This is a genomic window from Microbacterium sp. H1-D42 (genome assembly GCF_022637555.1).
GTDB lineage: Bacteria > Actinomycetota > Actinomycetes > Actinomycetales > Microbacteriaceae > Microbacterium.
On record NZ_CP093342.1, the window covers coordinates 2,096,091 to 2,151,151 of the forward strand.

The 55,061-nt window shown below is 67.6% G+C and carries 56 protein-coding genes (2 of these 56 cut by a window edge); 19 read left to right on the top strand and 37 right to left on the bottom strand.

The annotated features are described in order from the left end of the window. From MNR00_RS10040 to MNR00_RS10065, 6 genes are all read right to left on the bottom strand, one after another. On the bottom strand, positions 1–473 hold the 5' end (the start) of the coding sequence (locus MNR00_RS10040; RefSeq protein WP_241925790.1) for a DNA translocase FtsK. 2,272 nt of this gene lie to the left of the window's left edge; 473 of the gene's 2,745 nt are visible here — the first part of the coding sequence; it begins with the start codon at positions 471–473; its stop codon lies beyond the left edge, outside the window. Positions 474–547: 74 nt separating this feature from the next. Beyond that, on the bottom strand, positions 548–2,224 hold the full coding sequence (locus tag MNR00_RS10045) for a ribonuclease J (RefSeq protein ID WP_241925791.1): 1,677 nt from the start codon (positions 2,222–2,224) through the stop codon (positions 548–550). A gap of 60 nt (positions 2,225–2,284) precedes the next feature. Further along, complete coding sequence (gene dapA / locus MNR00_RS10050) at positions 2,285–3,262, bottom strand: 4-hydroxy-tetrahydrodipicolinate synthase (protein ID WP_241925792.1); 978 nt, start codon at positions 3,260–3,262, stop codon at positions 2,285–2,287. A 61-nt stretch (positions 3,263–3,323) separates the two neighbouring features. Then, positions 3,324–4,085 carry an SDR family NAD(P)-dependent oxidoreductase gene (locus tag MNR00_RS10055; RefSeq protein ID WP_241925793.1) on the bottom strand — a complete coding sequence of 254 codons (762 nt, stop codon included), beginning with the start codon at positions 4,083–4,085 and terminating at the stop codon, positions 3,324–3,326. Then, positions 4,085–4,582 (bottom strand): dihydrofolate reductase, encoded by a 498-nt coding sequence (locus MNR00_RS10060; RefSeq protein ID WP_277884355.1) that lies wholly within the window; start codon positions 4,580–4,582, stop codon positions 4,085–4,087. Before MNR00_RS10060 ends, MNR00_RS10055 begins: the two co-directional genes overlap by 1 nt. Next, on the bottom strand, positions 4,579–5,388 hold the full coding sequence (locus tag MNR00_RS10065) for a thymidylate synthase (RefSeq protein WP_241925794.1): 810 nt from the start codon (positions 5,386–5,388) through the stop codon (positions 4,579–4,581). The genes MNR00_RS10060 and MNR00_RS10065 overlap by 4 nt, the downstream gene beginning before the upstream one ends. Positions 5,389–5,494: 106 nt before the next feature. On the opposite strand from MNR00_RS10065, the gene MNR00_RS10070 reads away from it, so the two are divergent. The 3 genes from MNR00_RS10070 (at position 5,495) to MNR00_RS10080 (ending at position 6,922) form a co-directional block, all read left to right on the top strand. Further along, entirely contained in the window at positions 5,495–5,917 is a 423-nt protein-coding gene (locus MNR00_RS10070) for a thioredoxin family protein (RefSeq protein ID WP_241925795.1), read from the top strand. Then, a complete protein-coding gene (locus tag MNR00_RS10075; RefSeq protein WP_241925796.1) occupies positions 5,917–6,408 on the top strand; it encodes a DUF4395 domain-containing protein in 492 nt (163 codons plus the stop codon). Before MNR00_RS10070 ends, MNR00_RS10075 begins: the two co-directional genes overlap by 1 nt. A gap of 88 nt (positions 6,409–6,496) precedes the next feature. Beyond that, positions 6,497–6,922: an OsmC family protein gene (locus MNR00_RS10080; protein ID WP_241925797.1), complete on the top strand. Its 426-nt coding sequence runs from the start codon at positions 6,497–6,499 to the stop codon at positions 6,920–6,922. 38 nt (positions 6,923–6,960) lie between these two features. Here the strand turns inward: MNR00_RS10080 and MNR00_RS10085 are convergent, their stop codons facing one another. The 5 genes from MNR00_RS10085 to MNR00_RS10105 all read right to left on the bottom strand — a co-directional run bounded on the left by MNR00_RS10085 (position 6,961) and on the right by MNR00_RS10105 (position 12,365). Continuing rightward, positions 6,961–7,404 carry a hypothetical protein gene (locus MNR00_RS10085; RefSeq protein WP_241925798.1) on the bottom strand — a complete coding sequence of 148 codons (444 nt, stop codon included), beginning with the start codon at positions 7,402–7,404 and terminating at the stop codon, positions 6,961–6,963. Then, a complete protein-coding gene (gene dapB / locus MNR00_RS10090) occupies positions 7,401–8,147 on the bottom strand; it encodes a 4-hydroxy-tetrahydrodipicolinate reductase (protein ID WP_241925799.1) in 747 nt (248 codons plus the stop codon). The genes MNR00_RS10085 and dapB overlap by 4 nt, the downstream gene beginning before the upstream one ends. Before the next feature lie 43 nt (positions 8,148–8,190). Further along, a complete protein-coding gene (locus MNR00_RS10095; protein ID WP_241925800.1) occupies positions 8,191–8,793 on the bottom strand; it encodes a histidine phosphatase family protein in 603 nt (200 codons plus the stop codon). 49 nt (positions 8,794–8,842) lie between these two features. After that, positions 8,843–9,814, bottom strand: a complete 972-nt coding sequence (locus tag MNR00_RS10100; RefSeq protein ID WP_241925801.1) for an aldo/keto reductase — start codon at positions 9,812–9,814, stop codon at positions 8,843–8,845. Between the two features lie 277 nt (positions 9,815–10,091). Continuing rightward, the gene (locus MNR00_RS10105) at positions 10,092–12,365 is read right to left on the bottom strand and encodes a polyribonucleotide nucleotidyltransferase (RefSeq protein WP_241925802.1); all 2,274 of its coding nucleotides are present in this window, start codon (positions 12,363–12,365) and stop codon (positions 10,092–10,094) included. A 155-nt stretch (positions 12,366–12,520) separates the two neighbouring features. Between MNR00_RS10105 and MNR00_RS10110 the strand changes: the two genes are divergently transcribed. Continuing rightward, positions 12,521–12,694 (top strand): DUF5302 domain-containing protein, encoded by a 174-nt coding sequence (locus MNR00_RS10110; protein ID WP_241925803.1) that lies wholly within the window; start codon positions 12,521–12,523, stop codon positions 12,692–12,694. Positions 12,695–12,712: 18 nt separating this feature from the next. After that, positions 12,713–12,862: a hypothetical protein gene (locus MNR00_RS10115; protein ID WP_241925804.1), complete on the top strand. Its 150-nt coding sequence runs from the start codon at positions 12,713–12,715 to the stop codon at positions 12,860–12,862. Between the two features lie 88 nt (positions 12,863–12,950). Here MNR00_RS10115 and MNR00_RS10120 read toward each other — a convergent pair whose 3' ends face one another. Next, on the bottom strand, positions 12,951–13,595 hold the full coding sequence (locus tag MNR00_RS10120) for an FMN reductase (RefSeq protein WP_241925805.1): 645 nt from the start codon (positions 13,593–13,595) through the stop codon (positions 12,951–12,953). Then, positions 13,592–14,821 carry an LLM class flavin-dependent oxidoreductase gene (locus MNR00_RS10125; protein WP_241925806.1) on the bottom strand — a complete coding sequence of 410 codons (1,230 nt, stop codon included), beginning with the start codon at positions 14,819–14,821 and terminating at the stop codon, positions 13,592–13,594. The genes MNR00_RS10120 and MNR00_RS10125 overlap by 4 nt, the downstream gene beginning before the upstream one ends. Before the next feature lie 100 nt (positions 14,822–14,921). Here MNR00_RS10125 and MNR00_RS10130 point away from each other — a divergent pair, with 100 nt between their 5' ends. Further along, the gene (locus tag MNR00_RS10130; protein ID WP_241925807.1) at positions 14,922–16,058 is read left to right on the top strand and encodes an acyltransferase family protein; all 1,137 of its coding nucleotides are present in this window, start codon (positions 14,922–14,924) and stop codon (positions 16,056–16,058) included. Positions 16,059–16,089: 31 nt separating this feature from the next. On the opposite strand, the gene efeB is transcribed toward MNR00_RS10130, so the two are convergent. The 3 genes from efeB to efeU are packed head-to-tail and all read right to left on the bottom strand — an operon-like array spanning position 16,090 to position 19,560. Beyond that, a complete protein-coding gene (gene efeB / locus MNR00_RS10135) occupies positions 16,090–17,355 on the bottom strand; it encodes an iron uptake transporter deferrochelatase/peroxidase subunit (protein ID WP_241925808.1) in 1,266 nt (421 codons plus the stop codon). Between the two features lie 13 nt (positions 17,356–17,368). Continuing rightward, positions 17,369–18,601 (bottom strand): iron uptake system protein EfeO, encoded by a 1,233-nt coding sequence (gene efeO / locus MNR00_RS10140; RefSeq protein WP_241925809.1) that lies wholly within the window; start codon positions 18,599–18,601, stop codon positions 17,369–17,371. After that, positions 18,598–19,560 carry an iron uptake transporter permease EfeU gene (gene efeU / locus MNR00_RS10145; protein WP_241925810.1) on the bottom strand — a complete coding sequence of 321 codons (963 nt, stop codon included), beginning with the start codon at positions 19,558–19,560 and terminating at the stop codon, positions 18,598–18,600. Before efeU ends, efeO begins: the two co-directional genes overlap by 4 nt. A gap of 146 nt (positions 19,561–19,706) precedes the next feature. Between efeU and MNR00_RS10150 the strand changes: the two genes are divergently transcribed. Continuing rightward, on the top strand, positions 19,707–20,705 hold the full coding sequence (locus MNR00_RS10150; RefSeq protein ID WP_241925811.1) for a 2-oxoglutarate and iron-dependent oxygenase domain-containing protein: 999 nt from the start codon (positions 19,707–19,709) through the stop codon (positions 20,703–20,705). A gap of 96 nt (positions 20,706–20,801) precedes the next feature. Beyond that, positions 20,802–22,220: an NAD(P)/FAD-dependent oxidoreductase gene (locus tag MNR00_RS10155; protein WP_277884356.1), complete on the top strand. Its 1,419-nt coding sequence runs from the start codon at positions 20,802–20,804 to the stop codon at positions 22,218–22,220. Between the two features lie 93 nt (positions 22,221–22,313). Here MNR00_RS10155 and rpsO read toward each other — a convergent pair whose 3' ends face one another. Continuing rightward, complete coding sequence (gene rpsO / locus MNR00_RS10160) at positions 22,314–22,583, bottom strand: 30S ribosomal protein S15 (protein ID WP_241925812.1); 270 nt, start codon at positions 22,581–22,583, stop codon at positions 22,314–22,316. Positions 22,584–22,818: 235 nt separating this feature from the next. Here rpsO and MNR00_RS10165 point away from each other — a divergent pair, with 235 nt between their 5' ends. Continuing rightward, entirely contained in the window at positions 22,819–24,045 is a 1,227-nt protein-coding gene (locus tag MNR00_RS10165) for an MFS transporter (protein ID WP_241928818.1), read from the top strand. 29 nt (positions 24,046–24,074) lie between these two features. On the opposite strand, the gene MNR00_RS10170 is transcribed toward MNR00_RS10165, so the two are convergent. From MNR00_RS10170 to MNR00_RS10195, 6 genes are all read right to left on the bottom strand, one after another. Continuing rightward, entirely contained in the window at positions 24,075–24,623 is a 549-nt protein-coding gene (locus MNR00_RS10170; protein ID WP_241925813.1) for a YceI family protein, read from the bottom strand. 149 nt (positions 24,624–24,772) lie between these two features. Beyond that, positions 24,773–25,141 (bottom strand): FKBP-type peptidyl-prolyl cis-trans isomerase, encoded by a 369-nt coding sequence (locus MNR00_RS10175; protein WP_241925814.1) that lies wholly within the window; start codon positions 25,139–25,141, stop codon positions 24,773–24,775. Positions 25,142–25,190: 49 nt separating this feature from the next. Further along, on the bottom strand, positions 25,191–26,003 hold the full coding sequence (locus tag MNR00_RS10180) for an ABC transporter permease (protein ID WP_241925815.1): 813 nt from the start codon (positions 26,001–26,003) through the stop codon (positions 25,191–25,193). A gap of 7 nt (positions 26,004–26,010) precedes the next feature. Beyond that, positions 26,011–26,838: an ABC transporter permease gene (locus tag MNR00_RS10185; RefSeq protein WP_241925816.1), complete on the bottom strand. Its 828-nt coding sequence runs from the start codon at positions 26,836–26,838 to the stop codon at positions 26,011–26,013. A gap of 77 nt (positions 26,839–26,915) precedes the next feature. Next, positions 26,916–28,094: an extracellular solute-binding protein gene (locus MNR00_RS10190; RefSeq protein WP_241925817.1), complete on the bottom strand. Its 1,179-nt coding sequence runs from the start codon at positions 28,092–28,094 to the stop codon at positions 26,916–26,918. Positions 28,095–28,138: 44 nt separating this feature from the next. Then, positions 28,139–29,206 carry an ABC transporter ATP-binding protein gene (locus MNR00_RS10195; RefSeq protein WP_241925818.1) on the bottom strand — a complete coding sequence of 356 codons (1,068 nt, stop codon included), beginning with the start codon at positions 29,204–29,206 and terminating at the stop codon, positions 28,139–28,141. Between the two features lie 110 nt (positions 29,207–29,316). Between MNR00_RS10195 and MNR00_RS10200 the strand changes: the two genes are divergently transcribed. Together MNR00_RS10200 and MNR00_RS10205 are read left to right on the top strand one after the other, a co-directional pair. Next, on the top strand, positions 29,317–30,123 hold the full coding sequence (locus MNR00_RS10200; RefSeq protein ID WP_241925819.1) for a GntR family transcriptional regulator: 807 nt from the start codon (positions 29,317–29,319) through the stop codon (positions 30,121–30,123). Between the two features lie 34 nt (positions 30,124–30,157). Continuing rightward, positions 30,158–30,862 (top strand): cache domain-containing protein, encoded by a 705-nt coding sequence (locus MNR00_RS10205; RefSeq protein WP_241925820.1) that lies wholly within the window; start codon positions 30,158–30,160, stop codon positions 30,860–30,862. A 168-nt stretch (positions 30,863–31,030) separates the two neighbouring features. Here the strand turns inward: MNR00_RS10205 and MNR00_RS10210 are convergent, their stop codons facing one another. Continuing rightward, entirely contained in the window at positions 31,031–32,218 is a 1,188-nt protein-coding gene (locus tag MNR00_RS10210; protein ID WP_241925821.1) for a PrsW family intramembrane metalloprotease, read from the bottom strand. Between the two features lie 59 nt (positions 32,219–32,277). Between MNR00_RS10210 and MNR00_RS10215 the strand changes: the two genes are divergently transcribed. Further along, entirely contained in the window at positions 32,278–33,147 is an 870-nt protein-coding gene (locus MNR00_RS10215) for a fumarylacetoacetate hydrolase family protein (RefSeq protein WP_241925822.1), read from the top strand. A gap of 58 nt (positions 33,148–33,205) precedes the next feature. Here the strand turns inward: MNR00_RS10215 and MNR00_RS10220 are convergent, their stop codons facing one another. From MNR00_RS10220 to MNR00_RS10235, 4 genes are all read right to left on the bottom strand, one after another. Beyond that, positions 33,206–34,666 (bottom strand): aspartate ammonia-lyase, encoded by a 1,461-nt coding sequence (locus MNR00_RS10220; protein ID WP_241925823.1) that lies wholly within the window; start codon positions 34,664–34,666, stop codon positions 33,206–33,208. A 52-nt stretch (positions 34,667–34,718) separates the two neighbouring features. Beyond that, positions 34,719–35,636, bottom strand: a complete 918-nt coding sequence (locus MNR00_RS10225; RefSeq protein ID WP_241925824.1) for a metallophosphoesterase — start codon at positions 35,634–35,636, stop codon at positions 34,719–34,721. An 85-nt stretch (positions 35,637–35,721) separates the two neighbouring features. Beyond that, on the bottom strand, positions 35,722–35,994 hold the full coding sequence (locus MNR00_RS10230) for a peptidase (RefSeq protein WP_241928819.1): 273 nt from the start codon (positions 35,992–35,994) through the stop codon (positions 35,722–35,724). A gap of 53 nt (positions 35,995–36,047) precedes the next feature. Further along, complete coding sequence (locus MNR00_RS10235; protein WP_241925825.1) at positions 36,048–37,508, bottom strand: inorganic phosphate transporter; 1,461 nt, start codon at positions 37,506–37,508, stop codon at positions 36,048–36,050. 163 nt (positions 37,509–37,671) lie between these two features. Between MNR00_RS10235 and MNR00_RS10240 the strand changes: the two genes are divergently transcribed. Further along, positions 37,672–39,777, top strand: a complete 2,106-nt coding sequence (locus MNR00_RS10240) for a S9 family peptidase (protein WP_241925826.1) — start codon at positions 37,672–37,674, stop codon at positions 39,775–39,777. A 219-nt stretch (positions 39,778–39,996) separates the two neighbouring features. Then, positions 39,997–40,599 carry a DUF559 domain-containing protein gene (locus MNR00_RS10245; protein WP_241925827.1) on the top strand — a complete coding sequence of 201 codons (603 nt, stop codon included), beginning with the start codon at positions 39,997–39,999 and terminating at the stop codon, positions 40,597–40,599. Here MNR00_RS10245 and MNR00_RS10250 read toward each other — a convergent pair. Both MNR00_RS10250 and MNR00_RS10255 read right to left on the bottom strand, forming a co-directional pair. Then, positions 40,574–41,776, bottom strand: coding sequence for a HAMP domain-containing sensor histidine kinase (locus MNR00_RS10250; RefSeq protein WP_241925828.1), 1,203 nt, complete (start codon positions 41,774–41,776; stop codon positions 40,574–40,576). The genes MNR00_RS10245 and MNR00_RS10250 overlap by 26 nt on opposite strands. Beyond that, entirely contained in the window at positions 41,754–42,419 is a 666-nt protein-coding gene (locus tag MNR00_RS10255) for a response regulator transcription factor (protein WP_241925829.1), read from the bottom strand. The genes MNR00_RS10250 and MNR00_RS10255 overlap by 23 nt, the downstream gene beginning before the upstream one ends. A 118-nt stretch (positions 42,420–42,537) precedes the next feature. Between MNR00_RS10255 and MNR00_RS10260 the strand changes: the two genes are divergently transcribed. From MNR00_RS10260 to MNR00_RS10275, 4 genes are read left to right on the top strand one after another with little or no spacing between them, the layout of a single operon-like run. Continuing rightward, positions 42,538–43,047 carry a hypothetical protein gene (locus tag MNR00_RS10260; RefSeq protein ID WP_241925830.1) on the top strand — a complete coding sequence of 170 codons (510 nt, stop codon included), beginning with the start codon at positions 42,538–42,540 and terminating at the stop codon, positions 43,045–43,047. Then, positions 43,047–44,141, top strand: a complete 1,095-nt coding sequence (locus tag MNR00_RS10265; RefSeq protein WP_241925831.1) for a peptidoglycan-binding protein — start codon at positions 43,047–43,049, stop codon at positions 44,139–44,141. Before MNR00_RS10260 ends, MNR00_RS10265 begins: the two co-directional genes overlap by 1 nt. 8 nt (positions 44,142–44,149) lie before the next feature. Then, positions 44,150–44,824 (top strand): ABC transporter ATP-binding protein, encoded by a 675-nt coding sequence (locus tag MNR00_RS10270; protein ID WP_241925832.1) that lies wholly within the window; start codon positions 44,150–44,152, stop codon positions 44,822–44,824. Then, entirely contained in the window at positions 44,821–46,023 is a 1,203-nt protein-coding gene (locus MNR00_RS10275; protein WP_241925833.1) for an ABC transporter permease, read from the top strand. The genes MNR00_RS10270 and MNR00_RS10275 overlap by 4 nt, the downstream gene beginning before the upstream one ends. A 139-nt stretch (positions 46,024–46,162) precedes the next feature. Here MNR00_RS10275 and MNR00_RS10280 read toward each other — a convergent pair whose 3' ends face one another. From MNR00_RS10280 to truB, 7 genes are all read right to left on the bottom strand, one after another. Further along, positions 46,163–48,571, bottom strand: coding sequence for a cellulase family glycosylhydrolase (locus MNR00_RS10280; RefSeq protein ID WP_241925834.1), 2,409 nt, complete (start codon positions 48,569–48,571; stop codon positions 46,163–46,165). 91 nt (positions 48,572–48,662) lie between these two features. Continuing rightward, positions 48,663–49,691 (bottom strand): 6-phosphofructokinase, encoded by a 1,029-nt coding sequence (locus MNR00_RS10285; RefSeq protein WP_241925835.1) that lies wholly within the window; start codon positions 49,689–49,691, stop codon positions 48,663–48,665. Between the two features lie 220 nt (positions 49,692–49,911). Beyond that, positions 49,912–52,062 (bottom strand): DEAD/DEAH box helicase, encoded by a 2,151-nt coding sequence (locus MNR00_RS10290; RefSeq protein ID WP_241925836.1) that lies wholly within the window; start codon positions 52,060–52,062, stop codon positions 49,912–49,914. Between the two features lie 222 nt (positions 52,063–52,284). Continuing rightward, on the bottom strand, positions 52,285–53,229 hold the full coding sequence (locus MNR00_RS10295) for a bifunctional riboflavin kinase/FAD synthetase (protein WP_241925837.1): 945 nt from the start codon (positions 53,227–53,229) through the stop codon (positions 52,285–52,287). Beyond that, on the bottom strand, positions 53,226–53,633 hold the full coding sequence (locus MNR00_RS10300; protein ID WP_241928820.1) for a hypothetical protein: 408 nt from the start codon (positions 53,631–53,633) through the stop codon (positions 53,226–53,228). Before MNR00_RS10300 ends, MNR00_RS10295 begins: the two co-directional genes overlap by 4 nt. A gap of 40 nt (positions 53,634–53,673) precedes the next feature. Continuing rightward, entirely contained in the window at positions 53,674–54,042 is a 369-nt protein-coding gene (locus MNR00_RS10305; RefSeq protein WP_241925838.1) for a hypothetical protein, read from the bottom strand. After that, entirely contained in the window at positions 54,039–54,932 is an 894-nt protein-coding gene (gene truB / locus MNR00_RS10310; protein WP_241925839.1) for a tRNA pseudouridine(55) synthase TruB, read from the bottom strand. The genes MNR00_RS10305 and truB overlap by 4 nt, the downstream gene beginning before the upstream one ends. A 46-nt stretch (positions 54,933–54,978) precedes the next feature. Between truB and MNR00_RS10315 the strand changes: the two genes are divergently transcribed. Beyond that, a protein-coding gene (locus MNR00_RS10315) for an A/G-specific adenine glycosylase (RefSeq protein WP_241925840.1) crosses the window boundary here: on the top strand, positions 54,979–55,061 show its start. 817 nt of this gene lie beyond the right edge of the window; 83 of the gene's 900 nt are visible here — the first part of the coding sequence; it begins with the start codon at positions 54,979–54,981; its stop codon lies beyond the right edge, outside the window.

The following is a 55,061-nucleotide window of genomic DNA, read 5'->3' on the forward strand; positions in this document are numbered from 1 at the left end:
GTCAGCACGAACAGTCCGAAACCGATGCCGATGCGTCCGTTGTCGTGCACCGACGACGGATGCCGGAAGAGCCAGCCCGCCAGGAGCAGGAGCAGCACCGGCAGCACGAACGCCGCGCGTCCGACCAGACCGCCCCAGGTGTACGCGCTGATCGTCTGGGCGACTTCGTTGCCGATCAGGAACCACTCCACGACAGCGCCGGCACAGGCGAGCAGCACGAGCAGGAACGGGAACCCGTCGCGTCGCTGGTCCTTCTCGAGGTTCTCGGGCCCGAACGCTCGGAACAGCCCGCCGACGCCGTGCGCCACGCCCAGCCACATCCGCACGCCGAGCGGTGCCTTCTCAGCCTCGTCGACGTACTTCTTCGGGGCGGGGGCCGCTTTCGCATTCGAGCGTGGAGCGGTCTGCCGCTTGGGACGCGACGACGAGGCGCTCGCGGACGCGCGCTCAGACTTCGTGGTGCTCCTGGCCATAGCATCCAGGCTACGGCCAGGCACCGACATACCCGCGCAATGACGCGGCTTTCCGCGGGATCAGGCGGGAGCGCTCACGCCTCGATGACGAGCGGGACGATCATCGGACGGCGACGCAGCTTCTGGTTCACCCAGCGGCCGATCGTGCGACGGATGATCTGCGACAGTGCATGGTTGTCGCGCACGCCGTTGCCCGCCGCCTCTTTCAGCGCGGCGACGATCTTCGGGGTGATGTCGTCGAAGACGGAGTCGTCCTCCGCCACGCCTCTGGCGTGGATCTCGGGGCCCGAGATGATCTCACCCGTCGACGAGTCGACCACGACGATGATCGAGACGAAGCCCTCTTCGCCGAGGATGCGGCGGTCCTTGAGGTCGGCATCGGTGATGCCGCCCACCGTGGAGCCGTCGACGTACACGAAGCCGATGTCGAGCTGGCCGGCGACGCGAGCCTCGCCGTCGCGCAGGTCGATGATCATGCCGTTCCCGCCGACGAAGGTGCGCTCCTCTGGAACACCGGTCTCCTGCGCGAGCTTGGCGTTCGCGATCAGGTGCCGGTACTCGCCGTGCACAGGCAGGACGTTCTTGGGCTGCAGGATGTTGTAGCAGTAGATCAGCTCGCCGGCAGCGGCGTGCCCCGAGACGTGCACCTTGGCGTTGGCCTTGTGCACGACGTTCGCGCCGAGCCTGGTGAGGCCGTCGATCACGCGGTAGACGGCGTTCTCGTTGCCCGGGATGAGGCTCGAGGCGAGGATGACCGTGTCGCCCTCGCCGGGCTCGATCGCGTGGTCGAGGTTGGCCATCCGGCTGAGCACGGCCATCGGCTCGCCCTGCGAACCCGTCGACATGTAGACGATCTTGTCGTCGGGCAGGTCGCGGGCCTTCTTGTAGTCGATGAGCACGCCGGCGGGGACGTTCAGGTAGCCGAGCTGCTCTGCGATGGTCATGTTGCGCACCATGCTGCGGCCGAGGAACGCGACGCGGCGACCGTGCGCGTGGGCGGCGTCGATGACCTGCTGCACACGGTGCACGTGGCTCGAGAAGCTGGCCACGATGACGCGACGCGGTGCCTTGCCGATCACCTGGTCCAGCACCGGTCCGATGGATCGCTCGGTCGGCGTGAAGCCGGGCACGTCAGCGTTGGTGGAGTCGACCAGGAACAGGTCGACGCCCTCCTCACCCAGACGGGCGAAGGCGCGAAGGTCGGTGATGCGGCCGTCCAGCGGCAGCTGGTCCATCTTGAAGTCGCCGGTGGCGAGCACCATGCCGGCCGGCGTGCGGATCGCCACGGCGAGGGCATCCGGGATCGAGTGGTTCACCGCGACGAACTCGAGGTCGAACGGACCGACCTTCTCCTGCTGTCCTTCCTTCACGGTGAGGGTGAAGGGCTTGATGCGGTGTTCCTTGAGCTTCGCCTCGACCAGCGCGAGGGTCAGGCCGGAGCCGATCAGCGGGATGTCGGACTTGAGCCGAAGCAGATAGGGCACCGCGCCGATGTGGTCCTCGTGACCGTGCGTGAGCACGACGCCGACGATGTCGTCGAGGCGGTCCTTGATCGGTTCGAAGTCGGGCAGGATCAGGTCGACGCCAGGCTGGTGCTCCTCAGGGAAGAGCACGCCGCAGTCGACGATGAGGATCTTGCCCTCGAATTCGAACGTGGTCATGTTGCGGCCGACCTCGCCGAGACCGCCGAGCGGGGTGACGCGGAGCGTGCCCTTGGCGAGCGGTTCGGGGGTGGCGAGGGGGATGGACATGGATGTCTCCTCTGTCGGACACCTGGTGTCCGGTGTTGACGTGTCAGCGCATGGTGGCGCTCATCGTGTGGTGCCGTGCACCTTGGGCAGGGCGCCACCGGCCGCGGCGTTGCGGTCGGGGCGGAAGTTCGAGAAGTCGGCACCGGGCACATCGGTGACAAGCGCGAGCTCGTCCTCGATGATCGCGGCCTCCCACTCCTCCGGGCCCACCAGCGGCAGGCGGACGCGCGGGCTGCCGATGCGGCCGAGGCCATGCAGGATGTACTTCGCCGACACGGTTCCAGGCACATGCGTCATGACAGCGCGCACCAGCGGCTCGAGCCGCTTGTGCTCGGCGGTCGCCGCAGCCAGATCGCCGCGATTCACCGCATCGATCATCGCGCGGTACGGCGCCGAGGTGATGTTCGCGGTCACGCCGATCATGCCGGTCGCACCGATCGACATGTGCGGCAGCACGTTGGTGTCATCGCCGGAGAAGTACATCAGATCGGTCTGGTTCAGCACGCGACTGACCTCGCTGAAGTCCCCCTTGGCGTCCTTCACCGCGAGGATGTTCGGGTGCTTGGCCAAGCGCAGAATCGTCTCGTACTTGATCGGCACACCGGTGCGGCCGGGGATGTCGTAGAGGATCACCGGCAGGTCCGTCGCATCGGCAACCAGACGGAAGTGCGTGAGGATGCCCGCCTGAGTCGGCTTGTTGTAATACGGCGTGACGATCATGATGCCATCCGCACCGGCCTTCTCACTGGCCTTGTACAGCTCGATCGCGTGCGCGGTCTCATTCGACCCGCCCCCCGTGATGATCTTCGCCCGGCCAGCAGAGACATCCTTGCCGACCTCGACCAGACGGATCTTCTCAGCGTCGGTCAGCGTGGAGGTCTCCCCCGTCGTCCCCGTCACCACCAGACCGTCAGCACCATCCGAGATCACCCGATCCATGTGCTTCTCCACGGCGGGCCAATCGACCTCACCGTCGGCGGTCATCGGAGTGACCAGCGCGACAAGAACCTGTCCGAAGGGATTGTCCATGTGCGTCATCCTCTCAGCGTAGCGTTTCGCGCAACGCGCTCGACACTCCAGCCGTCACATGGATGCTGGTTCAGACGCGCCCTCGACGCGCGACGCCCGACGTCAGAGATGCGGGCAGCACCCGCGTGAGCGCGACGATCACCTTGTAGCGCAGCGACGGAATCGAGACGGCCTTGCCGCGTGCGGCATCGCGCAGTCCCTCGCGCACGACGTTCGGCGCGTCGAGCCACATGATGGCGGGGATTCCCTCTTCACCCGGCGCGAGCCCCATGCGCTCATGGAAGCTCGTGTGTGTGAATCCGGGGCACACCGCGGTCACCGTGACGCCATCGCGGGAGTACTCGGCGTTCGCCCAGCGGCTGAACCCGATCAGCCAGCTCTTGCAGGCCGAGTACGTCGAGCGCGAGATGAAACCGGCGACGGAGGCCACGTTGATGATCCGCCCGCCCCGGCCGCGCATGGCGCGGATCGCGGCGTGCATGAGTCGCATCGACGCCTCGACGTGCACACGCAGGTGGCGCACCTCGTCCTCGATGTCGTTGTCGGCGAAGTGCAGTGGCAGCCCGAAGCCCGCGTTGTTGATGAGGAGGTCGATCGGATGCCCGTCATCGGCGATCCGCTCAGCGACGCGCTTCACGTCGTCTTCCGCCGACAGGTCGGCGACGATCGTCTGCACGTCCACGCCGTGTCTGGTGCGCAGCTCCTCCGCCAGTCCGTCGAGCGTCGCGGTCGTGCGCGCCACGAGAACGAGGTCGGCACCCTTGACAGCGAGCTGGCGGGCGAACTCGGCGCCGAGCCCGGCGCTGGCGCCGGTGATCAGTGCGGTGGGCATCAGCGCTCGTACCCGAGGAAGCGGTAGCGGATGCCGGTGCGCGAGGTCTGCCACTCGCCCTCGTCGACCAGGCGCCAGCCATCCCGCGCCGGGGCGTAAGCGTCGCCGTCCACGTCCAGGTCCAGTTCGGTCACCGCGAGGCGATCAGCCTGCCCGATCACCTGCTGGAAGATGTCGGACCCGCCGATGATCCAGACGCTGTCCAGTCCGCGGACCGCGTCCTGCACGTTCGCGGCTCGGCGTGCGCCCTCCGCAGTCCAGTCCTGCTGCCGGGTGATGACGATGTTCTCGCGCCCTGGCAGTGGCCGGAAGCGCTCCGGCAGCGAATCCCAGGTCTTGCGGCCCATGATCACCGGGGCGCCGAGCGTGGTCTCCTTGAAATGCGCCAGATCCTCTGGCACATGCCACGGCATGCCGCCGGAGGCCCCGATGACACCGCTATGCGCCTCGGCCCAGATCAGGCCGACCATCTGAGGCGTCACGGTGACGTCGCTCATACCGCCACCGCCGCGCGGATCGCCGGGTGGTGCTGGTAGTCCTGCACCGCGAAGTCGTCGTACTCGTAGTCGAGAATCGAGGCGGGCGTGCGCGTGATCTGCAGCGTCGGATACGGGTAGGGGTCGCGGCTGAGCTGCTCGCGGACCTGCTCGACGTGGTTGTCGTAGATGTGGCAGTCTCCGCCGGTCCAGACGAAGTCGCCAGGCTCCAGGCCGGTCTGCTGCGCGACCATGAGCGTCAGCAGCGCGTAGGAGGCGATGTTGAACGGCACGCCGAGGAACAGGTCGGCGCTGCGCTGGTACAGCTGGCAGGAGAGCTTGCCGTCGGCGACGTAGAACTGGAACATCGCGTGGCACGGCGCGAGCGCCATGTCGGGGATGTCGGCAGGGTTCCAGGCCGACACGATCAGACGTCGCGAGTCAGGCGAGGCCTTGATCTGCTCGATGACCTGCGAGAGCTGGTCGATGCTGCCGCCGTCCGGCGTCGGCCACGATCGCCACTGCACCCCGTACACCGGGCCGAGCTCGCCGTCGGCGTCTGCCCACTCGTCCCAGATCGTGACGCCGTTCTCCTGCAGCCAGCGCACGTTCGAGTCGCCGCGCAGGAACCACAGCAGCTCGTATGCGATCGATTTGAAGTGCACGCGCTTGGTGGTGATCAGGGGGAAGCCCTGCGACAGGTCGAAGCGGATCTGCCGTCCGAACACGCTGGTCGTGCCGGTTCCGGTGCGGTCATCCTTGTGCGTGCCGTTCTCGAGCACGTCACGGAGCAGGTCTTCATAGGGCGTGGGGACGGCGGCGCTCATGACAGCAACGATACCGGGGTGCACATGGAACGGGCCTCTCATCGCACCGGCTGTCATCCTGCGTCATATCCGCCGCAGGCCCCGTCCCCGGACGTAGCCTCGGTCTGTGCCCCTCGCCTCCGCCCTGCTCGTCATCGCCGCTCTGGTGGTCATCGCAGCCATCCTCGGCGTGGTGTGGCGCGTGCGCGACGGTCGCCGCCGCCGTGGCGCCGGCACGATCGACCTGTCCGAACTCGGTGGCCGTCCCGGTCGCCTCGCACTCGTGCAGTTCAGCACCGAGACCTGCTCACGATGCCCGCAGGTGCGTCGGATGCTGCGCAGCGCGGCATCCGATCGCCCCAGCGTCGACGTGCTCGACGTCGATCTCACCCACCGTCCCGATCTCGCGGCGCGGCACCACGTGCTGAGCACCCCGACGACTCTCGTGGTCGACGCCGATTCGCGGGTGACGTCGCGCTTCGTCGGCGTGCCCCGACCGGCCGACCTCGCCGCCGCTCTCGACGCGCTGCCCGCTCTTCAGGAGGCCTGATGTCAGCATCCGCCCCGCACGACCGACCTGCCGGCATCGATCCGCGCGCTCCGCGCTTCGCCGCCTGGATCACATCCGTCCTGCTGCTGATCGCGACACTGCTGGGGTTGCTCGATGTGACCCCGTCGCCGATCGACCCGGCTTTCCTGCTCACGATCGTGATCGCCGCCCTGTTCCTGTGGGCAGTCCTCTCCCCCGCGACCACTCCATGGGGTGTGCTGTTCCGCCGAGTCGTGCGCCCACGGCTCGCGCCGCCTTCTGAGCTCGAGGATCCGCGGCCGCCGCGCTTCGCACAGGGCGTCGGGCTCGCCGTCGTCTCGGTCGGTCTGGTGCTGCACCTGCTCGGTGTTCCGCTGGCTCTGCCCGTCGCGACGGCCGCCGCGTTCCTGGCGGCCTTCGTCAACGCCGCGTTCGGATTCTGCCTCGGCTGCCAGCTGTATCTGCTTCTTCAGCGCGCAGGACTGGTCGGACGCCGTCGCACCGCGATCTGAACGCGATTCCCTCGGCCGCTGCGCGTGGGTAGGCTGACGGAGCGACGCCGAATCCCGGCGGTCGCGCGATGCACCTCAGGAGGACCCCATGGCCATCACAAGCGAAGCCGCCACGACCTGGACCGGCTCACTCATGGAGGGCTCGGGCACCGTCTCCTTCTCGAGTTCGAACCTTGGCACCTTCCCCATCGACTGGAAGGCGCGGTCCGAGGGCTCTGACACGATGACCACCCCCGAGGAGCTCATCGCCGCAGCGCACGCCTCGTGCTTCAGCATGGCGTTCTCGCACGCGCTGGCTGAGAACGGCACCCCGCCGGAGCGCGTGAACACCTCGGCCTCTGTGACGTTCAAGCCCGGCACCGGAATCACCGGCAGTCACCTGAACGTCAACGCCACCGTGCCGGGGATCACCCCGGAGCGCTTCCAGGAGCTCGCCGCAGAGGCGAAGGTCGGATGCCCGGTGTCGCAGGCACTGGCCGGCATCGAGATCACGCTCGAGGCCAGCCTGGCCTGACCGCCCTGCCCGACAGCCGAACCCGACAGTCCAGGACGTCAGGGACGAACGCGCGCGAGCCGGATGGCCTCGCGAATGCTCGCCCTGGCGTCCTTGCGTCGACCGGCGGCATCCTGCACCACGCCGAGTCGGTAGCGGGCACGCCAATCGTCCTGCGCGCTCTCGGCCGCGGTCGTGTACTGCGCGATCATCGGCTCGACATCCTCGCGGCGCAGTCGTCCGCTGGGACTGAGCTGCTCCGGCGCCTCGGGCATGCCGCCCTCGGCATCGAGCGTGCGGCCGAGGCGATCGGCGCCGAAGCCGAAGACGAGTTCGCGGATCAGCGCCCATGCGCCGATCGGTGCGATCACGATGAGGGCGATGCCCATGCCGATGCCGGCCGCAGTCCCTACGCTGAAGAACATCACGGCGAGCCACACGGCGGTGACGATGTACAGCAGCAGCGCGGCGCCCATGATGCCGACGCCGATGCGCGAGGTCACGAGCGGGGTCCGATGCCGATGTCGATGATGTTCTCCAGACCCACGACGATGCCGCGCACATCGCGCGCGAACGGCACGGCCAGGCGGATGCCAGGGGCGTAGGCGGCCGCCGAATCGATCGTGTCATGCACGATCGAGAGCGACTCCCCCGCGCCCGAGAGGATGACCTCCTGCTTGGCGATGACACCGGGACGACGCAGGGAGTGCACTGGCACGCCCGCCACCTGCTGGCCGCGTGCCCGCTGGTCGACGTGCGGCGCCTGGAAGGGGCCCTGCGCGTCCCTGGCATCCACCATCAGCTCGGCGGTGCGCACCGCGGTGCCGCTCGGCGAGTCGATCTTGCGATCGTGGTGCGCCTCGATGATCTCCGCCGAGGGGAAGAACGGGGCTGCGGCGGCGGCCAGCGCAGAACCGAGCGCGGAGCCGAGCGAGAAGTTGGGGATGAACAGGATGCCGATCTCAGCGGCCGCGACCAGCGGGCGCACCAGCGCGATGCGCTCCTGCGACCAGCCCGAGGTGCCCACGAGCACGTTGAGCCCGCGCTCGGTGGCTGCGCGCACGACTTCGATGCTGACCGCAGGCGTGGAGGCATCGACGACGAGATCGGCGCCATCGAGTTCGCTGAACTCACTGGCTGAGCCGAGCACCGTGCGCACCTCGAAGCCGTCGAGTGCGTCGATCACCGTGTGGATGATGCGTCCGAGCCTGCCTGTACCGCCGACGAGGGCAACCTGTGTGGTCATAGGACAAGTCTAGATTCGCGCCGCATCGACAAACGCCTGCGTGTCAGACCAGCGGCGTGTCCGGAAGGCCGGTGCGCAGCTCCATCGGCAGGTGACCGAGGTCGTTGTGGCTGAGCAGCGTCCACGGCCGGCCCTGCTTCTGGGCGATCACGGTGAGCCCGCAGTGCGCCTGGTTGAGTGTCATCCACCGCCAGTCCGGTGCGCCGAGCACCTCGCGCACGAACCAGGAGATGACGAAGTTGTGCGTGATGAGAACCTCGTGCACCTCGCCGTTTCGTCGGCGCAGGAACTCGCCGGCGGCATCCGCCATCTGCGCCGACCCTGCCTCGACCTCGGCTTCGCTCACCGACCCGAAGAACGACTCGTATGCAGCCGGCGTGTCTTCGGTCATGCCGGTCGGCACGCAGTCGAACAGCAGGGCTGACGGCTCGGGGTCGACGGATGGCAGCCGTGCGGCAATGGTCCGCGCGGTCTCAGCAGCGCGCAGCAGCGGCGAGTGCCACACGGCGTCGAGCGGAAGTCCGGAGAGACGGTCTGCGATCAGCTCGGCCTGTCGCTGACCCCGTGGGGAGAGTGGCCCGTCGTCGATGCCGTGCTCGGCATCCTGATGCTCACCATGTCTGACCAGATATATGTAATGCGTCACAGCCCACTCAATTCGTCCCACCACTTCGGCGGGGTCGACCCCAGCTTAGTCAGTCGCCCGCGCGGGTGAGTTCGGCGATCTGGGAGCGCAGCAGCGAAATGCCGGCACCCTGCATGAGCTCTTCCATATGCTGCGGGGCGAAGGTGTTCACGATCGGCGCGACGACCGTGCGCTGCGCGAGCAGCCACGCGATCGAAACGGCGGAAACCGGCACCGAGAGGTCGGCCGCGATGCTGTCGAGCGCTCGCAGCACGCGGATGCCCTTGCGGTTCAGGTGCGCGCGCATCTGCTCGCCGCGCACGCCAGCCACGCCCGCTTTGCTGCGGTGACGACCAGAGAGGAACCCGTGCTCCAGGGCGTGTGAGGGCGTCACAGCGAGCCCCTGGGCGGCGGCGACCAGCCGCAGGTCGCCCTCGAAACCTCGGCGGCGTACGAGGTTGTAGGGCTCATCGAGCACCTCGAGTCGCGGGTACCCCGCGGATGCCAGGATGCGGGCTTCGACCAGGCGCTCCGGAGCGAAACGGAATCCACCCAGTGCGCGGATCTTGCCTGCCTCGCGGAGCCACTCGACCGTCGCGAGTGTGTCTTCGAGGTGCGTCATGCCGTCGAGTGACGCGTCGAGATAGAGCACATCGATGTGCTCGGCACCCAGCCTGGTGAGCGACGCCTCGACAGCGCGGACGAGGTTGACCGAGCCGAGGCCGGGATTGTCGGGATGCGAGCCGACGCGCGCGCCGAGCACGACACGGTCGCGATGGCCGCGCGAGCGCAGCCACTGGCCGATGATGTACTCGCTGCGTCCGGCGGAGAAGCCGTCGGCGGTGTGGATGGCGTTGCCACCGAACTCCACGTACCGGTCGAGGATGCCGTGGCTGGTCTCGAGATCGACGTTCCAGCCGAACTCACCGGCGCCGAGCATCAGTGGGAAGACCTTGATCCCGGTCTCGCCGAGCGCGACTCTGACGCCCTCGCCCACACCAGGTCCGACCACGGGGATCGGTGCGGACGGGTGTTCCGTCATGCCGGCGTCCGCGCGCGGTTGCGTATCGGCAGTGCCTACGCCGAACAGCCTCATGGTCTCACCCCCGCGGATCGTCGATCCGTTTCACCACACCCCCCGGTGCGTACTTCGAGGGTAAGCGAGGTGTGGCCTGCGATCGCGCAGGATGACGCTCCGGTTCGCGAACTTTCGATAACGATCCGGTCACATCGGATACGACGAGACCCGGTGCCCTGCGATCACTCGCAGGGCACCGGGTCTCGGTTCACAGCAGCCGCGTCAGCGGGCTCCGGTCAGATCACGCCTCGGCGGTCTCCGCAGCGGCCTCGCCCTCGGCGGGCGCGTCGTCGAGCACGGGCTCGAGCGACAGCTTGCCGCGGTCGTCGATCTTGGTGATCTTGACGAGCAGCTTCTGGCCGACCGAGAGCACGTCATCGACGTTCTCGACGCGCTTGCCACCGGCGAGCTTGCGCACCTCGGTGACGTGCAGCAGGCCATCCTTGCCTGGCAGCAGCGACACGAAGGCGCCGAACGTGGCGATCTTCACGACGGTGCCGAGGAACTGCTCGCCGACCTCAGGGTTGGTGGGGTTGGCGATCGCGTTCACCTGAGCACGGGCTGCTTCGGCCGAGGGGCCGTCGGTCGCGCCGATGTAGACGGTGCCGTCCTCCTCGATGGAGATCTGCGCGCCGGTCTCGTCCTGGATCGCATTGATCGTCTTGCCCTTCGGGCCGATCAGTTCGCCGATCTTGTCGACCGGGATCTGCACGCTGATCACGCGCGGAGCGGTCGGCGCCATCTCGTCGGGAGCGTCGATCGCGGCGTTCAGCACGTTCAGGATCGTCAGACGCGCGTCGCGCGCCTGCGTCAGCGCACCGGCGAGCACCGACGACGGGATGCCGTCGAGCTTGGTGTCCAGCTGGATGGCCGTGATGAACTCGCTGGTGCCTGCGACCTTGAAGTCCATGTCGCCGAGGGCGTCCTCGGCACCGAGGATGTCGGTGAGTGCCGCGTAGCGGGTCTCACCGTCGACCTGATCGGTGACCAGACCCATGGCGATGCCGGCAACGGGTGCGCGCAGCGGCACACCGGCGTTCAGCAGCGACAGGGTGGAAGCGCAGACCGAGCCCATCGACGTCGAGCCGTTGGAGCCGAGAGCCTCGGACACCTGGCGGATCGCGTACGGGAACTCCTCGCGGCTGGGCAGCACCGGCACGAGGGCGCGCTCGGCGAGGAAGCCGTGCCCGATCTCGCGACGCTTCGGCGACCCGACGCGACCGGTCTCACCGGTCGAGTAAGGCGGGAAGTTGTAGTGGTGCATGTAGCGCTTGCTCGTGGTGGGCGAGAGCGAGTCGATCTGCTGCTCCATCTTGAGCATGTTCAGCGTGGTGACACCCATGATCTGGGTCTCGCCGCGCTGGAAGATCGCCGAACCGTGCACGCGCGGGATGACCTGCACCTCGGCGTCCAGCGGACGGATGTCAGCCAGGCCGCGACCGTCCATGCGGACGTTCTCGGAGAGGATGCGACCGCGCACGATGCTCTTGGTGACCGACTTGTAGGCGGCCGAGAACTCCAGCGGCGCTCCGGCGGGAAGCTCGCCTGCCTCGACGGCGGCGATCAGCTCGGTGCGGACGCGGTCCTTGACCGCGTCATCGGCGTTCTGACGCTCGATCTTGTCGGCGATCTGGTAGACATCGCCCAGTTCGCTGAAGGCGCGGCTGGAGACGAACTCGAGCACCTCGTCGCTGTAGGCGGGGAAGACCGGGTAGACGCCGGGCTCCTTCGACGACGTCGCCGCCATCTGCTCCTGCGCCTTGACCAGCTGGGTCAGGAAAGGCTTGGCGGCCTCGAGGCCCTGCGCGACGATGTCCTCGCTGGGCTTGGTGGCGCCGGCCTTGATCAGGTTCCAGCTGTTCTCGGTGGCCTCGGCCTCGACCATCATGATGGCGACGTCTTCCGTGCCATCGGCCGTGGTGATGACGCGACCGGCGACCATGAGGTCGAAGACGGCCTCCTCGACCTGAGCCTGGTTCGGGAACGCGACCCACTGGTCGGCGTGCTCGCCGTGACCGGGGATGAACGCCAGGCGGACGCCGGCGATCGGACCCGAAAACGGCAGACCCGAGATCTGGGTCGACGCGGATGCGGCGTTGATGGCCAGGGCGTCGTAGTACTCGCCGGGGGCGATGGACAGAACGGTGATGACGATCTGCACCTCGTTGCGCAGGCCGTCGACGAACGACGGGCGCAGCGGGCGGTCGATGAGACGGCACACCAGGATCGCTTCGGTGGAGGGACGTCCCTCACGGCGGAAGAACGAGCCGGGGATCTTTCCGGCGGCGTACGAGCGCTCCTCGACGTCGACCGTCAGCGGGAAGAAGTCGAAGCCCTCGCGCGGGTGCTTGCCCGCGCTGGTGGCCGACAGGAGCATGGTCTCGTCGTCGAGGTAGGCCGCCACGGCGCCCTGCGCCTGCTGGGCAAGACGACCGGTCTCGAAGCGGATGGTGCGGGTGCCGAAGCGACCGTTGTCAAGAACGGCCTCGGCGGCAGTGATTTCAGGACCTTCCAAGAGGTCTCTCCTTCTTTTTTTAGGCTCGCGTGCCCGTGTGGCACACGAGTTTTCGTGCGGAGGATGCCATAGGCAAACCCCGTCAAGCTTAGCAGTCACCTCATGCCGCACGCGGTCCTCCCGCAGCACCGCGGATTCGCGTTAGGCTGACGGGCATGAGCGAAGACAAGGCAGTCACCTCCGAGGAGATGAAGCGCAAGTTCAAGGATGCGCTCGACAAGAAGAACGCGCGCAGCCGCGGTGGCGAGGCTCACCTGGATGGCGAATCCGCCGTCCACTCGACGCAGCCTGCACACACCAAGCGCGAGTTCCGCCGCAAGAGCGGCTGAGCAGCACAGGAGCACATGATGACCGACAAGAAGTCCGAAGAATCGGACGAGAAGGAGCTCCTCCGCGAGGAGGAGGCCTACAAGGCAGCGCAGCGCGAGGCTCAGGTCGCGCGCGAGGTGCAGGGCGGCTACGGACTCGAGACCTTCGAAAGCGGGATCGAGGGCTGAGCCCCGCCGCATCACGACGACGAAGCCGGGCACCCCATGGGGTGCCCGGCTTCGTCGTATTCACTCGCTTGTGTTCACCAGCCTGTGTTCACTCGCCGGCGAGACCGCCGAGCAGGTGACCGAATGAGCGTCCCTCGCCGAGGTAGTTGGCCGGATCGAACGGGTCGAGGTCTGCCGCAGCCTCGCGCCTGGCGATCGCCTCGGCGAGCTCGCGCGCGCCGCGATCGACGCGGGAGCCGAGCGGCGCCACCTCGTCGGCCGAGGCGCCCCAGTCGCTGGACGCCGCGAACACGCCGGTGGGCGCCGGCTCGGCGTGCAGATAGGTGAACAGCGGGCGGATCGCGTAGTCGATCGCCAGCGAGTGCCGCGCCGTTCCGGCGTTCGCCCCGATCAGGACAGGCTTGCCGGTCAGCGAGTCCGGGTCGAGCACGTCGATGAACGACTTGAACAGCCCGGAGTAGCTGGTGGAGAAGATCGGCGTCACGGCGATCAGCGCGTCAGCGGAGACCACCCTGTTGATCGCCTCCTCCAGCGGCGCCTGCGCGAAGCCGGTCAGCAGGTTGTTCGTGATGTCGTGCGCGAGGTCGCGCAGTTCGATCACATCGACGGTCGCCTCGATCCCCCGCTCGGCGAGTGCGGCGATCGTGCTCGAGGTGAGACGGTCGGCCAGCATGCGCGTGGATGACGGGTTCGAGAGCCCAGCCGAGATGACGGCGATGCGGCGGTCGCTCATGACAGTGCTCCCTTGCGGGTCGCGGCGCTGCCGAAGGCGGAGCCGGTGCGCGCCGGGGTGTCCTGGTACGGTCCGCCCGCAGTCAGGTTGTCGCCTCTGTTGGTTCCAGGGCGGGCCTCGCGCGCCGGCCCGTCGCCGTACACGGCCTTGACGCGCGCAGCGTGGGTCGGGGCATCCGGCACTTCGGCCGGACGACCCTTCGCCAGCTCCTTGCGCAGCACCGGCACGACGTCGGCGCCGAGGATGTCGAGCTGCTCGAGCACCATCTTCAGCGGGAGCCCGGCGTGATCGAGCAGGAACAGCTGACGCTGGAAGTCGCCGTAGTGCTCGCGCATGCCTGCATAGCGGTCGATGACCTGCTGCGGCGATCCGACCGTGAGCGGGGTCATCTCGGAGAAGTCCTCCATCGACGGACCGTGACCGTAGACCGGGGCGTTGTCGAAGTACGGACGGAAGGCGTTCACCGCGTCCTGCGACTTCGCCGCCATGAAGACCTGACCGCCGATGCCGACGATCGCCTGCTCAGGGGTGCCGTGGCCGTAGTGCGCGTAGCGCTGACGGTACAGCTCGATCAGGCGCTGGTAGTGCTCCTTGGGCCAGAAGATGTTGTTCGCGAAGAAGCCGTCGCCGTAATACGCGGCCTGCTCGGCGATCTCGGGCGTGCGGATCGATCCGTGCCAGACGAACGGCGCGACGCCGTCGAGCGGGCGGGGCGTTGAGGTGAAGCCCTGCAGCGACGTGCGGAACTTGCCCTCCCAGTCCACGACGTCGTTGTCCCACAGCTCACGCAGCAGCGCATAGTGCTCGATCGCGAGCGGCAGACCCTGGCGGATGTCCTGACCGAACCACGGGTAGACGGGGCCGGTGTTGCCGCGGCCCATCATGATGTCCATGCGCCCACCGGAGAGGTGCTGCAGCATCGCGTAGTCCTCGGCGATCTTGACCGGGTCGTTGGTCGTGATCAGCGTCGTCGAGGTCGACAGGATGAGCTTCTCGGTCTGCGCCGCGACGTACGCGAGGAACGTCGTCGGGCTGGAAGACCAGAACGGCGGGTTGTGGTGCTCGCCGATGGCGAAGACGTCGAGACCGACCTCTTCCGCATGCTTGGCGATGGTCGCCGTCGCCTGGATGCGCTCGCTCTCGCTGGGCGTCACACCGGTGATCGGGTCCTGCGTGATGTCGCTGACCGACATGAGGCCGAACTGCATCTGGCCCTGCTCGTTCATTTCTCTCCGCTCAGGATGCTGATGCATCCGTTCTATTCAAGTGAATGTAATTGATAGAACGCCGTGCGTGCAACCTTATTCCCACGGGTAGCCTCGAGTGATGAGCAGTGCCGCGCAGCATCCGCCTGTCACCTCGACGGGCTCGATTCCCCGCCCACGCCGACGCGTCCCGTTCTGGGACAATGCCAGGTTCGCCTGCGTCATCCTGGTGGTGCTCGGCCACGGCATCCAGCGTCTCACCTACGACTCGGCGATCTCCGAATCGCTCTATCTGGTGATCTACGCGTTCCACATGCCCGCTTTCGCGATCATCTCGGGGTACTTCTCCAAGTCCGCGAGCCCGAACCGTCGCCAGATGGCGCGCGTGATCACGGACATCCTCGTTCCGTACGTCATATTCGAAGGGCTGTGGATCCTGACGAAGTGGCTCGTCGAGGGACAGGCCGACCCCAACCTCACCGAACCGTCGTGGACGCTGTGGTTCCTGCTGGCGCTCGGCATCTTCCGCCTCGTGCTGCCGTACCTCGCTCTGCTGCGCTGGCCGTTGGCGTGGGCGCTGGTGATCTCGATCGGCGTCGGCTACATGAGCAACGTCAACAGCACGTTCTCGCTTTCGCGCACGCTTGGCCTGCTGTTCTTCTTCACGCTGGGCTGGTGGCTGAGCGAACACGACATCGTGCGGCGCTTCCGCCTGATCGACTACCGCCCCTGGTGGCTGCGCGCCGCCGCCGTCGGCGTGCTCCTCGTCTGGTCGTTCGTCGTCTGGCGCTGGCTCGATGTCTGGCGCGCGATCGATCTGCGCCAATGGTTCTTCTACGACGACTCCTACGCCGATCTCACCGACGGATCCCTGTGGTGGGCCGGCGGGATGCGCCTGATGGTGATGGTGCTCGCGGTCATCCTGAGCGCCGCGTTCTTCGCCCTCCTCCCCCGCCGTGCACAGTGGTGGACGACGTTCGGGCAGTACACGATGTACGTCTACCTGCTGCATTCCTTCGTGTTGTACCCGTTCCGCGAATCCGGCATCCTGCGCGGGCTGGATCCCACCTGGTTCTGGCTGCCTGCGGTGACGGTGCTGTCTGTGGTGACCGCCTTCGTGCTCGCCTCGAAGCCGATGCGCAAGCTGTTCCGACCGCTGATTGAACCCCGCCCCCGGTGGATGTTCGCCGACCCCGACGTCGTCGGCGGCGGCCACCGAAGCGACCCCACCGGGTCGCGGCGCGGCCGTGCCGGCTGAGGCGAACAAACCGGTCAGGCGAACCGACTGATCAGTCGAACAAAGCGGCACCGACGTACGAGCCCTCGCCGACCCCGCGCGGCACTGCCCAGATGCCCGATCCCACATGCCGGATGTACTCGTTCAGCAGGTCGGTGGACAGGTGACGCTGCAGCGTGACGAACTGCTGCGGGTCACGCTGATACGACAGGAAGAACAGCCCGGCATCCAGCCGCCCGAGGCTGTTGTTCCCGCCCACGTAGTTGAAGCCGCGGCGCAGGATGCGGGTGCCGCTGTTGCTGTCAGGGTGTGCGAGCCGCACGTGGCTGTGCGCATCGAGCCCGCTGAGCTCGGGCTCGCTCATCTCGGTGCCACCGCTGAGCGGCGCACCCTCGCCCTTGTCGCGCCCGAAGATGTTCTGCTGCTCACCGAGTTGCACACGGTCCCACGTCTCGATGAGCATCGCGATCTTGCGGGCGACGAGATAGGAGCCGCCGGCCAGCCACGCTGGGTCGTCGGCTTCGGCGACCCAGACGTGCTCATCGAGGGCGGCCTTGTCGTCGGCGAGAATGTTCGCCGTGCCGTCCTTGAAGCCGAAGAGGTTGCGCGGGGTCTGCTGGTCGGCGGTGGTGCGCGATGTCTTGCCGAAGCCGAGCTGCGACCAGCGCAGCTTGGCTCGGCCGAACGCGATTCGGCTGAGATTGCGCACTGCGTGCACGGCGACCTGCGGATCGTCCGCGCAGACCTGGATGCACAGGTCTCCGCCGGACTGCGTCGGGTCGAGATCGTCGCCGAGGAACGCCGGGAGCGCGGCGAGCTTCGCCGGAAGGCGATCGCGGATGCCGTAGCGATCCCCTTCGTCGTTCTCGAACAGCGTCGGGCCGAAGCCGAACGTGATCGTCAGCGCACTGGCCGGCAGGCCGAGTGCCTCACCGGTGTCGTCTGGCGGGGACTGCGGAGAACCGCCGACGGCGCCGGTGGCGCTGACCTCCAGGCCCTGGGTCATGCGCGCGGCGGCGTAGGTCCAGTCCTGCAGCAGCTCGATCAGATCATCGCGATCGCTGCGAGGCATCATGTCGAAGGCCGCGAAGTGCAGCTGCTCCTGCACCGGCGTCGTGATGCCGGCCTGATGTGCGCCGAAGAACGCGTGCCCGTGCGCATCGGCAGGCGCGTCGCGGCGCGCTGACGCGATGGCGAAGCCGGCCCCGCCGCCGAGGACGAGCGCGGCCGCTCCCCCGCCTGCGGCCAGCCCGAGCAGCCCGCGACGGCTGAGGCCGGAGCTCGGCCGCCCGGTCTGCGGCTCGTCGGTGTTCAGCATCCGCTCTCGCCGCTCAGGAAAGGGCCGTGCCGGTGAGCTGCGACAGCGGCTCGGCGAGTGCGTTGATCAGGTCGATGAGCTGGCGCTTGTCGGCGTCGGTCAGGTCGGTGAAAGAGGCGAAGCCGGCGTCGAGCGAGCCGTGCGCCGCCAGAGCGGCGTCGAGGTCGTCATAGCCGGTCGAGATCGCGGCGACCAGCGACTCACCGTCCGCCCCCTTGGATGCCACGAAATCGCGCACCAGCGAGAACGCCATCTTCGAACCCTCGACGTTCGCGGCGAAGTCGTAGAGGTCGGTGTGCGACCACCAGTCCTCCTCACCGGTGATCTTGCCGGTGGCCACCTCGTCGAGCAGCGCGACGGCGCCGTTCGAGATGCCGGCGATGCCCTGGTCGTTCAGCGCGGTGGTGAAGTCCTCGGAGTGCACGTAGTCGAACAGCTCCTGGACGTCGGCGATCAGCAGGTCGCCGTACGCCCCGCGCTGCTCGGGCGTGGACGGGGCCCAGTCCTGCCAGGCCGGCGTCGAGCCGTCCGCGTTGAGGGCGTCCTCCGCCGGCACCCAGAGGTCCTTCTCGAGACGGTGGAAGCCCGTCCAGTCCAGCCCCTCGGCGACGGCATCCACTTCTCGGTAGTCGATGCGGGGATCAAGGTCGCCGAGCGCCTCGGCGACGGGCTCGATGCGCTCGTAGTAGGCCCTGGTCAGAGGAAAGAGTTCGCGTGCCTTCTCATCGTCGCCCGCGGTGTATGCGCCGACGAGTTCCTCGACGGCGGGCACCAGCGCACCGACCTGGTCCTTCACGAAGGCCGCGTACAGGTCGACGGCCTGCTGCTTCTGCTCAGCATCCGGCCCATCGATGGCGACCTTGTCACCGGTGACGGTGAACGCCGCACGCCCCACGCCGTCGCCGATCATGCCCGGCTTGCAGACCGTGAAGTACTCGCCCGGCTGCGCCACGACAGTGAGCGTGCGCGACGCGGATGGCGCGATGTTCTCGACCTCGCCGACGATCCGCAGACCGTCCTCGGCGAGCAGGTAGAACTCCGTCACCTGGTCTCCGCCGTTCGTCACCTCGAACGTGAGCGTGCCGCTCTGTGCGGAGGTGGCGGAGAGCGCGCACTCGTCGTCGGTCGAGGACACCGTGAAGGATGCCGCGGGATCGGCGGACTGCTTGGCGACGCATCCGGTGAGGGCGAGGGCGGCGACGGCGCCGAGCGAGAGGATGCTCAGCGTGCGAGTGGTGATGCTCATGCGACTCCAGGAGATGATGACGGGGCGAGGTCCTCGCTCAGCGCCGCGACGGGCGCGGAAGAGGACTGCGGGGTGGAAGATGGACGACGGGAGCTCAGCAGACCCCGCACGAAGAAGGTGCCGACGACGGCGAGGTAGACGAACCAGGCGATCACCTGCAGCCAGGTCATGTGCGGCATGAACCCGATGGTCGCCTGCAGGATCGAGGCGGCGAAGCCGCCGGGCTGGATGGCCCCTGTCACGTCGAAGGCCCACCCGAGCGGGAAGCCGGCGAAACCGGTGAGCACAGTTCCGGTCACGGGGTCCAGCGGCGCTCCTGCCGAGAAGGGGCCTGGCAGGACGCCGGCCTCCTGCAGGTCCATCACGGCGTAGGCGAGCACGCCGGCCGCGACGATGACGAGGAACCCGCCGGTCCAGGCGAAGAAGCGTCGCAGATCCAGGCGCACGGCGCCGCGCGCCAGCATCCATCCGACGACGACGGCGATGCTGAGTCCGATCAGGGCGCCGACGAGCGACATCGGCGCGTTGCCGAACGACTGCACCATCGACCACAGCAGCAGCGTCGTCTCGATGCCCTCGCGGGCGACCGAGACGAAGCCGACGGCGACGAGGGCCCACAGTCCGCCCTGGGCGAGGGCACGGTCGACCCCGCCCTGCAGACTGGACTTCATGGTGCGTCCGGCCTTCTGCATCCAGAAGATCATCCAGGTGACCATCGCCACAGCCACCAGCGAGAGGCTGCCGCCGATGATCTCCTGCGCCTGCGTGGTCAGCGCGTATGCGCCGAAAGTGAGCACCGCGCCGATGCCTAGTGCGAGGGCGATCGCGAGACCGATGCCGATCCACATCCGCCCGAGCACGTCGGCGCGGCCGATGCGACGGATGTAGGCGACGAGTATGCCGACGACGAGTGCGGCTTCCAAGCCTTCGCGAAGACCGATGAGCAGAGCTGCGAACACGGCGGATGCGTCTCCGATGTCAATGGGAGGTAAGGAGTGCCTTACCTAAGCGACACTAGCACCGCAGTCGGCGAGTTCTTGCGCTCGCGAGGTAAGAGAAGGCAACATTCCTCGTGCCGAAGCGGATGCCGGTCTAGCTTCGATCCATGACCGACTTGAACCTCCCCATCCTGGACCTGTCGCGCCTTGACGCCGGCGACGCGGCCGCCGCGTCCTTCCGCGCCGACCTGCGCGCAGCCGCCCATGACGTCGGCTTCTTCTATCTGACCGGCACCGGCATCTCCCCCGAACTCGAAGAGCGACTTCACCGCGCGGCACGCGACTTCTTCTCCCTGCCCGCCGCCGACAAGCTCGAGATCGAGAACATCAAGAGCCCGCACTTCCGCGGCTACACACGGCTCGGCGGAGAGCGCACGAAGGGGGAGGTCGACTGGCGCGAGCAGATCGACATCGGCCCCGAGCGCGATGCCGTGGACGGCGGCCCCGGGTACAGCCGCTTGATCGGGCCGAACCTATGGCCGTCTGCGCAGCCCGAACTGCGCGAGGTCGTCGCGGAGTGGCACGCTGCGCTGTGCGCCGTGTCGCGCAGGCTGCTGCGGGCATGGGCACAGTCCCTCGGTGCGAATGCCGGATACTTCGACGACCACTTCGGCGAGCCCTCGACACTGATCAAGATCGTCCGGTATCCGGGCACGCGCGATCCGGAACCACAGCAGGGCGTCGGCGCCCACAAGGACTCCGGCGTGCTCACGCTGCTGTGGGTGGAACCGGGCAAGGGCGGACTGCAGGTGGAGCGGGACGGCGACTGGGTCGACGCTCCCCCGGTGCCTGGGGCCTTCGTCGTGAACATCGGCGAGCTGCTCGAGTACGCCACCGGCGGATACCTGAAGGCGACGAACCACCGCGTCGTGTCTCCTCGAGCGCCACACGACCGCATTTCGATACCGTTCTTCTTCAATCCGGCGCTCGATCGCAGCCTGCCACTGATCGAGCTTCCCGACGAACTGCGGCCGCAGGCGTCCGGGGTGACCGACGACCCATCGAACCCGATCCACAGCCTCTATGGCGAGAATGCCCTGAAGTCCCGATTGCGCGCCCATCCTGACGTCGCCGCCATCCACCACCCCGACCTCGTGGGCACATGAGCACAGCAACGCAGATGTCAACAGCGTTGACTGGCTAGCCCGAACGCTGTTAGGTTTCCGGTGAAGTCCCTGACAATGACGTCCCGGGAGGCGGACATGAACGAACTCACCAAGACCGATGTCGCGATGCACCCTGCGGGAGTGAGCCGACGAGCCGTGCTCGGCTTCGGAGCCGCGGGCGTTGCCAGCCTGCTGCTGACAGCAGGTGCTCACCCCTCGGCGAAGGGCATAGCCGGCTCCGACAATCGCATGTGGGATGCGATCGTGGTCGGCGCCGGAGCATCCGGCCTCGGCGCCGCGCGGACGCTCGCCGATGCAGGCAAGCGGGTGCTCGTGCTCGAGGCGCGCGACCGCATCGGCGGTCGGATGTGGACCGACCGCACATCGATGGGCATCCCCGTCGAGCGGGGTGCCGAGCTGGTGCACGGCAGCACCGCCTCGACGTGGGACATCATCAATCAGCAGGGCATCACGACACGACGCCAGCAGAACATCTGGGGTCGGCTCGCCCCCGACACCCCCTGGCTCGACGGCGCCCGTTACGAATCGCTGGCCTTCCCCCAGGGCGCACCGGCAGGCCCTCTCCCCCACCCGCTGCCTGGAGAGACAGCCCTGGCCTGGCTCGAGCGGGTCGGCATCCACCGCGACAACTACCCGATCCTGCTGGCCGCGGTAGAAGTGGACAGCGAACAGCTCGACGTGCTGCCCGCAGAATGGGTGACCGACCTCGTCGACTGGGCGATCTGGGAGAAGGACGTTCCGCCGCAGACCCTGTTCGAGGATGTCTACGACGACCACAGAGTGATCGGCGGATACGACCAGGTGCTGAGGCCGATCGCCGCCGGCCTGCCGATCAGGCTCGGAACGCGGGTGCACACCATCGAGCACCGCCGCGGCCGGGTGGACGTGCACACCTCGCGCGGCAGCTACAAAGCGAAGTCGCTCGTCATCGCCCTGCCCGGCGGGGTGCTGAAGCACGGCGACATCACGTTCAGTCCGCCGCTGCCGGCTGACCTGCGAGACGGCTTGCAGCAGATCGAGTACCTGTCGGTCTTCAAGGGGATCCTCGAGTTCGACCACCCGGTGATCCCGGCGAACCATCCCGTGCCACGGCAATGGGACGTCATGACCACCTTCTCGGAGCAGCCGCCGAGCCTGTGGAACGGATCGGTGGGGACTCCGGGGTACTCGGGTGAGATCGTCGTGTGCTGGGCGACCGGCCGCGCGGCACAGGAACTGCTCGACCTGCCGGAGCGCGAGAGGCTCGATGCGGCCCTCGCGAACGTGCGAAAGGCGGTGGGAAGCCCTGGCCTGCAGTACGTCAACGCGTCGACATACGACTGGTCGAAGGATGAGTTCGCACGTGGGGCCTACCCGGGTCCGTTCTCGCGGCGCCGCGGGCTGAACACCCCGATCGAAGACACGATCTTCTGGGCGGGAATGGTCACCAGCAACATCCACTCCTCGCGCGATTCGGGGATCGCTGCGGCGAAGGCGCTGCTGGCGGCGCGCTGATCGACGGCAGCAGCCTCACCGCGGAATGATGAAGGCCGCCCCACACCGTGGGGCGGCCTTCTCAAGAATGTTCTGCGCGATTGAACGCTGGTCTCAGCGACGCAGACCGAGACGCTCGATGAGCGAGCGGTAACGGTTGATGTCGACGTCCTGCAGGTAACCCAGCAGGCGACGGCGCTGACCGACGAGCAGGAACAGACCACGGCGCGAGTGGTGGTCGTGCTTGTGGTCCTTCAGGTGCTCGGTGAGGTCCTTGATGCGCTGCGTCAGCATTGCGACCTGCACCTCGGGGGATCCGGTGTCACCGGGGTGCGTCGCGTACTCTTCGATGATCGCCTTCTTGACGTCTGCTTCCAGTGCCATAGATTCGATCCCCTCTCTGCTTGTTGCGCGGTGCAGGGCGCCGTATGCGCCTGCTCTCTTTATCCGCGGCCGATCAAACGGCAACCTGGAAAGTCTACCAGTGAACCGACTGCCGAAGAACCGAAGCGGGATAGCCTCTACTGGTGCCCCTCCCCGATCGCCGCCCCCGCCTGTGAGCCCCGCCAGTCACTTCATCGACCTGAGCCCGTTCCGCGCCAGCGCGGCATTCACGCGGATGTGGATCGGCTCGACCCTGGCCGGGCTGGGCGGCCAGCTCACCATCGTCACGGTGATGCTGCACGTGTTCGAACTGACCGCGAGCACGTTCGCCGTCTCGATGGTCGCCGTCGCGGGACTGGTGCCGATGGTGATCGCCGGGCTGTACGGCGGCATGCTCGCAGATGCCTTCGACCGTCGCAGAGTGGCGCTCATCGCCGCGACGATCACCTTCAGCGCGACCCTGCTCCTGGCCACCCTCACCTGGTCCGGCCTCGAGACCATCTGGTGGCTGTACGCCCTGAGCATCATCATCTCGTCGGCGAACGCCGTCGGCATGGCCACCCGCACGGCCATCGTCCCCCGCCTGATCCCGCGCGACCTGCTCGCCGCGGCGTCCGCGTTGAACGGCATCACCATCGGCGTGATGGTGATGATCGGTCCGGCCCTCGCGGGCACCCTGGTCGCCCTCACGGGCTACGGCTGGACCTACACGATCGATGTCGTCCTCATGCTGGCGATGTTCCTCGGGCTGTGGACGCTGCCGCGACTGCTGCCAGAGGGGACGATCGTGCGACCGGGTCTGGAATCGCTGGTCGACGGCTGGCGATTCCTGAAGCGCTCGGGAAACATCAGGATGCAGTACCTGCTCGACATCGTGGCGATGACGTTCGGCAATCCGCTCGCACTGTTCCCGGCTCTCGGCACCGTCCTGCTCGGCGGCGGCGCCATCACCACCGGCATCCTCACCGCCGCGGTCGCCGCCGGAACATTCGTGTCGAGCCTGCTCTCCGGTCGGATCGTGCGCTACCGCTGGCACGGACGCGGCATCGCCCGCGCCGTGCAGACCTACGGAGCGGCGATCGCCCTGTTCGGAGCCGTTCTGCTGTTCGGGGTGTTCCTGCCGCCGGCATCCGAGAACTCGCCGCACATCGCACTCATCGCACTTGCCTGCCTCGCGCTCGCACTGTCCGGCGCAGCCGACAACGTCAGCTCGATCTACCGCAACACGATGATGCAGGCCGCTGTGCCTGATGCCATGCGCGGACGACTGCAGGGCATCTTCATCATCGTGGTGACCGGTGGACCGCGCCTTGGCGCCCTGTACGTGGGCGCGCTCGCGACCGTCACCAGCCTGTGGTTCCCGCCTCTGCTCGGCGGCTTCCTCGTGATCGGCCTGGCCGCGATGCTGGCACGACTCAGCCCCCGATTCCGCGCCTACGACGCGATGAACCCCGAGCCCTGACGGACCCGGGGTTCAGCAGAGCCTGAGGCTCAGGCCTGCAGGGCGCCCTGCAGGTCGAGGTTGATCGTGATCTCCTTGCCGACCAGGACGCCGCCGCTCTCCAGTGCGGCGTTCCAGGTGAGGCCGAAGTCCTCGCGGTTGATGACGGTCGTCGCCGAGGCGCCGGCCTTGTAGTTGCCGTACGGGTCCTGCCCGAAGCCGCCGAACTCGAACTCGAAGGTCACCGGCTTGGTCACGCCGCGGATGGTCAGGTCGCCGTCGACCAGGAAGTCGCCACCCTCGTAGCGGGTGCCGGTGGAGACGAACTCCATGTTCGGGTGGTTCTCGGTGTCGAAGAAGTCTCCGCTGCGCAGGTGCGCATCGCGACCCTCATCCTTGGTGTCGATGGAGGCGACGTCGACCTTGGCCTCCACCTTGGCCTCGAGCGGGTTCTCAGGGGCGATCAGCGTGGCGTCCTTGATGCCGAAGGTGCCGCGCACCTTGGAGATCATCATGTGGCGCACGCTGAACGTGACCTCGCTGTGCGAGGGGTCAAGGACCCAGGTGCCGGGGCGGTAGCCGGGGATGTCGATCGTCATAGGGGAATCTCCTTTGAGGGGTCATGGGCGCGGGGCGCCTCACACGAGGGTAACTTACATGCAGATGCATGTATTCCGATTTTCGGGGATCTCACAGCGAACCCCCTCCGTCTGACGACGAAGGGGGTCCACCCTGGCGATGCGATCGGTCAGCCGACGGCGACCAGGTCGATGATGAAGATGAGCGACTTGCCAGACAGGAAGTGGCCGGCTCCGGCGGGTCCATAGGCGAGGTGCGGCGGGATGACCAGCTCGCGCCGCCCGCCGACCTTCATGCCGGGGATGCCGTCCTGCCAGCCCTGGATGAGCCCGCGCAGCGGGAACTGGATGGTCTCGCCACGACCCCACGAGGAATCGAACTCCTCGCCGGTGTCGAACTCGACACCGGCGTAGTGGACGGTGACGGTGTCGCCGGGCTGTGCCTGTGCGCCATCGCCCTCGATCAGGTCGCGGACGACGAGCTCGGTGGGGGCGGGTCCGGTGGGGGCGTCGAACTCGGGCTTTGTGCGTTCAGTCATGAGTACATCCAACCGGAGGCGCGGACCGCGGTCAACGTGACAGCGATGATCAGTCGCGGTCGCTGACGTCGCGCGAGAGGCGCTGCGACACCCACACCGGGATGAACGACAGCACGATCACAACCGTCGCCACGACGTTCACCACGTTGGCCTCATTGGGCCTGGCCATCTGATTCATGATCCACAGCGGCAGCGTGTCCACACCAGGCGGTGCGGTGAAGATGGTGACGTAGACCTCGTCGAAACTCAGCGCGAACGCGAGGATCGCCCCTGCCACGAGTGCGCTGCGGAACTGCGGGAAGGTGACCATGCGGAACGTCTGCCATGGGGTCGCTCCGAGGTCCTTCGACGCCTCCTCGAGGCTCGGGTTCATCCGGCGAAGGCGTGCCAGCACGTTGTTGAACACCATCACGATGCAGAAGGTGCCGTGCGCGATGATCATGCCCCAGAAGCCGACCTGGATGCCGATCGGCTCGAGGATCTGGTTGTAGGTGTTGTTCAGGGCGACACCGGTGACGATGCCGGGCAGAGCGATCGGCAGCACCACCAGCAGGTTCACTGCGCGCTGACCGAAGAACCGGTAGCGCTGCAGCGCGAACGAGACCAGTGTGCCGAGGATCAGGGCGATCACCGTGGCACCGGAGGCGACCAGCAGGGAGTTGAGCAGCGCATCCCGCACCGGCTGGCTGGTGAAGGCCTTGCCCCACCATTCCAGCGAGAAGCCGGAAATCGGCCAGCTGGCGATCCGAGCGGAGTTGAAGGAGTTCAGCACCACGAGCATCAGCGGAATGTACAGGAACGCGAGGATGATCGCGACGATGATCCCCAGGGCGATCGTCGATGAGCGGGACAGTCTCAGCATGATCGACTCACATCCTTTCCAGAGCGCCGGTGCGCTGCACGCTCACCAGGTAGATGACCACGAACGCGATCGGCACGAGCGAGAAGGCCGCAGCCAGCGGCGGGTTCAGGTTGATGTTGGAGGCGATGACGCTGCCGATCATCTGCGTGTCGCCGCCGACGAACTTGGCGACGAGGTAGTCGCCGAGGCTGAGGGAGAACGTGAAGACCGATCCGGCGATGATGGCCGGCTTGATCAGCGGCAGCACGACGGTGCGGACCGTGCGCCAAGATCCCGCTCCGAGATCCGCCGATGCGTCGAAGAGGTTCGGCGGCAGCTGGCGGATGGCGGTGTACACCGGCACGGCCATGTACGGCAGCCAGAGGTAGGTGAGCGTCAGCACGACGGTGAAGGTGGTGAAGCCGGGTCCCTCGATGCCGAACGGGCTGAGCATCCAGTTGAGGAAGCCCTCCTGGGTGAACGTGATGCGCATCGCGATCACCTTCACCAGGTAGCCGGCCCACAGCGGCAGCGTGATGGAGACGGCAAGCACCGCACGCAGCCACGGGGATGCGACCTTCGCCATGAAGATGCCGAGCGGCACCGCGATGAGGATCGCCAGTGCGGTCACGCCGAGGGCGATGCCGAGGGTGCGCACCGAAGTCGAGAGGTAGGCGGGGTTGGTCACCAGCTGCTCGAAGTTGCGCAGAGTGAAGCCGGGCTTCACTTTGGAGGTGAACGGGTCGGTGACCCAGAACGCGGTGATCAGCAGCATCACGAGCGAGAAGATGTAGATGCCGATGAGCCAGGTCATCGGGAGGGCCAGCAGGCCTGCGATGCGTACGCGGCGCTTCATGTCGATCCTGTCATCGTCGAGAGGTTGGTGCCGGGGGCGGGAAGGGAGTCCCGCCCCCGGCGGTTCATGCGGTCAGGTCAGCCCTTGACCGTGATCCAGGCGTCCGTCCACTGCTGGAAGTTGGTGCAGGTGACGTCAGTGCGTCCGTCGATGCACTGCTCGATCGGAGTCGTCCAGAACCAGACGTTCTTGAAGTACTCCTCGTCGGTGGCGTTGTAGTACTCGCAGTGCGCCTTGGCCTCGTCGCTCGTGTCGCAGAACGCGGCGTTGGCCGGGGCCATGCCGAAGTTCATGGCGATGGCGCCGTTGACGTCGGGCGCGGACGCGTAGTCCATCCACGCGTAAGCGCAGTTGGGATTCTTCGATTCCGTCGCCAGCATCCAGGCATCCGACCATCCCGTCGAGCCCTCAGACGGCAGCACGCTCTTGAACTTCTCGTCCTCGGTGAGCTTGCGCAGCACCTCCCAGGATGTGCCGACCGCGGTGGTCCCGCCGGCGAATGACGTGATCTGCGCGGCCGGGTCCGACCAGTACTCCGAGACGATCTCGTTCTGCTGCTTCAGCAGATCGACGGCGGCCGCGAGCTGCTCCTCATCGAGGGCGTAGGGGTTGGTGATGCCGAGGTCGGGCTCGTGGGCCATCAGGTACACGGCCGCGTCGGCGATGTAGATCGGCGCGTCGTACGCGATGACCTTGCCTGCATACGGGCTGTCCTTCTCCCAGGCGATGTCCCAGCTGGTGGGTTCCTCGGTGACGACCTCGCTGTTGTACTGCAGGATGTTGGCTCCGCGGCCGATCGGGATGCCGTACGACTGGTCGTTGATGGTGTCGTAGATCTGCCCCTTCATGCCCTCGACGATGTCATCGCCGAAGTTGGGGATCAGGTCGAGGTTGAGCGGCTGCACGTCGCCACCGGCGATCAGGCGCAGGCTCGCGTCGCCGGATGCCGAGACGAGGTCGTAGTCGCCGGTGCGCATGAGCTGCACCATCTCGTCGCTCGTGCCGGCGATGCGCCTGTTGACGGTGCATCCGGTCTGCTCGGTGAAGGCATCCGACCAGGCCGGCTCGACGAAGCCCGACCAGGCGACGATGTTCACCTCGTTCTCGTTGTCTCCGAGCTGTTCCATCATCGGGATCTCGGGAACATCGATCGAGAGTCCGCCTTCGGAGGCGGGGTCGGACGTGCCGGAACAGCCGGCCAGCGCCATGACGGCGGCTGCGGTGATGGCCGTGACGGTCAGGATCTTCTTGCGCATGGATCTCTCCTTTGTGATCAGTGCTGCGGTGGTGCGGGTGGGGGTCAGGGAAGTCGTGCGGCGTTGGCGGGATTCCAGGCGACGCGCAGGCGGTCGCCGCGAGCGGATGCCATCCTGTCAGCGCCATGGGAGTTGGGCTGCTCGGCGATGATGTCGATGCCGGCGTCGGTGGCGATGAGGTAGCGGGTCGTCGGGCCGGTGTACACGATCTCGGAGACGGTGCCGACCAGCCCGACCTCACCGCTGGGGAGTTCATCTGTCACCGCCTGCAGGTGCACGCGCTCCGGACGGATGCTCATCGTCTGGCCGTCACCGGTGAGATCGGCGGCCAGATCGGCCGAGATCAGGTTCGACAGACCGAGGAAGCGGGCCACGAACTCGGACTGCGGGCGCTCGTAGACGTCTCGCGCGGTGCCGATCTGCTCGATGTGGCCGTTGTTGAAGACGGCCACCCTGTCGCTCAGGGTGAGCGCCTCCTCCTGGTCATGGGTGACGAAGATGAAGGTGATGCCGACTTCACGCTGGATCTGCTTGAGCTCGATCTGCATCTGCTCGCGCAGCTGCTTGTCGAGCGCTCCCAGTGGTTCGTCGAGCAGCAGCACCTGCGGGCGCAGGATCAGCGCCCTGGCGAGGGCGATGCGCTGGCGCTGACCGCCCGAGAGCTGGTGCGGCAGCCGATCGGCGACGTGATCGAGCCGGACGCGACGCAGGGAATCGCCGACCTGCATGGCGCGCTCGGCCTTGCTGGTCCCCTTCACGCGAAGGCCGTATCCGACGTTGTCGGCGATTGTCATGTGCGGGAACAGCGCGTAGTCCTGGAAGACGGTGTTCACATCACGCGCATGCGGTGGCGTGCGGGTCACATCCACTCCGGACAGGCGGACGGTGCCAGACGTGGCCTCTTCGAAGCCGGCGATGATCCGCAGCACCGTGGTCTTGCCCGATCCGGACGGGCCGAGCATCGAGAGGAACTCCCCCGGTGCCACGCGCAGATCGAGATCGCGCACAGCCGTGAACTCGCCGAAGGACTTGGACAGCCCTTGCAGAGACACGCTGCCCTGGTCGGCGATTTCGCCGTCTTCGGCCTGTGCCATCGGTGCGGCAGTGCTCATGTCGTGCTCCTGGATCTTCATCGAACGCGGGAAGGATTCGTTAAACATATAAAACCGTAGGTCATATTTCAAGTCTTTTCTCAAACTGGTTCTGATGCGAGAATCAAGGCATGGAATCAGTGCCGTCCTCCACCGGTGTCATCTCGGGTGTCGTGCAGACACCCGAGTCGACGACCCGCGGGCGTCAGCCGCACCGCCTGCAGGGGGCCCTGTTCCAGTCGATCGGCGACGAGGGACGAGCCGAACTGGTCGAGCGTCGACTGGTCGACGCGATCCACCGCGGGCATCTGCGCGCAGGCGAGCGCCTCCCCTCGGAGTCGGAACTCGCCCGCAGCTTCGGCGTGGCACCTGTCACCGTGCGCGAGGCGCTGCTGACCGTCAGGGGCCGGGGCCTCATCGTCACGCGTCGTGGTCGCAACGGCGGGAGCTTCGTGGTCGATGACGCCGACCCGCTGGTCTTCGCGCGCGACGCGCTCACATCCGCTTCGCGCCTCACTCTGCGCGACATGGGCGCGCACTACGCGGCCATCACCGCGGCCGCCGTGCGACTCGCGGCCCGTCGCGCAGACGGCAGCGAGACGCGCCGGGTCCTTCAGCGATTGGAACGGCTGGACGAGCTCGACCTCGACCAGCAGCGCCGCGTGCTCGACGATGTGCAGGTCGAACTCGTCTCACTCAGCCAGTCAGCACGCCTCACCCGCGAGCAGATGCGACTGCAGGCCGAGTTCTCGCCGTACCTGCGCCTCGCCGCTCCCGACCTCCCGGGTCTCCGACGTCAGGCCGAGAGCCTGATCGCGATCATCCGCGCTGTCGAGGCCTGCGACCCGGACGACGCCGGCCGGCGCACCGAGCTCATGGTCTCCGACGTGATCGACACCCTCATCCATCTGCAGAACTCACCCGAGAGCTCGGCCTGACGACAGCATCCATCGACGTGCACTGGAGGACGCGATGACCACTACAACCACCCACCCCGCCGCGGCGGCGCGGATCGTCGAAGACTACTTCGGCTCCCCCATTCAGCAGCTGCTCGGCTGGGTCGATCCCTGCGCGCGGCAGCTGGCCGACGTGCTGCAGGCCGGCGCGCTCACTCGAGCGAAGCTCGACGCGATCGTCGAGCCGTACGCCTCACAGACGCTGGGACTGCGCGATGTGCCGGTCTACGGTGCGGGCTTCATCGCCACCCTCGATCTGCTCGCCGACGCGCACAGCCACCTCGCCTGGTGGCAGGGCGATGAGCGACGCAAACTGGTCCTGGCGTCGCAGACGGTGAACAAGGAGTACATCGACTACAGCGAGCTGGAGTGGTACCGGGTGCCGATGAGCACCCTCTTGCCGCACGTAGCGGGTCCCTACGTCGACTACCTCTGCAGCGATGAGTACACCATCACGATCGCCGTTCCCGCGATCGCCGACGGCCGGGCACTCGGCGTGGCAGGTCTCGATCTGCTCGTCGCCGAGGTCGAGCGCGAACTGACGCCGCGGTTCGCGGCACTGGGGCTGCAGGTGACGCTCACCAACGGAGTCGGGCGCGTCGTCGTCTCCACCGACCCACGGTGCGCCACCGGCGACTCGGTGCGCGGCAGTCGCCTGGCCGACCTGCCGAGGATCGCCTGCGAGGGCGTCGCGCTGGACGTGATCGTCGAGAGCCTGTGACGGATGCTGTGAACTCGGCCACCGGGGCCCGACCCTTGACTTCCGTCGATCCTCGGGGCACCCTGGTTAAAGATCAACTCAGCGCCCGGAGGACTTGCAGGCATCGCCGCAGCCACGGGCGCTGAGTCTGTGTTCGGGGCTTCACAACGAGCGTGCTGACCCTCTTCGTCAGTACGCGAGCAGCTGCGCCCTCGTCTGACGAGTGCGCATGAGCAGCGCGTACTCATCGGCGCCGGCGTAGGGGTCACGCCGGGTGATGGCGCGCTGTCGCACGGATGCCAGCTCGGTCGCGTCCCTGATGAAGGAGCGCATCAGCCGACGACGATCACCGCTCAGGCCGGATGCCCACCGCATCCCCGCCTTGCGTCCGGCGGGTGTGGCCAGCATCGTGACCTCCTGCGGCGTGAACCATCCGGCCGCGGCGTAGTCGCTCAGCCGCCGCTGCGTGAGCCTGACCTCTTCACGGCGCAACGCGATGATGGCGAGGATGAAGCCGAGGAACAGCGGCACCTGCGTGGTGATGTAGAGAACGAAGAAATCGCCCAGCAGTGACGAGCCGTTCCAGTAGGCGTGCAGCACGATCGCACCGATCAAGCCGAGCGCGCCCGAGCCGAGAGCCTGGGCGGCGCTGGCGCCGCGCCGCGCCGCCAGGCCGATCGCGAAGCCGGTGAGGGCGGTGAACATGGCATGGGCGAACGGGGAGACCAGTCCGCGCAGGATGAAGGTGAGAGTCAGTTCTTCCGCACCCCCGGTGAGCAGACTGATGCCGAAGTACTGGATGTTCTCCGTGAAGGCGAAGCCGGCGCCGACCAGCGCGCCGTACACCACGCCGTCGACGGGTCCGTCGAACGCGCGCCGACCGATCAGGAAGATCAGGAAGACGCCGAGGCCCTTGGCGGTCTCCTCTACGATCGGCGCCTGGACGACCCCGCCGAACACGTCGCCGACCTGCCCGACGGCCAGCGTCAGCAGCAGATCCACCAGCAGACTCAGACCGACCGCGACCACAGCGCCCCATGCGAGTGCGAAGACGATAAGGCTCTTCGGCTCTGGCTCCCACCTGTCGATCAGACGCACGCCGAGGAGCACGATGCCGAGCGGGATCAACGCGAGCACGAGCCCGACGATCGAGGCGCCGGCGCCGATGAACTCGGCGAAGTACGCGATCAGCGCGAGGAGCAGGAAGGCGAGCAGTCCGAACACCCAGACCGCCACCGTCCTGCCCTTGCGCACCGGCAGCACCAGCGCCGGCATGGCCGGAGCAGGTGACGGCGCCGGTGGCGTGGAGGGGGCTTGAGGGGACGGACGATCGAAGGCCGATGCGAAGCCCGCACGGGGCTCTCCTCCAAAGCTCATGGGGAAAGCCTAGAGCCAGCCTCGGTCACCTCCGCCATCTCGGCCGGTAGCGTAGAGACATGCGATTCGCCCACCTGAGCACTCGCGCGTCCGAGTCCCTGCATCTCGCCGTCATCGACGGTGAAGACGCCATCCTCGTCAGCGACCTCCTGTCCCCCGCCCCGGCAACGCTGCAGCAGCTGATCGAGGGCGGTGATGAGATGCTCGACCGACTGCGCGCCGCGTTCGCCGAGACGTCTGCACCACGGCATCCGATCAGCGATGCGACGTTCGGATCGGCGGTCATCGCGCCGCCCGCGATCCTCGCCGTAGGGCTGAACTACGCCGCCCACTCCAGCGAGTTGGGGCTGAAGACCGACACGGCGCCGACGGTCTTCACCCTCTGGCCGAACTCTCTCGCCGGCCACGGACAGACCACCTCCTGGCCGCGCACTCTCAGCGAGTCGATCGACTACGAGGCCGAGCTGGGTGTGATCATCGGGCGCCCCACCAAGGACGTCGCCGCCGCAGACGCCCTGAGCGCGGTCTGGGGATACACCGCAGTGAACGACATCACCGCGCGCGACATCCAGTTCGCCGAGGCGCAGTGGTCGCGGTGCAAGTCCTTCGACGGCTTCACGCCGACGGGTCCAGTGGTGGTCACCGCCGATGAGATCCCGGATCCGCAGGACCTGCACATCTGGGCAGTCGTCGACGGGCATACGGTGCAGGATGCCAGCACAGGCCAGATGGTGCGTTCGGTCGCCACGCTGATCGCACATCTGTCGACGGCAATCACCCTGCAGCCCGGCACGCTGATCTCCACCGGCAGCCCCGGCGGGGCGGGGTACTCCCGCGACCCGCAGATCTTCCTGCGCGACCGCTCCACGGTCACCGTCGGCATCGACGGCATCGGCGAGCTGACGACGCACTGCCGCATCCTGGACTGAGCCCGGACAGACGAAGGGCGCCCCGCCATCTCGCGGGGCGCCCTTCGTGTGCGGCGGATCAGTTCTCGGGCAGATCCTCAGCCGCGATGATCGGGATGGCCGCTGTGACCGTCTCCAGGCCGGACAGTCGCGCGGGCGAGATCTGCTTGGTGACCTCTTCGCGGGTCATGAGCCCTGCCTCGACGACGAGGTCGGCGACATTGCGGTTCGTCAGCAGCGCAGTCTTGGCGAGGGCTGCGGATGCGGCGTAGCCGATGAACGGCGTGAGCGCTGTGACCACTCCGACCGAGGCGCCGACCATGGCGCCGAGGCGGTCGCGGTTGGCAGTGATGCCGTCGACGCAGTTCACCCGCAGCGTCCACATGGACTGCCGCATCCAGGTGATCGACTGGAAGATCGAGTGCGCGATCACCGGCTCGAAGGCATTCAGCTGCAGCTGACCGCCCTCCACAGCCATCGTCACGGTCATGTCGGCACCGGCGACCGCGAAAGCGACCTGGTTGACGACCTCGGGGATCACAGGGTTGACCTTGCCCGGCATGATGCTGGATCCCGCCTGCACAGCCGGGAGGTTGATCTCGCCGAGTCCCGCCTGCGGGCCTGATGAGAGCAGACGCAGGTCGTTGCAGATCTTCGACAGCTTGATGGCGTTGCGCTTCAGGCTCGACGAGAACGACATGAACGAGCCGGTGTCGCTGGTCGCCTCGACCAGGTCGCTGGCCGTCTGCAGCTCGAGGCCCGAGATCGCACGCAGATGATGCAGCACCGCCGCCGCGTAGGCGGGGTGCGTGGTGATGCCGGTGCCGATGGCCGTAGCGCCCATGTTGATCTCGAACAGCAGCGAGGCGTTCTCGGTCAGGCGCTTGTGGTCATAGCCGAGCGTGGACGCGAAGCCGTGGAACTCCTGACCGAGGGTCATCGGCACGGCGTCCTGCAGCTGGGTGCGCCCCACCTTGAGCACGTCGTGGAACTCCGCGGCCTTGCCGAGGAACGACTGGCGCAGCAGATCGAGCTCGTCGAGCAGCGACTGCAGATTCAGCGAGAGACCGATCTTGATCGCCGTCGGGTACACGTCGTTGGTCGACTGGCTGCGGTTGGTGTGGTCGATCGGCGACAGGAAGGCGTAATCGCCCTTCCCACGTCCGGCCATCTCCAACGCGATATTGGTGATGACCTCGTTGGCGTTCATGTTCGTCGACGTTCCGGCACCGCCCTGAATCACGCCGACGATGAACTGGTCGTGGAACTCGCCGTCGATCACGCGCTGCGCGGCAGCGTCGATCAGGTCGGCCCGCTCGGCATCCAGCGCGCCGATCTGCTTGTTGGCGCGCGCGCTGGCCTGCTTCACCATCGCGAGCCCACGGATCAGATCCGGGTAGACCGAGATCGGGCGCTTCGTGATCGGGAAGTTCTCCTCCGCCCGTGCGGTATGCACCCCCCAGTAGGCGTCGGCGGGAATCTCGAGGCTTCCCAGTGAATCGGTCTCGGTCCGGGTCGGGGCAGGCGCAACGGCAGCCATGTCACATCCTTGTGGGTAGTGGCGGAAAGGGATTTCGGGGGATGCGTCCAGTCTACGCGTTGCCGCGGGCGGGCTTGCGGGAGAAAACCTCGAGACGTTCTTCAGGCGTCAGCCGCGCCATCCGGTCCGCCCAGTCGCGCGAGAAGAAGTCGCCGGTCGGCGCATCGACGACGGGCACGACCGTGTGCGTGATGGTGTCGGGATGCACGTGCACGAGCTGGAAGGCCTGTGCCGCATCCATGCCGTTGACCTCGGTGGCGGGGCGGGCGACGTTCATCGTGTAGCAGGTCGCCGAGGCCACGCTCACCGGGACGCCGGCGAACGTGCCGTGCGAGGAGTAGTGCAGATGACCAGCGAGGATGCCCCGCACGTCGGTGCCGCGCACGATGTCGGCCAGTTCATCCTGGTGACGCAGTTCGAGGATGTCGAAAAGCGGCAGGTGGCTGGGCAGGGGCGGGTGGTGCATGGCCAGCAGGGTGCCGTGCGGGGCGGGCGCCTGCAGCATCTCGCGCAGCCAGTCGAGCTGTGCGGCGTCGATGTCTCCGTGATGCCAGCCGGGCACGCTGGTGTCCAGGGCGATCAGGCGCAGCCCGTTCAGGTCCCACACGCCCGTCACCGGCTCCTCGGTCGCTGTCAGGTCGAGCAGATGCTCGCGCAGCGCCGGACGCTCGTCGTGGTTGCCAGCGACCCAGACGACGGGACAGCCGAGATCGGATGCCACCGGTTCGACTGCGGCGCGCAGGCGCCGGTACGCGTCGGGTTCACCGAGGTCGGCGAGGTCCCCCGTGACGACGATCGCGGCCGGCGCGACATGCACGGCGCGGATCGCCTCAAGCGTGTGCGCGAGCGTGTTCTCCACGTCGTACTGCCCGCCCAGTCGTCCGCCGCCGTCGAGCAGATGCGGGTCGCTGACGTGCACGATGACATGCGATGCCGGTTCGTGTCGGCCGAAGACATAGGGCGCGGACATGCGACCAGCCTAGGACCGATGGCGCTCAGCGCGGGAGAGCGATTCTCAGCATCCGATCACGCGCTCTGAGAACCACTGAAGCGTCTCAGTGACCGACCACGATCAGGATGACCCCGCCGAGCACGGCTGCTCCGCAGAGCACGAAGCACGCATACGCACCGACCAGGGCGAGCTTGCGCTGCGCCGCCGTCAGCTCACTGCGCTTCGCGGCCTTGGCCGCGGCCTTCTCGGCGCGACGGATCTCCTTGTCGGTGACGATCGTGATCGCATCTGTGAACTCGGCTGGGCTCACCACGGGGGCGCGCCCTCCGCGAACGAGCAGTCGCAGCCCGAGGGCGTAGAACAGCACGACGAGCATCGCACCGATCAGCGCGGCGATGAAGACACTGACGAACGCCAGCCAATCGATGATCACCGCTGTGCCTCCTCATCCGAGAGTTCCCATTCGGCGAGCTCTGCTCGCGCGCGACGGCTGGCGCTGAGCACTTCCCACTCCTGAGCGGCCTGCTGAGCCTCTGCCAGCTTCTGCGCTGCCCGGTCGGCGGCCTTGCGTGCCGCCTTGACCTCGGCGGGCGAGCCGCCGGCCTTCTTGAGCTTCTTGGCCTTGCGAGCGGCCTTCTCGGCGTCATCCGCCTTGCGCTCGGCGCGATCCAGTGCGCGCACCAGCTCCATGCGGCTCGTCCGGCGGGTAGGGCCCGGCACGTCCGGCACGCCGACGGCATGACCGGACTCGGCCACATCGCTCATGGCGTTCGAGGCGTTCACCGCGTCGCGTCGCGAGTACATGAACAGTCCGACGATGATCACGACGGCTGCGATCGCGTCGATCAGCACGCCGATGTTGCCGAACTTCACGACCAGCAGTGCGGCCAGACCGCCGACTGCGCCGGCAGCAGGCAGAGTGAGCAGCCAGCCGATTCCGATGCGTCCGACGGTCTTCCAGCGCACGCTGGCACCGCGGCGGCCGAGGCCGGAGCCGATCACCGAGCCGGACGCCACCTGCGTGGTCGACAGGGCGAAACCGAGGGCGCTGGAGGCGAGGATCGTCGCCGCGGTCGAGCTCTCAGCGGCGAAGCCCTGCGCGGGCTTGACCTCGGTGAGCCCCTTGCCGAGGGTGCGGATGATGCGCCAGCCACCGAGGTAGGTGCCGAGAGCGATCGTGAACGCACAGGCCACGATGACCCAGAACTCGGGGTTGTGGTAGTCGTCGCTGGTCGGGTCGCCGGTCTGCCAGCCGACCGTGATCAGCGCGAGCGTGATGACACCCATCGTCTTCTGCGCATCGTTCGTGCCGTGTGCCAGCGCGACCATCGACGAGGTGAAGATCTGCCCCCAGCGGAATCCGTCGCGGCCGTCGGGTTTGCCGTCGTAGCGGCGGGTGATCGAGTAGGCGAGCTTGGTGGCGAGGAAGGCGATGACTCCGGCGGTGAGCGGGGCGATCAGCGCAGGCAGGATCACCTTCGACATGACGACACCGAAGTTGATGCCGCTCATTCCGACACCGACCAGGGTCGCGCCGATCAGTCCGCCGAACAGCGCGTGCGACGAGCTGGAGGGAAGGCCGAGCAGCCAGGTGAGCATGTTCCAGGTGATCGCGCCGATCAGGCCGGCGAAGATCAGCTGCGGCATGATCGCGCTGCTGATGTCCTCCTCGTGGATGATGCCACCCGAGACGGTCTTCGCGACCTCCGTGGAGAGGAATGCGCCGACGAGGTTCAGGACGGCCGCGAGCAGCACTGCTGTCTTCGGCTTGAGCGCTCCGGTGGCGATCGGAGTCGCCATCGCGTTCGCGGTGTCGTGGAATCCGTTGGTGAAGTCGAAGAACAATGCCAGTGCGATGACCAGCACGACGATGAGGGCTGCGGTTTCCACCGGTCTCTTTCGTTGGGACTGTCAAGAAGGGGCCGAGGTGTTCGGCGTGACGAACGAAGAGTTCACCGTGGGTTCAGCATCCGTTTCCGGACCCGTGAGAATCCTCCCATTCTGACAGGCGTCGGTCAACTCGCCTCGGATGCTGCTCCGGTACCGTTGGACGGTGAGCGAATCCAGCATCCGACCGCCTGTCGCGGACAAGCGCCCCATCATCCGCACCCACCACGGCGACTCGTTCGAAGACGACTACGAATGGCTCCGGGCGAAGGAGGATGCCGAGGTCATCGCGCACCTCGAGGCCGAGAACGCGTACACGGATGCCAGGACCGCCCAGCTCGAGCCGCTGCGCGAGCGGCTGTTCGGCGAGGTCAAGGCCCGTGTGCAGGAGACCGACCTGTCGGTGCCGACCCGACGCGGCGACTGGTGGTTCTACGGTCGCACCGAGGAGGGGGCGCAGTACGGCATCCAGTGCCGCACGGCGGCGCACGGCGACGACTGGACTCCCCCGGTGCTCGAACCTGGCGTGCCGGTGCCTGGTGAAGAGATCCTGCTCGACGGCAACGTTGAGGCCGAGGGGCACGAGTTCTTCTCTCTTGGTGCGTTCGACGTGTCCGATGACGGCACGCGACTGCTGTGGTCGGTCGACGTCGAGGGTTCCGAGCTCTATACGGTCCACGTGCGTGACCTGGCCACCGGCGAGGCTTTCGATGACGTGATCGAGAACACCGGTCAGGCGTTCTTCACGCCGGACGGCGCGAGCATCCTCTACACGACGCGGGACGAGGCCTGGCGGCCGGACACCCTGTGGCTGCACCGCATCGGCGACGGGATCGACGCCGATGTGAAGCTGTTCCACGAGCCGGACGAGCGATTCTGGCTCGGCGCCGGCATCACCCGCAGCAAGAAGTACCTGCTGATCGGGCTCGGTTCGAAGATCACCAGCGAAGAGCTGCTGATCGACCTCGCCGACCTCAGCGCCGAACCGCGCGTCATCTGGCCTCGTCACGACGGCGTCGAGTACTCCGCCGATCATGCGGTGGTCGACGGCGAGGACCGCCTGCTGATCCTGCACAACGCCGACGCGCTCGATTTTGAGCTCGTGTCAGTGTCAGTATCCGACCCGCAGGGCGCGCGCGATGTGCTGCTGCCGCACACGCCGGGGCGCCGGATCCTCGACGTGGACTGCTTCCGCGACTTCGCGACTGTCGAGTACCGCAGCGAGGGCCTCGCCCGAACGGCGCTGATGGACCTGCAGACCGGCGCGCTGGATGAGATCACCTTCGACGAGCCGCTGTACGAGGCGTACTTCGGCGGCAACCCCGAGTGGTACGCACCCTTCCTGCGGATGGCGTACACCTCGTTCGTAACGCCGTCCATGGTGCTCGAACTCGACGTCGCCACCGGAGAGCGGCACGTTCGCAAGCAGCAGCCGGTGCTGGGCGGCTACGACCCCGCGGAGTACGGGCAGCAGCGAGCCTGGGCTAGCGCGCCCGACGGTGTGCAGGTGCCGATCTCGCTGGTCTGGAAGCGGTCGTTCGGCGACCCGGGTGCTGAGGTGCGGCCAGTGCACCTCTACGGCTACGGCTCGTACGAGCACTCCATCGACCCAGGATTCTCGATGATGCGCCTGTCGATGCTCGACCGTGGTGTCGTGTTCGCTGTCGCTCATGTGCGCGGCGGCGGCGAGATGGGCCGGCATTGGTACGAGGACGGCAAGGAGCTGCACAAGCGCAACACCTTCACCGACTTCATCGCGTGCGGCCGGCACCTGGTCGAGACCGGAGTGACCGAGCCTTCGAAGATGGTGGCCGAGGGCGGCAGCGCCGGCGGCCTGCTGATGGGCGCCGTGGCGAACATGGCTCCGGAGCTGTTCGCCGGCATCCTCGCCGGAGTGCCGTTCGTAGACGCGCTCACCTCGATCCTCGATCCGTCGCTGCCGCTGACCGTCGTGGAGTGGGACGAGTGGGGCGACCCGCTGCACAACGCCGCGGTCTACGAGTACATGAAGTCGTACACGCCGTACGAGAACGTGCGGGACGGCGTCGCCTACCCGCGCATCCTCGCGATGACCTCGCTCAACGACACGCGTGTGCTGTACGTCGAGCCGGCCAAGTGGGTCGCTCGGCTGCGCGAGGCCGGTGCCGATGACGTGATCATGAAGTGCGAGATGTCCGCCGGTCACGGCGGCGTGAGCGGGCGCTACAACGCCTGGAAGGAGCGCGCGTTCGAGATCGCGTGGATGCTGGACGTGCTCGGGCTGGCTGACTGAGGTCGCTTCATCGGCCGCCCTGCCGAGCTGCCGCCCTGCCGAGATCAGGACGATCGCCCCGGAGCAGGTGGATTTCGCACAAGTCCACCTGCTCCGGAGCTGATCACCTGATCCCGCGCGGCCAGGCTTCTCCTGCACAGACAGGCGGATGCCGGAAGTTGTCCACCTTCGTGGGTTCTCGGCCCCGCAGACCGCGGCCTCGCGATCTGGGAGTCGGCGGTGCGGCTGCAGTTCGTGGCACTGGACGAACTGCACCGGGTGCGATGGCACAGCACCGCCGCGACAGGAGTGCTCGCCGAGGTGGGTGAGCTGTCGGATGCAGGCACAGAGACCCGCTTCGCCCAGATCATGCGCTCTCGCGGGGTGCAGATCAGGCAGCAGGCCCGCCTCGACGGGCATCGCGTTGACGCGCTGATCGGCGAGCGCCTTGTCGTTCAGATCGATGGGTATCAGTTCCAAAGCTCTGCGAAGGATCGCCGGCCTGACATCCGAGGCGACGCGCGCCTTGTGCTGCAGCGGTACACGGTGCTGCGCTTCGACTATCAGCAGATCATGCACGATCCGGACTACGTGCGCGAGACGGTGCTGCGCGCCATCGCGCAAGGTCTGCACCGCGCCGGACGACGCTGCGCACACGCCGAAGCCGCATCCGAGTCGCGCGCGGACCTGCCCAGATCAGGACATCGGCCCCGCATCAGGCGAATCTCACAGACAAAGACCTGCTGCCGCGCTATCGGCCTGATCCTGGCAACCTCCACCGCCCGCGAAGCGGCAGCCCTGACCCTGCCGGCGCTGATCACCGGGCAGGGAAGGTCGCGGTGACGCGCAGTCCCCCGCCGTCCCGTGCCGCGAGGTCGAGCTCGCCGCCGAAGCGCTCCACGATGGCGGCGACGATCGACAGTCCGAGACCGTGGCCCTCCGACGCCGTCGTGGAACGGCGTCCCTGGCCGCGGACGAACGGTTCGACCAGCTCGGCCACCGCCTCGGGCGACAGCTGCGCGCCGGTGTTCGACACGATCAGGCGAGCCGTTCCAGCTGACGTGTCGGTGCGCACCTCGGTCGTGCCGCCTTGCGCCAGATTGTGTCGGATGCTGTTCTGCAGCAGGTTCACGATGAGCTGACGCATCAGCACCGGCTCGGCGCCCACCGGCGCCCGTGACAGATCCAGGCGCAGATCCACTCCGCGCTCGGCCGCCTCCGCGCGGCAGGCCGTCGCGATCTCTTCGACGAGAGAGCCGAGGTCGACGCGCTCCAGGTGCACCGGGGATGCCTCCACCCTCGCTAGCTCGAGCAGCGCCTGAGCCGTCTGGATGCCGCGCTCATTCATCATCCGCAGCCGCTCGAAGACCTCTGCATCGTCGGATGCCGGATGCTGCGCGATCGCGACATCGAGCATCGCCCGGTTGGTCGCCAGTGGCGTCAGCAGCTCGTGCGAGGCGTTGGCGGCGAAACGACGGGATGCCGCGAAGGAACGCTCCAGCCGCGCCAGCATCTCGTCGAAGTTCGTCGCGAGCTCTGAGATCTCGTCCCGCGGCCCCTCCAGCCCGATGCGCTGGCCGAGATCGCCGTGTGCGGCACGCTCGACCGCGTCGTTGATGTCACGCAGCGGGCGCAGCATCCGTCCCGCGACCGCCCAGCCGACCGCCACGCCGATGATGCCGAGCACCACCAGTACGACGACGGAGACGATCAGCAGCACGTTCAGCATCTGATCGGCCGACGTGATCAGCAGCTCCCGGGCGGGGGTCGTGATCTCTGCCGCGTCTGTGGCGCCCGTCTCGCTCGGCGGCGGGGTGGGTTCCGCGGGGACTGCGGGGACGGATGCGCCAGGCTCCAGCGCGTACGTCGGCACGAAGCGCATGAAGATGTACACGAGCGTGAGCATCACCACGCCCGAGCCGATCAGCAGGGCGGAATAGGTCAGCGCGAGTCGGGTGCGCACCGTCACCCGGTAACGGCGGGTGACGGGTGCGGGCTCAGCGCTCGTCGGCGATGGCATAGCCTGCCCCCGAGATCGTCGTGATGATGTCGGGATCGACGAGTTTGCGTCGAAGGTTGCTGATGGTGACCTTGACCGTGTGCGTGAAGGGGTTCGCGTTCTCGTCCCAGGCCTTCTCGAGCAGCGTCTCGGCACTGACCACTCCGCCGTCGGCGCGCAGCAGCAGCTCAAGGACGGCGAACTCTTTGCGGGTGAGGTGCACGGGTCGGCCGTCGCACGTCACCTCGTGCCGGAACGGATCGAGGCGGATGCCACGTCGCGAGAGCACCGGCGGCACCGCACTGAAGCGGCGGCGGCTGAGAGCGCGCACTCTGGCGATCAGCTCTGCGAACTCGAACGGCTTCGCGAGGTAGTCGTCCGCACCGATTCCGAGCCCCTCGACGCGGTCATCGAGGTCTCCGGCCGCGGTGAGCATCATGATGGCGGGGCGATCGGGACTCTGATTGAGGATCTGGCACACCTCGTCGCCGTGGATGCCCGGCAGGTCGCGATCCAGCAGCACGACGTCGTAGTCGTTGACGTCGACGGCCTCCAGCGCTGCCTCGCCATCGCCTGCGACGTCGGCGGCGATCGCCTCCATCTTCAGACGGGCACTGATGGCATCCGCGAGGAATTCCTCGTCTTCGACTATGAGCACACGCATGCCAGCAGTCAATCAGAGTCGACCTCAAGGAAACGTAAAGTCCACGCTTTACCTCGCCCTTACCGGTGACCGGATGAAATGGCCCGTGTACCTGTTCGAGCCAGCATTCGGAGACCTCATGTCCTTTCGCACCCTTCCCCGCACACGCCGTGTCACCGCCGTCGCCGCATCCGTCGGCGCCGTCCTGCTCGCCCTGACGATGACTGCCTGCGCTCCGGCCGGAGGCTCTGACCCAGAACTCAAGTCCGGTGACTACGAGACCTCGCTCATGGAGTGGCGCGACAACATGGACGCCTGCATGCTGAAGGCCGGGTTCGACCTCAAGCCGGGCGGCTCTGACAGCACCGAGGCGATCGATCTCTCGCAGTACGACATGGCCGAGTTCGACGCCGCCTACGCGGAATGCAGCAAGGAGGTCGGCGAGGCTCCGGTGGACGAGTCCCTTCCCACCGAGGACGAGATCTTCGAATCGCAGCTGATCTTCGCGCAGTGCATGCGCGACGCAGGTTACGACTACCCCGACCCGGTGAAGGGCTCCGGCGGTATGTCTCAGGCGTTTGGGCCCGAGACCAACCCCGACGACATCGACGCGTGCGACGCGAAGGCCAACGAAGGCGCGGCGAACTGATGACGGATACGACTGTCGGCTCACCCGGTCCCCGGCGCCGTCGGGTCATCTGGCTGACCGGTGGAGCGGTTCTGCTGGTCGCTGCCCTGGTCGCTGCGGCCATGATCTTCCTGCCACCAGCCACTGCAGAGCCCGACGAGCGGCCGATCGCCGTCGACACCACGACCTTGACCCGTGGTGAGCTGACCGAACAGGTGCGCGTGCAGGGCATGCTCGGCTACGCGGATCAGCGCAAGCTCGGAACGCAGCTCGGCGGCACCATCACCGCGCTGACCGCCGACGGCACGATGATCGGTCGCGGCGGCGTGCTGTTCCGCGTGGATGACACTCCAGTCGTGCTGCTGCACGGAAAGCTGCCCGCATGGCGCGGGTTCGACCCTGCGATGAGCAACGGTGCGGATGTGCTGCAGCTGGAGCAGAATCTCGCGGCCCTCGGCTTCTTCGACCGCGAACCCGACACGGACTTCACCGACCGCACCACACGTGCCGTACGCGCCTGGCAGAAGTCGCTGGGACTGGAGCGGACCGGGGCGATCGAACTCGGGCGCATCGTCTTCGCCACCGGTGACGTGCGGATCGAGTCCGCGTCCGTCAAGGTCGGCGCCTCGGCCGGCGCCGAAGTCCTGTCGGTCACCGGCGTCACCAAGCAGGTGGAGGCATTCCTCTCGGCAGGTCAGCGCGACCTGGGCGCCGTCGGCTCCACCGCGACGGTGCAGCTGCCCGACGGGAAGACAGCGGGCGCGAAGGTCACCGCCGTCGGCGCTCCCATCGAGCGCGAGGGTGCCAACGGCAAGAGCATGCAGATTCCGCTCACCCTTGTGCTCGACAAGCCGGAAGACGCTGCCGATCTCGCCGGCGTCAGTGTGACGGTGCTGATCGCGCAGAGCCGCGGTGAGGACCAGCTGCTCGTGCCGGTCACGGCCCTGCTCGCCCAGCCCGGCGGTGGTTTCGCGGTTGAGCGGATGCCGAAATCCGGAAAGACCAAGGGCACACCGGAACTGGTCACCGTCGAACTCGGAGCGTTCGCCGACGGTCTGGTCGCCATCACCGGCGGAAAGCTGGAAGTGGGCGATGTCGTCGTGGTGGCCAAATGAGCGCCTCTATGGTGGAACTGCACGGTGTCACCCGCTCCTACGGCTCTCCCCCGACCGTCGCGCTGAAGAGCGTCGATCTGCGCATCGACGAGGGTGAGATGGTCGCCATCGTCGGCCCGAGCGGTTCGGGCAAGTCGACGATGCTGAACATCATCGGGTCTCTGGATGCCGCCTCATCCGGTCGTGCGATCATCGCCGGCCACGACATCACGGCCATGAGCGACAGCGCGCTTTCGGCGCTGCGCGCGCACAGCATCGGATTCGTGTTCCAGCAGTTCCATCTCACCGAGGGCGTCAGCGCCCTCGACAACGTCGCCACCGGCCTGCTCTACACAGGTGCGTCACGACGCGAGCGCCGAGCCCGAGCCGCGGATGCCCTGCAGCAGGTCGGTCTCGGAGCGCGCCTGCACCACGATCCCCGCCAGCTCTCGGGCGGTGAGCGTCAGAGGGTCGCCATCGCCAGGGCCGTCATCGGGAAGCCGCGCCTGCTGCTGGCCGATGAGCCGACGGGAAGCCTGGATTCGCACTCCGGAGAGGCGATCATGGCCATTCTGCGCGACCTGAACACCGCCGGAACCACGGTGGTGGTCATCACGCACGACACGGAGCTCGCCGAGCAGATGCCGCGCCGCGTCGCGATCCGTGACGGCGCGATCATCTCCGACGAGCGGAGCGCAGCATGAGCGAACGCGCGACTGACAGCATCCGATCCCGCCTGCGCGCCTCCGACGCACTCGCACTCGGCGCGCACGGGTTGCGAGCCAGGCCCATGCGCGCGGTGCTCTCGTCGCTGGGCATCGCGATCGGCATCGCCGCGATGATCTCGGTGATCGGCATCTCCACCTCCAGCCAGGCGCTGGTGCAGCAGAAGCTCAGCGAACTGGGCACTGGTCTGCTCACCGTGACGGCGGGCACCGGTCTGACCGGCGAAGAGGCATCGCTGCCGCAGAATTCGACAGCGATGCTGCGACGGATCCCGGATGCCCAGTCCGCGGCATCCACCGCGCTGCTCGACGATGTGCCTGTCTACCGAAGCGAGTTCATCGATGCTGGCAAGACCGGCGGGCTGATCGTCCAGGCGGCCAGCGCCGACCTGCTCGAGACCACTGGTGCCACGCTCGCGCAGGGCCGCTGGCTCGACACGGCGCCGGCTGGACTGCCGACCGTGGTGCTCGGCGGGGCCGCGGCCGAGCGTCTCGGCATCCAGCATCCAGGACGATTGGTGTGGCTGGGCGGCACGAACTTCTCGGTGATCGGCATCCTGGCCGCATCGCCGCTGGCGCCGGAGCTCGACTCGTCGGCGCTGATCGGCGAGCAGGTGGCGACCGATCTGTTCGGGTTCGACGGGCATCCCACGACCGTCTACCAGCTCTCGGCGGATGCCGCGGTGACCGCGACGCGCGACCTGATCCCCCCGACGCTGAGCCCCCGCTCACCCACCGAGATCAAGGTCAGTCGTCCCTCGGATGCCCTCGCAGCAAAGAACACGGTCGATCAGGCGTTCACCGGGCTGCTCATCGGCGTGGGGTCGATCGCGCTGCTCGTCGGAGGGATCGGCGTCGCCAACACGATGATCATCTCGGTGCTGGAGCGGCGCCGCGAGATCGGTCTTCGGCGCGCACTCGGGGCGACCAAGGGGCACATCCGCGTGCAGTTCCTGCTGGAGGCCATCCTGCTCTCGGCCTTCGGAGGCCTGGCCGGCAGCCTGATCGGCTGGGGCATCACGGCAGCCACAGCGGGCACGAACGGATGGCCGACGGTGATCCCACCGCTGGTGCTCGTGGCAGGCGTGGTCGTCACCGTGGCCGTCGGCGCCATCGCCGGCCTGCTGCCCGCCATCCGCGCCGCGCGCACGTCTCCGACAGCGGCGCTCAGCAGCTGACGGCCGGTGCACAACTGCCGAGTTCAGGCGATCCGCTCCGCAGCAGGTCGATTTCTGCGGAATCGACCTGCTGGCGAGCGGATCGCCTGATCCGGGGCTGCTGACAGGCGTCGGATGCCCGGATGCCCGGATACCCGGCCTACTCCGTCGTCACCGCGTAGTCGCCATCGGCGCAGCCGCTCATCAGCCACCCGCCGTCGACCTGCTCGAGCGCCACGTCGGTGACTCCCGTGACCTCTGGAGCCGGCTCGCCGCTGCCGGGGAACCAGACCTGCAGATCGCAGGTGCCCTGCTCCGCGGTGCCGGTCATCGACAGCGCAGCGCCCTCGGCTCGCAGCGAGGTCAGCTCGCCAGGGGCCACCCGCGGGTACGCCCGACTGAGGATCTGCAGCACATCCGCCTTGGTGTCATCGAACTCGCCGGTCTCGCAGTTCTCGATCATGAGACCGTCGCCGATGTCCTGGATGCCGTTCTGCGGGTCTCCGCAGGCCTGCTTCCAGACCCAGTAGGCGCTGCCCAGCATCTGCCTGTCCTCTTCGGCCGCGTAGCGCGTCAGTCGGGGCATGACATCGTCGCCCCAGTAGCCGTACTCCCCCGACCACAGCGGCGCATCGTAGTCGGCCGCGGCGCGCTGCGCGAGCTCGAACTGACGCTCGATGCTCACGATGGGCGGGATCCCGAGATCGCGATCCATCGTGATCGACTCGGCGTAGAGGTGCGGCGAGAACGAGATGTTCGTGTCAGTCGTGAAGCCGGGCTGCGGGCCCACATCGAATCCGAGCCCCGACCACATGATGCTGGGCTCGAAGAACACGATCTGCGGGGCGCCGGCGGCGCGGATCTCGCGGATGGCTTCCTGGTAGAACTCGCCCAGCTGGTGTGAGGTCGTCGCGGGTGCGGTCTCGCCGAACCCTGGCTCGTTGAGCAGGTCGAAGCCGCCGACCATCGGCTCGTCGCGGAACTCCGCCGCGAGTCTGCCCCAGGTCACCGCGAGAGCCGAGCGGATGCCGTCGGTGTTGAAGTAGAAGTTCTGGAACGCGCGGTCACCCGCAGGCGAGATGTCGCGCCCCGTGAACTGGCAGCGTGGAGCGCCGTCGGTGATCGTGGCCCACTCCGGGGCGCCGTCATAGCCCCACATCGGGTCGGTGCCAGGACGGCAGATCGTCCCAGGGGTGGTCGGGCCGTTCCACCAGCCGTCCTGGTGCACGTCGAGCACCGTGTAGATGCCGTTGTCGGCGGCCTCTTCGACGGCCTGCTTGATCTGGTCGAGGTATTCGGGATCGAGCTCGCCTCGGGTCGGCTCCAGCGCCGACCAGGAGATCCCGAGCCGCACGACGTTGAAGCCGTAGCCGGCCATCCCCTCGAAGTCGTCCGCCGTGAGCGGGGTGGTCTCCGGCACCTCGGGACGATGCTGGTAGAAGTCGACGAGCTGGTTCACGTCGACTCCGCGCAGCAGCACCTGGTTTCCGCTGCCGTCGGTGAAGTGGTCGCCGTTCGCGCGCAGGAAGCCGTCGGCGAGGGCGACCGGCACTGCCGGCCCCTTCGGCGAGAGGCCTGGCAGCAGCAGGGAGGCCACGACGGCGACGACCGCGAGGGCCGCCACCACCGCTCGCGCCGGGCGCACTGCGGGAGCCGGCAGCCGGTCGAGGACCACGGCGAGGATGCCGAGGATCCATCCGACGCAGGCGCCGTAAGCCAGACCGTCTGCGACGGTGACGTAGCCGAGCATCAGCGGCCAGATGTCGCCGCGGAATCCGCCCTCGACGATCGCGCCGATGACCATCTGCACTGCGCCGACCATGGCTCCGCCCAGCACCGCGGCCAGCCAGCCGCCGAGCACGCCGCGCACCCGCGGCCGGATCCAGCGCAGAGCGAGCAGCACACCGGCGAAGGTGAGTGCGACCGCGACGATGACCGAGAGGATGCCGCGGTCTGGCTGCGCCACGGGGATGCCGTCCACATAGGGAGCACCCGTCCACCATTGTCCGGCGAGCAGCGGTGTGACGCCGGCGAACAGAGCGGCGGGTGCCCATTCCCAGCGTCGCCGTGACCCACCGGCACCGGAATCGGCGCCCGCTTCGGCAGAGACCTCGGTGTCAGCAGAGACCTCGGTGTCAGCATCCGTCCCGCCACCGGCATCCGACGCTGTGGCCGGCTTTCCGCCGAGCCAGCGCGTGAGCGCGGCGACGATGAGTGCGGCAGGCACGGCCTTGGCAGTGACGTAGCCGGCGGCGCGTCCGGCGATCGACAGGTCGCCCGTCATCGCGAGCACCGCGACCGCCTGAGCGAACAGCACAGCGAGGGTGACTCCAAGCGCCAGCAGCCAGAACCGCCGGCCGACGCACACCGCGACCCACCAGATCAGCGCCAGCAGCACCGGGAGGAAGATCAGCGTCGACGCGATCGGCCACAGGCCGAGGTCGAAGCGCAGCGCTCCTCCTGGCCAGCCGACCAGCGCCAGAAGCCCGGTGGGATCCGCTATCGCCTGTATCACCACCAGGGCCAGCATCGACAGAACGGCGACCAGGGGGCGGCGGTGACGGCTCATTGCACTCCAGCGTGATGGGCGAGGTTGACTCACCATTTCAGCCGGGATGCCCCATCGTCAAATCCGAACGATGATCGGCATTGATTCGTGATCAGCCGAAGAGCGCAGCGGCCTCCTGGTAGCGCTCCAGCGGCACCGTGTTGAGCTCTCCCAGCGCCTCGGCGAAGGGCACGCGCACGATGTCAGTGCCGCGAAGCGCGACCATCTGCCCCCAGTCACCGTCCACGAGCGCGTCAGCCGCGTGCAGTCCGAGTCGCGTCGCGAGGACGCGATCGAAGCCGGACGGCGACCCGCCGCGCTGGATGTGACCGAGCACGGTCGAGCGCGTCTCGATACCGGTGCGGCGCTCGATCTCGGGGGCGAGGATCTCGCTGATCCCGCCCAGCCGAGGGCGGTTGAAGGCATCGAGGCCCTTGTCGCTGTAGGCCTCATCCATTCCGGTCAGCGTGAAGCCCTCCGAGACGACGACGAGCGGAGCGCGGCCGCGGTCGTGGGCGCTGGTGACAAGGTCGCACACCTCATCCATCGACATCGGCACCTCTGGGATGCAGATGACGTGCGCGCCGGCGGCCATGCCTGCGTGCAGCGCGATCCAACCGACGTGACGCCCCATCACCTCGGCCACCATGCAGCGCTGGTGGGAGTCGCCTGTGGTGCGCAGACGGTCCATGGCATCGGTGGCGATGTTGACAGCAGTGTCGAAGCCGAACGAGTAGTCGGTGGCACGCAGGTCGTTGTCGATCGTCTTCGGCACGCCGAGCACGTTGATGCCGTCGTTCGCAAGACGATCGGCCGCCGCGAGGGTCCCCTCGCCGCCGATCGCGACGATGCCGTCGATGCCGTGCGCCGCCAGAGTCTTGGCGATGTTCTCGGCTCCACCGCGCGGGCCCTCGTACGGATTGGTGCGGCTGGTGCCGAGGATCGTGCCGCCGACCTTCGACAGCCCCTTGACCTCGTGACGGGTGAGCGGGAAGAAGTCAGCCTCGACGACGCCGCGCCAGCCGTCGCGGATGCCCACGAACTCGAGATCGTATGTGGTGGTGCCCTTGAGCACGATGCCGCGGATGACGGCGTTGAGGCCGGGGCAATCGCCGCCGCTGGTGAGGATGCCGATCTTCATGCTGCTGCCTTCGTACTCAGGGGGAAAGGAGAAGAGGCCACGCTGCCCGCTCTCGACACTAGTGGTGAAGCCGGGCGGATGCCATTCGAGAGGCGCGAAAACCGATGATCTTGTCCGCCGATCGGTCGCTATCCGCAGTTCTTCCGCACTCAATCTGCAAAGGCACGAAAAAGGGCGCCAAGAACGCGAGTTCTTAACGCCCCCTCTCGGATGCTGTTGATCAGGCCGCGCCCAGCGCCTCCCGCAGCAGGTGCATCAGGGCAGCCATCTGCACGGACTCGCTCGGCTCCAGCTCGACCGCCTCACCGTCAAGCGCTCGCGCGGCGAGCCCCTGCTTCTGGTCGATCAGCTCGGCGATCTTGGTGTCGAGCGTGTGCGCGGCGATGATGCGCCATGCCGTCACCGGCTCGTCCTGGCCGATGCGGTGCACGCGGTCGATCGCCTGCGTCTGCTCGGCCGCGGTCCAGCTCAGCTCGGCGAGAACCACGTTCGACGCCACCTGCAGGTTGACTCCGACGCCGGCCGCTGTCAGCGAGCAGACCGCGATTCCCACCGAAGGATCGGTGTTGAACGCATCGATGGCCTGCTGCCTCACCGGTGTCGTCTGGTCACCACGGACCGAGACGGACTTGATGCCGGCCGCAGCGAAGTGCGCCTCGGCCTGGTCCATGACATCGACGTGCTTGGCGAAGAAGACGACCTTCTGCACCGAGCGCTGCAGCTGCACGGCGTAATCCGCAGCGAGCTGCGCCTTGGCCTGACCGATCTTGCGCACCATGGTGAAGACGTTGTCGCCCCCGGTGCCGGCTGCCTTCGACTCCTCGAGCTCGTTGTGGGCGACGAGACGCACGATGTCGTCATCGATCTCGCCCGCGGCGACGCGCGATGCACCTGCGGACGCGGTGCGCGCCTGGACGATGCGACGGTACTTCGCCGCCATCCGCTCGCCGAGCTCCCGCTCCGCCGCACGGATGCTGCGACCGAACTCGTCGTCCAGCTGAACAGGCAGGTCTGCGATCAGCTTGTCAGGCAGGTCGGCTGCGACGTCCTTCTTCTTGCGTCGCACGATGCCCATCGAGATGACGGCCTCTCGCGCCTCGGCGTAGAACGACTTGTCGGCCGGGGTGAGCCCGGTGGCATCCAGCTTCTCCATCAGCTCGGGCCCCGGCTTCTCGCCGTTGGTCCAGCCGAGGAACCGCCAGATCGCGTCGAAGTCCTCGACATCGTTGATCAGCGGCGTGCCCGTCAGCGCCAGCATGAGCGGGTCGCGCTCACGCTCGCGGATGCGCGACGCCAGTGCCAGCACGTTCTGCGACCGCTGCGATGAGAGGTTCTTGATGAAGTGCGCCTCGTCGACGACCATGCCCTTCAGGCCGATAGAGCCCAGCCATGAGAGGTGCCGGTCGAGGATCTCGTAGTTCACGATGAAGATGTCGGCGAAGGCGTCGATGTCGGCGCCGTCTCCGGCGATCACGGTGGCGCGGCGCTGCGGTGTCCAGCGCTCGACCTCGCGGGCCCAGTTCATCTTGACGACGTTGGGCACGACGACCAGCAGCGGGTAGGCACCCGCGACCGATGCCGCCAGCACCGACTGCGCGGTCTTGCCGAGTCCTGGCTCGTCGGCCAGCAGGAAGCTGCGGTGTCCGGCGCGCACCGCCTCGACGAAGCGGGACTGGTGCACCATGACCTCGCGCCCCTTGGGCGAGATGTGGTCGTACTCGGGGGTCGGCGGCAGGTCCATGGTGGCTGCTCCCCCGCCAGCGCCGGACTCGAACGCCTTGTACAGCGGGCCCATCAGCTCCCAGCTGTCCAGCCGCCTGCGCGGCACGACCGTGGCGCGCGGCGTGAGGTCGGGCGCGAGGAACGGGTTCGCCAGCTCGCGGGCCTCCACCGACGGTGGGGTCACCTGCTTCTCGGCGATCGCCGCCGGCACCACCGGGGCACGCGTCGGCGCGATGTCGGCGATGACGAGCTCTTCCGGCGCCAGCTCGGCCCCCGACTCCAGCAGCCAGTCCCGGCGCATGCGCTTGGCGACCGGTGAGGTCGCCTGATCCGCCTCGAGCAGCTGGATCAGCGAGGTGTCGCGAGCGGCCGTCTTGGCCAGGATCGTGGCGACACCGTCCAGACGCTTGAGCAGCTCGGTGCGAGCGGCATCGGTCAGCTCGGTGTCGGCCTTCACCCGTGCCCGCTCCTCGCGGACGAGAAAGGCGATGACCTGGAACTTGATGCGATTGGTCGGACCCAGCTTCGCGCGCTGCGCCTTCGCCTCGATCTCGCGCACCTTGCGCGCGAGAATCGGGATCAGAGGCGCCTCTTCGTCGCGACGAGACGTCTTCTTTCGCCGCGGTGCGGCGGTTGCCGTGGTCGGCATGCTCCTCCTGAGCGTGAGTGCCGAAGCGCCGAAGCGGCCTTCGGTTCCGTTACGGTGATCCGCGTGTGGCGCCAGCCAGGACCGTGCGGATGCGGGTGCTCGATCTGCGCGTCAGCCGCGGCCGTCGATGAGCACCTGCTCTCAGTTTACGACATCGCAGGCGAATGCCGACAGATGAGACGCCATGTCGGCGCGATTCGTCTGCGCCCAGAACCGAGTCGGTCAGAGACCGAGCTGGATGCGCGCGTCCGCGACGTCGGCCGCGATCTGCGCGATGAGCGCGTCCATGCCGTCGAAGGCGACCATACCGCGCAGGTGCGCGGTGAACTCGACGGTGACGGGATGCCCGTACAGGTCGAGACCGGTCTTATCGAGCACGTGCGCTTCGACCTGGCGCCGCGGCACGTCGTCGAAGGTGGGGTTGGTGCCGACCGAGATGGCCGCCGGATGCCGGATGCCGCTCTCGTGGTCGATCAGCCATCCGGCGTAGACGCCGTCCGCCGGCACGAGCGAGTCGACGAGCTCAGAGAGGTTCGCGGTGGGGAAACCGAGTTCGCGCCCGCGCTTGAGGCCGTGGACGACCTCACCCGAGACCGTCACCGGGCGACCGAGCACGTGCGCGGCATGTGCGACATCGCCTTCCGCGAGCAGCTCGCGGATCCAGGTGGACGATACGCGACGTCCCTCACCCTGCGGGAACACGTCGTCGACGACGTCGACGATGAAACCGTACTTCGGCCCCAGTTCGCGCAGCAGATCGGGGGTGCCGCTGCCGCCGTGCCCGAAGCGGAAGTCGCGTCCGACCAGGACGGTGGCGACGTGCAGGGAATCAACCAGAATGGTGCGCACGAACTCCTCCGCCGGCACCGAGGCGAGAGCGCGATCGAAGGTCAGCACGAGCGTGGCATCCAGGTCGAGTTCGCCGAGCAGGTCGAGCTTGCGCTCCAGCGCCACGACGTTGTCGGGGCAGAGCTCCGGACGCAGCACCTCGAGCGGGTTGCGGTCGAACGTGACCGCGACCGCACGTGCGCCGAGCGCCTCGGCGTCATCGCGCACCTTGCGGATCACGGCCTGGTGGCCGACGTGCACGCCGTCGAACTTCCCGATGGCGACGACGGTGCGACCGAAGTCGGCCGGCACTTCGGCGGGATCACGGAAGACGATCACGACGACTCCTCCAGGGCGCGAGCGGGTTCGGGTCGGTGGGTGCGCAGCCACCACAGGCCGAAGATCGGCAGCACGAGCGGGATGAACAGGTAGCCCATGCCGAAGTACGACCAGACGCTGTCGTGCCCGAACAGCTCTGGCACCAGAAGGCTCAGGGCTCCGACGACTAGCACGCCGGTCAGTTCGAAGACGATCGCCACCCACGCGACGTGGTACCAGCCGGGGCGTCCTGCGAGCACGAGAGCGAGCGTCGCGAGGATGTAGACGACAGCAGCGACGGCCGACAGCGTATAGGCGAGGGGTGCCTCATCGAAGCGGCGGACGATCTGGACGAAGCTGCGGCCGGTGGCAGCCAGCGCCATCACCGCGTAGACGATGACGAGGACCCGACCGATGCCCGTCATCGGGGAGCGTGTGACGGTGTTGGACATTGCGCCATCCATTCTATGCGGCCTGCAGCGTCCAGATCGTCTGCATGCGCCAGAGCATGATGGCGAGCGAGATCGCGACGACGCCGAGCACGACGGTGCTCCATCGGCCGCGCTCCAGCAGCGCCCAGGCGATGCCCCCGAGCGGCAGCAGCACGGCGGCGATCAGGTACACCCAGAACTCCAGCAGATCACCAGTGGGCGGATTGCCCGCGAGTGGCGCGATGATCGCCACGACCACCTGCGCGATCAGCAGCACCTCGACCAGCAGCACGCTGCCGACAGTCCAGTCGCTGGGACGCCGCCCCGCGAAGCCCGCGATGAGGCAGAACAGCCCGGCGGCGCACGCGATGGCGATCTGGACGACGGTGAACCACAGGATCATCCCTGCACCTCCGGCATGTTCATGGCGCTCTTGATGTCGTGGCCGCGTGCTTCGAGGATGCCGACGAGCGAGCCCTCAGGGTCGATCGCAGCGACTTCGGATGCTGTCAGCCGGCTCGCCTGCTCGTGCAGGCGCTTGCCGTGGCGCAGGTCACGCGCCTCGGCGTCAGACACCTGCAGCACTGGCATCACCCGCGCCGCCGCCTCGGCCGGCGTCAGGGTGGCGGCACCTGCGAGGTCTTCGATGCCGACGGCATCCGAGAGCGCGAATCCGCCGACGCGCGTGCGGCGCAGCGCGGTGAGGTGTCCGCCGATCCCCAGTCCAGCGCCGAGGTCGCGCGCGAGCGCGCGGATGTAGGTGCCGGACGAGCAGTCGACGATCACGTCCACGTCGATGACGCCGTCGCCGGTGCGCTGCTCAAGCACGTCGAACCGCGAGACGGTCACCTGGCGGGCGGCGAGGATGACATCCTCGCCGGCACGCACACGGTCGTATGCACGCTTGCCGTCGACCTTGATGGCCGAGACAGCACTCGGCACCTGCGCGATCGCGCCGGTCAGTGCCGCGATGCCGTGCGCGATCTGTGCGGGGGTGACGGCTGCGACAGCATCCGGCGTCGCCTGGGTGACGATCTCGCCCTCGGCATCGTCGGTCGTCGTGTCAGCGCCGAGGCGGATCGTGGCGGTGTATGTCTTGTCGGCGCCGACGATGTAGGTCAGCAGGCGCGTAGCGCCCTCTATGCCGAGCACGAGCAGACCGGTGGCCATCGGATCGAGAGTGCCGGCGTGGCCGACCTTGCGGGTGCCGAAGGCACGCCGAGTGCGGGCGACCACGTCATGACTGGTCAGCCCACCGGGCTTGTCGACGAGCAGGATTCCGGGCGAGACCATCCCTTCAGCTTAGAGCGTGCCAGGGGATGCCTCGTAGGCTGGACGGATGCGCGAACCGTCCTCCCCCGCTGCCGCGTGGCGGTCCGACCTGCAGGCCTGGTACGCCACCACCGCCCGCGACCTGCCGTG

What these genes read in the sequence shown, in the direction of transcription:
- dapA (WP_241925792.1), bottom strand. Translation starts at nt 3,262, where the DNA reads ATGACGCACATGGACAATCCCTTCGGACAGGTTCTTGTCGCGCTGGTC.
- MNR00_RS10115 (WP_241925804.1), top strand. Translation starts at nt 12,713, where the DNA reads ATGACCGACAAGAAGTCCGAAGAATCGGACGAGAAGGAGCTCCTCCGC.
- MNR00_RS10290 (WP_241925836.1), bottom strand. Translation starts at nt 52,062, where the DNA reads ATGCCGACCACGGCAACCGCCGCACCGCGGCGAAAGAAGACGTCTCGT.
- MNR00_RS10285 (WP_241925835.1), bottom strand. Translation starts at nt 49,691, where the DNA reads ATGAAGATCGGCATCCTCACCAGCGGCGGCGATTGCCCCGGCCTCAAC.
- MNR00_RS10250 (WP_241925828.1), bottom strand. Translation starts at nt 41,776, where the DNA reads ATGCCATCGCCGACGAGCGCTGAGCCCGCACCCGTCACCCGCCGTTAC.
- MNR00_RS10300 (WP_241928820.1), bottom strand. Translation starts at nt 53,633, where the DNA reads ATGACGGGCATCGGTCGGGTCCTCGTCATCGTCTACGCGGTGATGGCG.
- MNR00_RS10215 (WP_241925822.1), top strand. Translation starts at nt 32,278, where the DNA reads ATGCGATTCGCCCACCTGAGCACTCGCGCGTCCGAGTCCCTGCATCTC.
- MNR00_RS10055 (WP_241925793.1), bottom strand. Translation starts at nt 4,085, where the DNA reads ATGCCCACCGCACTGATCACCGGCGCCAGCGCCGGGCTCGGCGCCGAG.
- MNR00_RS10255 (WP_241925829.1), bottom strand. Translation starts at nt 42,419, where the DNA reads ATGCGTGTGCTCATAGTCGAAGACGAGGAATTCCTCGCGGATGCCATC.
- MNR00_RS10200 (WP_241925819.1), top strand. Translation starts at nt 29,317, where the DNA reads ATGGAATCAGTGCCGTCCTCCACCGGTGTCATCTCGGGTGTCGTGCAG.
- efeB (WP_241925808.1), bottom strand. Translation starts at nt 17,355, where the DNA reads ATGCTGAACACCGACGAGCCGCAGACCGGGCGGCCGAGCTCCGGCCTC.
- MNR00_RS10170 (WP_241925813.1), bottom strand. Translation starts at nt 24,623, where the DNA reads ATGACGATCGACATCCCCGGCTACCGCCCCGGCACCTGGGTCCTTGAC.
- MNR00_RS10280 (WP_241925834.1), bottom strand. Translation starts at nt 48,571, where the DNA reads ATGAGCCGTCACCGCCGCCCCCTGGTCGCCGTTCTGTCGATGCTGGCC.
- MNR00_RS10125 (WP_241925806.1), bottom strand. Translation starts at nt 14,821, where the DNA reads ATGAACGAGCAGGGCCAGATGCAGTTCGGCCTCATGTCGGTCAGCGAC.
- MNR00_RS10270 (WP_241925832.1), top strand. Translation starts at nt 44,150, where the DNA reads ATGGTGGAACTGCACGGTGTCACCCGCTCCTACGGCTCTCCCCCGACC.
- MNR00_RS10275 (WP_241925833.1), top strand. Translation starts at nt 44,821, where the DNA reads ATGAGCGAACGCGCGACTGACAGCATCCGATCCCGCCTGCGCGCCTCC.
- MNR00_RS10045 (WP_241925791.1), bottom strand. Translation starts at nt 2,224, where the DNA reads ATGTCCATCCCCCTCGCCACCCCCGAACCGCTCGCCAAGGGCACGCTC.
- MNR00_RS10185 (WP_241925816.1), bottom strand. Translation starts at nt 26,838, where the DNA reads ATGAAGCGCCGCGTACGCATCGCAGGCCTGCTGGCCCTCCCGATGACC.
- MNR00_RS10305 (WP_241925838.1), bottom strand. Translation starts at nt 54,042, where the DNA reads ATGATCCTGTGGTTCACCGTCGTCCAGATCGCCATCGCGTGCGCCGCC.
- MNR00_RS10175 (WP_241925814.1), bottom strand. Translation starts at nt 25,141, where the DNA reads ATGACTGAACGCACAAAGCCCGAGTTCGACGCCCCCACCGGACCCGCC.
- MNR00_RS10110 (WP_241925803.1), top strand. Translation starts at nt 12,521, where the DNA reads ATGAGCGAAGACAAGGCAGTCACCTCCGAGGAGATGAAGCGCAAGTTC.
- MNR00_RS10260 (WP_241925830.1), top strand. Translation starts at nt 42,538, where the DNA reads ATGTCCTTTCGCACCCTTCCCCGCACACGCCGTGTCACCGCCGTCGCC.
- MNR00_RS10120 (WP_241925805.1), bottom strand. Translation starts at nt 13,595, where the DNA reads ATGAGCGACCGCCGCATCGCCGTCATCTCGGCTGGGCTCTCGAACCCG.
- MNR00_RS10150 (WP_241925811.1), top strand. Translation starts at nt 19,707, where the DNA reads ATGACCGACTTGAACCTCCCCATCCTGGACCTGTCGCGCCTTGACGCC.
- efeO (WP_241925809.1), bottom strand. Translation starts at nt 18,601, where the DNA reads ATGAGCATCACCACTCGCACGCTGAGCATCCTCTCGCTCGGCGCCGTC.
- MNR00_RS10060 (WP_277884355.1), bottom strand. Translation starts at nt 4,582, where the DNA reads ATGAGCGACGTCACCGTGACGCCTCAGATGGTCGGCCTGATCTGGGCC.
- MNR00_RS10220 (WP_241925823.1), bottom strand. Translation starts at nt 34,666, where the DNA reads ATGGCTGCCGTTGCGCCTGCCCCGACCCGGACCGAGACCGATTCACTG.
- MNR00_RS10210 (WP_241925821.1), bottom strand. Translation starts at nt 32,218, where the DNA reads ATGAGCTTTGGAGGAGAGCCCCGTGCGGGCTTCGCATCGGCCTTCGAT.
- MNR00_RS10075 (WP_241925796.1), top strand. Translation starts at nt 5,917, where the DNA reads ATGTCAGCATCCGCCCCGCACGACCGACCTGCCGGCATCGATCCGCGC.
- MNR00_RS10205 (WP_241925820.1), top strand. Translation starts at nt 30,158, where the DNA reads ATGACCACTACAACCACCCACCCCGCCGCGGCGGCGCGGATCGTCGAA.
- MNR00_RS10080 (WP_241925797.1), top strand. Translation starts at nt 6,497, where the DNA reads ATGGCCATCACAAGCGAAGCCGCCACGACCTGGACCGGCTCACTCATG.
- MNR00_RS10155 (WP_277884356.1), top strand. Translation starts at nt 20,802, where the DNA reads ATGAACGAACTCACCAAGACCGATGTCGCGATGCACCCTGCGGGAGTG.
- dapB (WP_241925799.1), bottom strand. Translation starts at nt 8,147, where the DNA reads ATGACCACACAGGTTGCCCTCGTCGGCGGTACAGGCAGGCTCGGACGC.
- truB (WP_241925839.1), bottom strand. Translation starts at nt 54,932, where the DNA reads ATGGTCTCGCCCGGAATCCTGCTCGTCGACAAGCCCGGTGGGCTGACC.
- MNR00_RS10225 (WP_241925824.1), bottom strand. Translation starts at nt 35,636, where the DNA reads ATGTCCGCGCCCTATGTCTTCGGCCGACACGAACCGGCATCGCATGTC.
- MNR00_RS10230 (WP_241928819.1), bottom strand. Translation starts at nt 35,994, where the DNA reads ATGCTCGTCGTGCTGTTCTACGCCCTCGGGCTGCGACTGCTCGTTCGC.
- MNR00_RS10190 (WP_241925817.1), bottom strand. Translation starts at nt 28,094, where the DNA reads ATGCGCAAGAAGATCCTGACCGTCACGGCCATCACCGCAGCCGCCGTC.
- MNR00_RS10165 (WP_241928818.1), top strand. Translation starts at nt 22,819, where the DNA reads ATGTGGATCGGCTCGACCCTGGCCGGGCTGGGCGGCCAGCTCACCATC.
- MNR00_RS10100 (WP_241925801.1), bottom strand. Translation starts at nt 9,814, where the DNA reads ATGACGGAACACCCGTCCGCACCGATCCCCGTGGTCGGACCTGGTGTG.
- MNR00_RS10065 (WP_241925794.1), bottom strand. Translation starts at nt 5,388, where the DNA reads ATGAGCGCCGCCGTCCCCACGCCCTATGAAGACCTGCTCCGTGACGTG.
- MNR00_RS10130 (WP_241925807.1), top strand. Translation starts at nt 14,922, where the DNA reads ATGAGCAGTGCCGCGCAGCATCCGCCTGTCACCTCGACGGGCTCGATT.
- rpsO (WP_241925812.1), bottom strand. Translation starts at nt 22,583, where the DNA reads ATGGCACTGGAAGCAGACGTCAAGAAGGCGATCATCGAAGAGTACGCG.
- MNR00_RS10180 (WP_241925815.1), bottom strand. Translation starts at nt 26,003, where the DNA reads ATGCTGAGACTGTCCCGCTCATCGACGATCGCCCTGGGGATCATCGTC.
- MNR00_RS10265 (WP_241925831.1), top strand. Translation starts at nt 43,047, where the DNA reads ATGACGGATACGACTGTCGGCTCACCCGGTCCCCGGCGCCGTCGGGTC.
- MNR00_RS10195 (WP_241925818.1), bottom strand. Translation starts at nt 29,206, where the DNA reads ATGAGCACTGCCGCACCGATGGCACAGGCCGAAGACGGCGAAATCGCC.